Below are 57671 nucleotides of genomic sequence, written 5' to 3'. Positions count from 1 at the left end.
ACAATGCGCATACGATACTTCAACATTAGCCTGCTCCTGAATGGTAAAATATGGGTCATCACCACTTGAAAAAGACATGCGAAGCGCATCATGCTTCGCTATGAGTTTAGCTACGCGTTTTTCAAAGGACTTGGGATCAAATTCACCCTTGATCTCAAAGGCAATCGGAATGTTGTAGGCTGTAGAAGAAGGATCAATTTCACACAGATAATAGATCCCTTTCTGTGTTGATGACAAGGGGTATCGATGGGCAGGATTAGCCTTTGGAATGATATCATGTTCTGCCCCTTCCTTATTTTGAATCTGAAGCGCCAGTTGACGAACAGTCGGGTTTTCAAAGAATGAAGTCAAAGCAATACTTACACCCAAATGTTTCAAAATCAACATGCTGATCTCGGCTGCTCGCAATGAATTACCCCCGACCTCCAAAAAGTGATCGGCTACTCCAATATGATCGTTCTTGATGACCTGATGCCAGATTTTCAGAACTTGTCTTTCCGTTTCATTTTCAAGCCCGAAATGCCTCTGATCATTCTCTGTCTTGATAAGTTCATTAACTTCATGGATATGATCAGCAAATGCTCCCTCGCGATAACTTTCAATCAATTTGAATCGCTGAAGTTTACCACTTGTTGTTTTCGGTATATTTCGCACCCGAAGTACCCGGTCCAAAACAACACCCGTCTGCTGATTGAGTATTGTTTTGATGCCTTGTGATTTAGAAATGAAGTCCTTTAATTCGCCACGATGCAGGACAAAAGCAAGGATTTCACTCGAATCAGTTGCCTCATCAAAGGCGCTTCCAATGACAATTTGATTGAGTTCAATGCCTTCCACTTCCGTTGACATTTGTTCCAGGTCGTGAGGATAATAGTTCTGACCATTGATGAAAATGATGTCCTTTATTCTTCCTGTCACATAAAGCTGTCCATCTTGAACAAATCCAAGGTCACCTGTTTTCAGCCAGTGTTCCTCATTTAGAATTTCCCTGGTGCGTTCCTCATCGTTATAATATCCTCCGGTAACGCTTCTCCCTTTGATTTCTATTTGTCCAACAATTCCATCAGTCACAACTTGATCTTCCTCGTTGGTTATTCTCAATTGACAGTGATCAATAGGCCTACCGACATTAATGATTGATTGACTATATCCGATTGCTGCGTAGCCTGTGTTACCATATTCCAGATCCGTTGATGAAACACGGTCATCTATTCCTGACATAGTGACTGCCAGTGTGGCTTCGGCCATACCATATACCGGACATATGGCTTCTTCCTTCAATCCGTAGCTATTCAGTTTTTCACTGAATTCCGTGCAAATTTCTTTCGAGATCGGCTCTGCTCCATTGTAAATGATTCGCACCTGAGAAAGATCAAGGCTGAAATTTTTAGCTTCATCAAAGTGCTTTAAATAATACGAGTAGCCAAAGTTTGGGGAACAAAGGATTGTAACTGCATTTTGGCTTGCCTTAAGTAACCACATCTCCGGTCTTCGAAGAAAAAGGTTCGTCGGCATTAAGTACTGATCCATTCCGATAAAGAGCGGATTAAGATGGAAACCTATCATACCCATGTCGTGGGTAAGTGGCATCCAGCTTAGCATGGTATCATCGTTCGTATAATTTGCGGCACTGGCAATTGCGGCCACATTTGTGATTAAATTTTCATGCGTTAAAACCACTCCTTTTGGACTGCCAGTCGAACCTGAGGAAAACTGAATGAATGCGATATCCGCAGCGGTAACATCGGCAATTTGACCTTCATGGTCATGACTTTGCAGGTTGGCACTATCCAGAAAGGCCTTGCTGATATCGAGCGCAAGTCTGTCGCCTTCCTGCTGACTTACAAAAGCAATGACCTTATCCAGGTGTGCTTTCGTCCCAATGAAACCTGGATTATTGAGCTTCCCCCACACCTTTTCCAGTTTTCGAAATTGATCCTGGTTCTTAGCTACAGAGAGAGGAACAGGAATGATCCCGCCTAAGATACATGCCCAAAATACAATTAAGAACTGTTGATTGTCTTCAATCTGAAGAACAAGTTCGTCTTTTTGTTTTAACCCTTGACGCTGTAAATAAGCCAGTGCACTGACCGCATTTTCATAGAGTTCCCGGTACGTGAGGTAATCATCATTTTGATCGGCATTGATGAATGTTATTCCCTTTTTGAGATGAATGGCATCTTGTATGGCTTCTATTAAATGACTCGCCATTGTTGTTGATCTCTCTCTATTATTATTCCAGAATCCTCGAAATTATTCCGCTCTCATTAGCGATTTGTGTTATTAAACAGTCCGCCGATCACACTGTCAGGCCCGACCTGATCAAATGAGGTGTTACTACCTCTTGTTTGGTTCTGGGCCAGGAAAGCAGACGATCTATTAATCTGAGGATCTCCTGATGATAGTTATGAATAAAAAAATGTTCTCCTTCAAATTGATATAGCTCGAAACTTTTACTGGTGTGGAGTTGCCATCCAAATCGTTCCTCTTCATTGAGGTTTTCATCTAAGCCAACCAGCGCCGTTAAATGAACATCAATTTCTTCAATTTCCGTTATTGGTGGTCTGGTTTCCGAAAGCCTGAAATCATTTTTGAGTATCGGGAGATATATTTCCAAAAGTTCCGGATGTGCAAAAAATTCGGGAGGTGTACCTCCTAAATTTAGCACTTCCTTTTTGAAGTCTTCTTCCTCCAGCAAATGATACCGAATTTTATCGGTCCTCCTGATATGCGGAGCTCCTCTTCCCGAAAAAAAGAGATGCATGGGTAATCTCCCTGAACTTTTCCTGATCCTGTGAACCAGTTCAAAGGCCAACATTCCTCCCATGCTGTGTCCGAAAAAGGCATAATCACTGCTTCCTACCTGTTCGATTACATGCGGATAAATGTCCTCAAGCATCTCTGACACATCTTCGTATAGTGGCTCCGTCATTCTTCTCCCATGACCTGCCAATTCGACAGGAATCACTTCAAAAACCTCAGAAGGATACTGTTTCCATTCTCGGTAAACCTGAGCGGAGCCTCCAGCATATGGAAAGCAAAACAACTTAATCTTAGACATGAGATACCTTTTTCATTTTACTGCTTGTGTTCAGGATGAAATCAAATACCATCTACTTTTGGATAGATGTCAATTCTTGTGCGATTGCTCAAACGATCAAATCGAAGAAGTTTCGCCCAAATCGAGTTCTCTATTTGACTAATTCTCCTGATACTTCAGTCTGTCCAATATCTGCTCAGATGGATTCTCGTCAAATACCAGACTCATGTAAGTACCGTTTTCCTCATGTAGGAGTCTTATTTTAAGCAAATAGGAAAGTTCCGATTCCAATTCATTAGGATCATACTCTTTCAATTGTGATTGAATTCCCTTTAAGCTTTTTTGCTTCTCCAGGTTGATCAAGATATTTTTCTGAGTTTCAGTCAGAGGAATGATTTTCCTTTCTCCTCTCTGATCTATGACGATATCCTTACCATCCTGAACACCAAAATGAAGAACAGGTAAATTGTCCTTATCGAAGTTTCTCCAACGTTTATTCCAATCACTCACCAGTATTTCCAGCTTAGAGAGCCATTTGGCCGTAATTCGGATGTAATCAGCTTCATAGTTTTGATCACCGAAATAATAGGCCATTTCTTTTAGTGTTTCCTTATCTTTCGGATAGGTGTATGTATAGTAATCCAGTGCTTCCAGATCCAGATTGTATGCATCAGCTTCCATGTAGTAAGGACTGTAGCGATCAAACCTTACTGGGAAAACCCCAATCGGAGGTGGCAAGTGGAAATACGATGGAAGGTCGTTAACGTATTTCGCGTATACTTCTTCTTTCTCTCCCGGGAATCCAACCAACAAATTCCACTGCGGTAATACGGAGTAAAGCACAGTCCGCTGAAGGAATTTGAGATTGTTGAATGAAGTGGTCCCTTTTTTCATCAACTTCAACGTGGAAGTCGCCAATGACTCAATACCAGGCTGCATCTCTACGACTCCTGCATTTGAGAGGATGTCCATCTCCTCAGAAGTAATATCAGCACGTACTTCGTAGAAGATCTTCATGCCTTCCAATTTCTTGACGTACGGGAACACTTCACGGATATACTCTTTCGGAATGATGTTATCCACGCAAGAATAATTCTTGACCCGATCCCCGTAGCGATCAATCAAATCATTGATCATAGAGATGGCGATCTCACTTTTCATCGCTCTATAGGACATTCCTCCACCATTCAGGCCGCAAAATGTACAATGTGCTCTCGCACCCCACCAACAACCACGAGAAGTCTCGAATAGCAAACTTGGCGCAATGTCTTTTCCTTTAAAGAAATAATCAAAGGATTCCAGAAAAGAGTCATAATCAAGGGGAACACATTCATTGATGGACAGTTCCTCACCGATAGGCCCGACAGTCTCCACTTCACCATCTTCCTTTACCAGGATCTGGGCTTTGTCTTTGATCTTATTCGCGGTATTCGCTCTGGAGAAAACGCCATTTATGGTTTCTGCTTCTGACCGGTTCCCCGTCATGAGGCTTTTAACAAACCTCGGAAAAGAGATCAGTGAGGTCCCTGAAAACACGAAATCCAGCATTTCAAAATTCTTAACCAGCTCTTCCCCCATTGGGCTCTCACAATTGGCACCGCCCATCACGATGGTGACATCTTTGTTGCGTTCCTTAATCTTGCGAGCCATCGCAAAACTTCCAACATTTTGCATGAACATTGATGTAAATCCTACGATATCGCATTTATCAAGCTCATATTTATCTATTAAATTTTCAAGAAACTGATCTAGCTGTTGGCGTTTCTCTTGAATAAAAGCTCCTTTTTGTTGAAGAAAATCCATTCCCAACAAATGGCCATATCTCGACAAATACTCCTGTGTATTGTCAGGAATATGGGGAAACGCTTGTTGTCTAAAGAACCAATCCCCGAATCCACTATTATTAGATTGGCCTCCATTTGAGATAAACCTATAATTATCCAGTGTCAGATAATCCGCCAATTCGTGGTTGAAATAATGAATATCGACCTCTACCTTATCCTGCAAATCCGACTTTAGAACAGATTTGAGTTGTGTAAGCGCAATGGAGGGTATGGCCACATCCGCAAACGGCATGTTAATGAGTTTAATAATCATATTGGTTCTATTTTCGGGAATTAGCCCAGTTTCAGAGTCAATGTTTTGTGTTAGCTATCAATTAAGAAGTTTGAAAGATCGAATTTAAATAAAATCCGATTTCTTCGATGATATTTCTCATTTTTTGATAAAAATTGATAGTCTATCGTTTCCGTTACATTTTAACATTAAGGAAGAAATTCTGTCTTACTAGCCAGAAACATCTTTTTGAAATAATGTGAGATCAAACTAGTTTTGATGAAAAGAATAAAATCTTCAGATTACCAGCGGAAAAATTAACTGAAGCAACCACTGCTTGATCGTACAGAGCAAACTCAAATGCTGATAAAAATCTCGCAGGTCTTATTTTCTGTTTATTTAATTACACGCAGATGATAAATCATTATAACAAAGTAGCCTTAAGGAATCTCGTAAAGCACAAGTTTTTCTCTTTTATTAATGTATTAGGCTTCTCGATCGCCATTGCTGTGTGTCTGTTAATAGGTCTCAATGTCATGGATGAGCTGAGCTATGAAACCAGCTATCCTAAACATGACCGTATCTATCGCCTGGCAACAAGAACCTGGGCAAAAAGCTCTCCAATCCTAGCGACAGAATTCAAGAAGAAAATGCCTGAAGTTGCTGAAATCGGCAGATTGTTCACCTATGATGCAACAACCATTGAGTATGAGGAAAGACAAATTCTCATTGAACATCCGTACATGGGCGATTCTACCATTCTGGATATTTTCGACCTGGAATTCATTGAAGGATCCCCAGGAGCACTTAACTCACCCTCTTCAGTGGTGATCACTGAATCGACGGCTAGTCGACTATTCAAGGATGGTGAGCAACGCATTGGAGAGGTGATCGATTTTGACGATGGTTGGTTCATCACAGTAACTGGGGTCATCAAGGACTTTCCGGAAAACTCTCATCTCAAGATCGATTGCATCGTATCTTCTAAAAACTCTATGCTCATGCGGGATCCTGATCGACTTTGGGCCGGAGTAAGCATCTATACCTTGTTCAACTCTATAGAAGATGTTGAAAAAGTACGTGAAAAACTATTTGATTTTAAAGTTGAATTTCTTGAAGGCTTTATGACCGAGGAAGCGATTATTGCTGAAAACGAACTACTCGAGTTAGTACCTGTTCGAGATATCCACCTCCATTCCCACAGAGAAAAAGAAATCAGTGTCAATAGTGACATTAAGCTGATCTATATCTTTTCATCTTTAGGAATATTCATACTTCTGGTAGCCATCATCAATTTCATCAATCTACAAATGGTTCAAAGCCTGAATCGGCTGAATGAAATTGTCGTTCGCAAAATTCTTGGAAGCACAAGAAAGCAACTTATTATTCAATTCCTGGTTGAGGTAATATTCCTGGTAATTATCAGTGTTGCACTGGCGCTTATCTGGACATCACTCGCATTGCCTTATTACAATCAGTTGGCCAATATTGCTATTCCTCACGAAAAACTATTCTCTCCCGGTCTATTGACCCTTGTATTCCTTCTACCAATGGTCATCGGTGGGGTCGCCAGCCTATTAACTTCTTCCTATCTCTCTAAGGTCAATTTAGGTGATACCGGAGGTGGAAAGGATCTAAAAATTGGCAACAAAGTCTCACTCAGACGACTAATGGTGGGTATACAGTTTATGATTTCCATCTTTTTACTCATAGCCACATTCATTGTCAGCAAACAGATCGACTTTATTAAGGACAAGAATATGGGTTTTGCACGTGATGAGGTCATCACCATCAAGCTTCACGGACGGTTAAAAACTCAGGCCATTCTTTCCTCGAATACAATTCGGGCAGAGTTAGAAAAAATCCCTGACGTATCTCACGTCTCTTTTAGTTCTCACCTGGTAGGCAAACGGATAAGTATCGAAACCTTCTTTCTGAAAAACTCACCTCAGACCGGTCTCAGCTCCAGAGTTATCGCTGCAGACAACCAATTCTTGGAAACAATGGGTATTTCGGTAAAAGAAGGTGGTATAAGTAAAATGCAGTTCCAGGGAAATAAGTATTTCATGAATGAAGCTGCCGCCTCCCTGTTACCAAACGTTGATCCAGTAGGTTTAATTGCTGTCAATTCTTTTAGGCAGCGTGAAGGAGAGATCGTTGGAGTCATTGAAGACTTTCATTTTGCTTCCCTTCATCATGAAATTGAACCGTTGGTTGTACAGCTCTCTGATAAAGATCAAAATGCATTGAATTACCTTTTGGTACGATTTAAATCCAATTCACCCGCAAGTACGATCGAAAAAATTGAGGAAAAACTTCAAAATCTTGCTCCTGGCTCACTGATCACTTCCATACTGGTAAGTTCATACATGGACAATGCCTATAAATCTGAGAACGATATGTTTATCATTCTCAAGCTATTCTCCTCTATCGGAATCGGTTTAGCACTTGTAGGCATGCTCGCTTTGTTTGCCTTTGTGACCAAGTTAAGAACCAAAGAAATGGGCATCCGTAAAACACTGGGAGCGTCCTTAATACAGATGGTTTTGACCCTGTCAAAAAGCTACATCATTATGCTGGTTATCGTAGGTATTATCGCTTTGCCCTTTGTAAATGCATTCGCCGTTTTGTGGTTAGAGGATTTTGCCTTTAGAGTTCCTCTCCGATGGTGGTATTACATACTTCCTACCATTTCTGTATTGATCATAGCCGTAAGTACCATTTCAATTCAGGCCCTAAGAATTGCGAATATTAATCCTGTGAAATCCCTAAAAACGGAGTAAAAATTGGTCTTACATGACCTTCTAACCATTTACCAATTCCGTTCTTATCTAAATATATCTAAAGATAAATTTATATCTTCTAACGGGTCCGCATATTAGCAGTATACAGATTCCCTTATGATTCACTCTTACTGACATTTATAGAATAGAAAGTTCACAACGATCCGGGGAATTTCGGAGTAGAGTGGTATTATGAAAGAATAAGTACGCTCTATATACGACACTCGCACTTTTTTGACAAGATTCTGCTGATTTGCCACGTTTATAATTGAAAAGCAGATAGTTTAGGCCCAAGTTCACAACCATGCCCGAAAACGCAGCAAATAAGAGTCAAAAGGCCAACTTCGGCACGATGCCGGTCTTCATGACGACCCTCTCTACCATTCTTGGCGCCGTGTTGTTTTTAAGATTTGGATATGCGGTAGGCCATACCGGACTATTGGGAACCCTGGGCATCATCGCCATCGGACATTTGGTCACCTTACCTACAGCCATGGCCATCGCAGAGATTGCCACCAACCAAAAGGTTGAAGGTGGAGGAGTTTACTACATCATCTCGCGATCGTTTGGCATCAACATAGGTGCGGCAATTGGCGTCACACTCTATTTATCGCAGGCAATCAGTGTCGCTTTCTACATCATCGCTTGTGCAGAAGCATTTACGCCGGTTTTCGAATACATTAACCTGCAGTACGATCTGAACTTATCAGACAAGCGCCTGGTCAGTATCCCACTTACGCTATTCGTGAGTATCCTGATGCTAACAAAAGGCGCAGACATTGGGATCAAAGCCTTGTATGGGGTGGTTACCCTGCTCTTTGCGGCTTTGGTGCTGTTCTTTGCCGGAACTACGGATCACGCCAATTTGGGGATAGTCAATTTCACTGCCACGGTTCCGGATAAGGATAGCTTCTTTTACGTTTTTGCCATCATTTTCCCGGCCTTCACCGGAATGGCAGCAGGTGTCGGCTTATCAGGAGATTTAAAGAACCCCAAGGTTTCAATTCCTAAAGGGACTATCTGGGCCACCCTGGCTGGCATGCTCATCTATATTGCAGCAGCTTACAAATTAAGTATCTCGGCTAGTCCGGAAGAATTGGCCAATGACCAACTGATCATGGCCAAAATCGCTACATGGGGGCCCATCATTATCATTGGTCTCATCGGGGCAACACTCTCTTCAGCGCTCGGATCCATCATGGTTGCACCGCGTACTTTGCAAGCGTTGGCTGTAGATCAAGTCTTTGGTGTTCCATTGGTAAACCGATGGCTTAGTAAAGAGGCCGGAAAAAACAAAGAACCCATTAATGGGATTCTGGTGACGAGCCTACTCGCATTTGTATTTGTCGCCTTGGGCAACGTGGACTTTGTGGCAGAGATCATCTCTATGTTTTTCATGGTGACCTATGGTGCCATCTGTCTGATCTCCTTTCTGCATCATTTTGCCGCGGACCCCTCCTATCGACCTGCTTTTCGGTCCAAATGGTATTTTTCACTGGTTGGCGCACTCATGTGTTTCTACCTCATGTTTTCCATGAACGCGCCCTACGCAATTGCCTCTTTGGTCATCATGGTCATTATCTATTCCATCATTTCCCGGGTCAACGATGACAACCAGGGAATGGCCAAAATCTTTCAGGGAGCCATTTTTCAACTTTCACGTAAGATTCAGATTTTTCTCCAAAATGCGGAGAAAGACGATGAAGACTGGAGGCCTTCCATTATCTGTATTTCACAAAACACATTCAAACGGACTGCTGACTTTGACTTGATCCGGTGGATGAGTCACAGGTTTGGGTTCGGAACCTACATCCATTTCATACGTGGCTACTTATCCAGGGAAACGCACCAACAGGCGAAGGCAGATTTGAATCAATTGGTCAAGGTAGCGGGTAAGGTGAAAAGTAATGTGTACATGGATACCATGATCTCTCCGTCTTATACCACGGCCATTGCTCAATCCTTGCAGCTTCCCAGCATCTCAGGCAAAGAAGGCAACATGTTCCTATTCGAGTTTTCCAAGATCAATGGGGAAAGTACCAAAGACATCATTGAAAACATTCCTTTAGTTCGCTCCGCGGATTATGACATTTGTGTGCTGGCCAGTTCGGAACGCGGATTTGGCTTCAAACATGAAATCCATATCTGGATCACCCACAGCGACTATGAGAATGCCAACCTGATGATCCTGATCGGTTACATTCTTATGGGACACCCGGACTGGAGAAAAGCACACATCAAAATAATTGCGATCTTCCCGGAAGAAACGGCCAAGGAACAAAAAGAAAATCTATTGGAACTTACGCAAGAAGGAAGATTGCCCATTTCTAATAACAACATTGAGGTCATTGTCAAAAAAGAAGGTCAGGGCAGTCATAAAGATATCGTGAACGCAAGATCCAAAGCGGCGGACCTCACAATCATTGGCTTCCGAGTAGAAGCCATCAAACAACGAGGGGGAGAAACTTTTGAAGGTTACAAAGGCATCGGCAATGTATTGTTCGTCAATGCCGAAGATGAAAAGGAGATTAAATAGCTTTTCAGAAAAATAAAAAAATGTACTATCCACTCAACCTCAATGGCATCGAAGTTTACCCATTATTTGGTGACTACCTGAAAGGAAAGCCTTACATTTTTAATTTCTCATCCAATAATCCCAGAACATCTGAATACAACCTCACCGATTTCCATGAATTCAATCAGATGATCTTTGATGAAATGGAAAGGTCTTCCTGTCAATGGGGCATTGGCAAGTACCTGGAAGAACGAAAGAACATATTAAGAGACTACCCTAATATCATTGAAGAGCAAAGGTATTACCACCTTGGGCTGGACATTATTGTTCCGTATGATACGCCCATGTTTTGTCCATTGGACGCTGATGTTTTCAAAATTGGAAAAGAGCAACAAATAGGCAACTACGGTGGCTATGTCATGTTGAAACATGAGATCAATGAGATCGTTTTTTATTCGTTCTATGGCCACCTCAAAACGCCACACATGGTAAGTGTTGGCGATAAACTTGAGTCGGGGGAAGTATTTGCCCGTATCGGACAGGAAAGTGATAGTGGTGGTTGGTTCTGTCACACCCATTTACAAATCCTGACACAACAAGCCATTGATGATGGATATACCAATTGGGGCTATATTTCTCCAAAGATGATGACCGATCTGGATAAGTACTTTCCTTCGCCATATTTCCTCTTTCGGTATTGAATGGGATGTAAGTCTATTGTACCATCCACTATTAAGGTTCTTCTCTCGAATAATTGTTTGTGTATAAATCAAATTGACTTCAACCAGTCAATCGAATGGTCCCTAACATTTATATTAGCTTCACCTACCAACATAAAGGACTGTGAAAAATATTCTGACTCCCCTCCTCATCATTATTTTACCCATCACACTACTACTTTCAGCCTGTCGTGAGAATGAAGTAAGTCGGGAACTACAAAACCTCATTGCTGATGAAGTCAATCTTATACAGGACATCAAAGTATATGATGATGATAGTTATTTGGCCATTTCACATGGGGGAACGATGCCGCACACCTATTACATAAGTACAAATCACACCATTCAGTGGGACATAGCGGAAAACCCATCCTTTACGGATTATGATGTCAAAGATGATGCGATCTATTTGCTTACCGGTGCCAGTGGCATCACCGGACACGAGCTCATCCAGTTAAGCTTTGATGGGGAGCAGATGCAGCGTTTCGAAGTAGAGGCCAACACGGAAAGCTATCACTGGTACCGAATGAAAGTACTTTCAGACCACTTCTCATTCATTACCTATGATGGAAGTCAGACCGATGAAAATGTATTTTTCCAGGCCTCTTATACCTTAGATGGAGAAAGATTAAGTTTTAACAGCATTCCTCTTCCAGGCAGTCCGTTTGATAATTTCATGAATGAGGCATTGATCGGAGATGATGGCTCCATTACTATCGCTTTGGGATCAACTTCAGGCTCGAGTCTGTTGAAATTCGAAAACAATGAACTGGCCTGGTCCAGGGTCCTCAATGAAGGCACCACCAGAATTCAGGACATGATTCAGGAAGAACAGGGTAATTTCATTTATACAGGGTTTGAATTCATCAATGACCGTTCAAGAGGCCTGATCGGCAAAGTGGATGCAAGTGGCAATCAACTGTGGGAAAAGTACTACGCCACCTCGGGGGATGAATCAAGATTTGAAACATTAGTAGCTGACGCTCAGGATGGGTATTTCTTAGTGGGATTCAACAATGATGATTATCCAGATGAAATCAACAAAAATTTGTGGCTCGTAAAAGTCGATGAAAACGGAGAAATGGAATGGCAGCGTACCCATAGCGATACCAATGCTACATTTAACCCACAAGCCATTGCTCAACGAAGTGACGGTACCTTACTTGTAGGCGGAGCATTATTGGATCAGGTCAGCTATCGCGGATTCGTCATGGCTTTTGATCAGTCAGGTCAACCCATGAGCAGATAAGCCATCAGCAGAAGTACAATTTCACATGAACGGTGAGTCTTTCTTCGCCATTTGATGGAATTCGACTCACAATGTACAACCAATATAAGACTTCAGGTCTTTCAAATAGAGCGGGAGCTGATTCCCTTTCATGCTACTTCTGATGGCAATGCCTGCATCCGAAGTGGTAATGTCATCGGCTCCGCAGAATGCTCCATTTTTAAGATAAGTCCCTCTGAAGAAGAGTCTTCCATCATCCACAATCACGAGCATTGGTGTACTGATCACCCCAAGAGCAGCAGCGATTTCACCGTTGCGATCTTCTACCCATTGGGCCTGGAATCCAAGCCTCTTTTGATACATGTCCGTATCAACTGCCTTATTTGTTACAATGTACCAGGCGGCTTCCCGACCCTTATAACGTGTAAATATTCGTTCCAAATGTGCAATATTGTCCTTAGCGATCAGACAGGAAGGGTCATAAAAATGAATAATGGCCAAACCTTCAGATGGGTGAATATCCGTGGTAACCTCTGTATCAAATCGGATTTCTTTAGTGGATTGACTTTTGACCATGTTTTGGAAAAACACCGCCCAGTATACATAAAGTACCAACATAAATATCGGCAAGAGCACAATTAAAGGTTTATACTTCCCTTTCATATGCGCAATTGAAGATTCGCATCAAGCAACTAAGTAGGAATGAATTGGTCATAGAACGCCGCCGAAGATAACCGATGGTGAACATTTTCCAAAAAGTAATTGTCGTATCAGGAATAAGCCCGGAAATCACTCGTTGAATTGCCCCTTTATGCCTTTCACTTTTCAGCTATCTTACACGCCACAAATGGGTATGAGAAAGAACAGGTTATATCTCGCATTAGCAAGCTGTGTAATCGTATGCTTGTTCTACCTAAGGCTTGAAGCTTTTTTTCCCAATAATCAAGGATTCATCGGGCATGATTACAGCTACTTCATGCCTGAATTACTAGATGGGGTTTACTGGCATCACGTGAATGGATTGAGTGAAGTAGCATGGTTCACGCCTTCTTTTGGCGGTGGGCTGCCCAAATTCCCTAACCCACAATCACTCTATTATTCCGTGCCTCAATTCCTGAGTTTCATTACCAATCCCTTACTGGGCATCAAGCTAACAACCTTGTTGTTTGGAATCTTGGGGTTCGGTGGTTTTTTTCTATTGCTAAGCTGCATTTACAACACCTCTTCCCACACAGCGCTGTATGGTGCTTCCCTGTTCTTGTTCAATGGGTTTTTCTTATCCAGAATGATCGTGGGTCACCTCACCTATCACTCATTCATGCTTCTACCCTTTTTGGCCTTATGCGTATTAAGGCGCAGGCAAAACACACAAACCGATATTGCCAACGTCGTGTGGGGTTCATGCATCATCGCCTACATGATCTACAGCGGCAATATCCACTTGATTCCTGTGACGCTGGTCTGCATTACCTTACTGATCCTTCTCGATATGTTGATCAATAATGACCGAACTATTATTGCTTATTTCAGCATCAAATTCCTGAGCATCATCACCCTTGCTGTCCTTCTTTCAGCCGCGCGTATTTATGCGAGCTACAGCTATTTGAGTTTATTCCCCAGAGATTTCTACGCACTCCCAGGTTACAAAAGCCTGGCAGGAACAATAGCCATTTGCTTCCGAGCCCTGTTTCTGAAGGCACCTGAGGTTTTTGCAGGCAAACTCATCAGTACCCCGAACAATTTTGGGCTACATGAGTACGAGTATGGAGTAACGTTGGTGCCTTTGGTGCTTCTTATCTTAGCCCTCATAACCCTTCGAAAAAAAGTAGCAGGACTCATCTGGACAAACAAGATGATATTTAGCTTAATGGTCCTTCTACTTTGCACCCCTATCGTTTTGAATTACCACCTACCCATCTGGAACCTGATCTTAAAGCACATCCCCTTTCTTAAAAGCAGCTCTACGCTCATTCGATGGATTTCGCTTTATATCCCTATAGTGATTGTATTGAGTAGTCTCTCCATTCAGCACCTGCGCTGGAATCAACGGATCAAAAGTGGCATCGCAGTATTAGGAATATTGGGAACCTTCCTGATAAGTGATTACAATCTGGATAAGGATCGATATCATCAAGAAAGCTATGACGCTCGACCTATTCTGCTCAATTACGATAAACTAAAATCAGGGCATTTCGCACCTCAGATCACTGATATAGGAAAGGAGATTTTAAAAAATGGTCAAACCTTAAAGCAAAATAACCTGCTCATTGCAGGAATTTCCCAATTAAGACCATACGAACCAATATTCGGTTATCGTTTAGAAACGTTTCCGAATAAATCTCTCAGACCAGGCCCAGTCTTAATGCAGGATTCTGTCGGTCATTTGAATCTGAAAAACCCTGCTGCTTTTGTCTTTCCAGTCGAAAACAATACCGAGCCGGGTGCACATTTCCACGTCGATCAAACAAGTTCGGCTTTAAAGCTGGCTAATTACAAGCCCTTTCCATTTCATGTTCCAATTCAACAGAAAATAGCGAATTTCATCACCTTGACCATGCTATTGCTGTTGGCCATTTATGGTGTGCTTTCGCTCATTACTTTTTTTCATAACAGAAGCCGACTTTGATCCTTTCTTTGGATATTCCGTAAACTCTTGGGAGTAAAACAAGACATGGATCGAAAGCTAACGGATGAGGAAAAAATTGAACAAGGCAAAAAGTACGTTCACCCACAGAGTATCAGGTCTCATGACTTCCTCAGAATATCTTATCGCAGGCTCATTATCTGGTCAGTATTTATCCTATTTCTGGCCATCCCTCCAATCGTAGATACTACCATTGATAAAGTTTCTAAGGGAAATAAGAATGCTCATAAAATAGTTGTTCCGAATCCAACTCAACAAGAACCCATCATACAGGTCTATGCGGCCCGAACCTGGGGCCCAAAAGGAATATTCGCAGTACATAGTTGGATCGCGATGAAACCACAGGGAGCAAAAAATTTTGAAGTCAGTCAGGTCATTGGATGGAGAGAAGATCATCAAGGTAATGTACTCTTCCGAGAGACTCATGTACCGGTGAATAGCTGGTATGGCAATGAGGCCGCTTTGTTGCTGGATTTACGTGGAGATCATGTTGAATCACTCATCGAAAAAGTGGATGTGGCTATCAAAGCGTACCCCTGGAAAGATGAATACCACCTATTTCCCGGACCCAATAGCAATACATTCGTTTCCTGGGTCGGCTTAAAGGTCCCTGAACTAGGTCTGGACCTACCCTCGACGGCTATTGGAAAAGACTGGCGACCGCTGAAACAAGTACTGGGATCATCTGCAAGTGGAACTGGGATCCAGGCTTCACTTTTCGGCCTGTTAGGAACAAGTATTGGTTTAGAAGAAGGTCTGGAGATCAATATTCTTGGCCTCAATTTTGAATTGGACCTGATTGATCTGGCATTTGAACTCCCTTTGTTTGGGAGGTTCGAGATCTGGTATTTACTAGGCTATCTGATCATATGGCTATATGCCAGAAAGTGGATCATCAGAACCAGGTCGAAATATATTTATCTTGCGTAACAGGCATATAATAGGCGTCCTTTTTTAGTCATATGTAATCATCCACTGCTTATGTTTAAGTCTCTATTTACCTGTCTAATACTTTATCAAGTTTCATTATCCTTCTACGGCCAAAACCCCACAGAATCATTCCCAAAGGATTTTGTAGGGATATACAAGGGCTCACTATCAATTAACAATAGCGGTAAACCAACCATGACCATACCTATGGAATTTCATTTATTGGCAACAGATTCTGCAGATCGGTTTGATTATCGATTGATCTACGACGGACAGCCTAGAAATTATACGCTGTTGATAAATGACCTGGAAACAGGAGATCTTAGCGTGGACGAAAACAATGGCATTGTTTTGCCGTCAAAACTCATCGAAAATGTCCTGCATTCCCTCTTTGAAGTGCAGGAAAATCTACTCTCCTCCCGAATTGCTTTCTATGAGGATCATGTTCAATTCGAGATTCTGTGTTCTAATTTGTCTTCAAAGAACAGAACCGGAGAAAATACGGAATATGAAATTTATGGATATCCAATCACCACTATTCAAAAAGCTATTTTGAATAAACAACCTTAAATTTTCGCATGAAATCAAGTAAAACCTTCTACCCACTAATTTCCGATGACACTAATTGACAGAAGGTTTTTACGTGTTATTCCCTGAAGATCAATTACAATCTCCCAGGTCAGTAATACTTGTGGCATTCAGGACACATGGCGCACAATCGGCATCAGTCTGCCAGTTGCCAGTAATCGAGATCTCATCCCCATCGCCTACAGGATATCCAAAGATCCCTATGTCAATGGTTCTGCCATTGATGGTATTGAGCACGAAGCAACCATCATTATCCTCGACACAACCTTGCAGGGTTACGGGACCATTCGGACAAGAAACGAAAGTCATTTCGGCGATCTCTTTTTCTGCCTTGGCTTCAGGCAGCAGCGTTGCGGACATCAACACAAGCATAGCAGCTACTGCCACACTCATGGAAATAAAAATTTTCCTTTTCATGAAGTTTAATTTTATATGCTTAACAAATAACGTAAAACAACATGTTTTATAATTGTATAAAATAGCACCTGATATATCCCGTTTTTTGTAAAAATGACTTAAGAAATTATCGCAGACACCAATTAAAATGACTTATACATCAATGGCAGCCGTCAAAGCGGATACAGTTTCGGATTTTGATCAACAAATCCCTTGATCCCTTAGAATTCCATCGATGGTTGTCGGACCATTTCAACATGACCATCAGGATGATAGATCAATCCCGCACCAAAAGGAATTCCATATGCTTTGATACCCGGATTATGAGTAACAATTTGACTTAAACGTCCCCAATCATTGGCTTCGTCATGTACATCAATGATGAATGGCACCAATTGAAAGGTATCGAATTGTTTATTCGAGTCAAATCCCATAAGGCTCAGTTGAATGGTCCCTGCGGAGATCCCTACCATAGTGGTTCCTCTCTCGTATTGATTTCTTATAAGCTCAGCCACTCCATTTCTAAGCATCACGTCCCAGCCTAACTTCACATCTCCTCCAGCCAATAAAATAATATCCGCCATCTTCAAAAATTCCAGGTCCTGAATCGCAGGTCTACTGGAAATCAACAAGCAAGTCGTAACCCCTATTTGTTGCATGGCTTGTCGGAAGATCTCAAAATAATCAGGATTATCTCCATTGGAAGCACCGATGTAAGCTGCTTTAATCGCTGTTGTATGCTTCCCCTGAGGGAGAAATCGCTCAGTAAAGTATCCTGCTTCTTCCTTCCAGAACAATAATTGACTATCTGAAAATAAGTAGATCGGCCTTTTCATCAGATTGTTATGTGATCAGATCAATTGGTGATCTATCACAAAATGAATGAATTTGGAGCAGTTTTTCAAACCAATTTCAATCATAACATTCCTGCCCCGTGTTACTTTCAACAAGCAACCATTCTTCACCCAACCGCCTCCAAAAGATTGGTCGCGACGTTGATCGAAAAGGCTTTTTGGAGTTCATCGATGCGTATGAGTAACCTGGATTTTCCATTTTGCTTCAACACACGCCCTTCGAGTCCGGCCAACTGCCCTCGGGCGATGCGGACTTTACTCCCTGTTTCGAAATAGTTAGCCATTCCTACTTCCAGATCATCATCGGCATCCAGGATGCGTTTGACGGCCTCAATTTCCGTATCACGTACTTTCACCGGTTTGCTTTCGAAGGACACAAACTGCACCAGATTCGAAATTGAAAATAACAAATGTCGTTCTCGCTCCGATGTGTGAACAAATACATAATTCGGAAAGAGTGGTAATTCGACCTTCTTCTTGCGATCACTCCATTGTCGCACAGTCTTGTAAGTAGGAAGAAAAAACTCCATACCCAGGTTGCTAATTTGATTTGCAACTGTTTTCTCTCGTTGAGGAGTGGTATGTACTACATACCAGTCAAGCTGTCCCTGCATAATTCAAGCTGATAGAATTCTTAATTCAAAATAAATAGTGAGCTAGTCAGTAAGAGAACATATAATTCACAATTAATGTTCCTACAATTCCATTCCTAATTTTACATATAAACGCCTATTTAAGTGAAATGGATGCGTTTTATTTCACCAATATTGATAAATATGAAATAAAAGTCAAGAAATGGTAATTTTTCTCATGCAAATTCACTGCTATTGGGTAGAGGTCAAAAAGCGAGCATACCTACTTCCGGGTAAGAAAAATATCAATTGTTCATTTTGAACAATTGAATCTACGAATTGGAAAAAATGACTTTCTGCAAGGTAGAAACCAACCCCTTCAGTTCTTCAATGGCTTCCTCGTCCTCGTTATTGATTGCTTTGTTCATGGAAGAAATGATCTTCCCCTTGATGTTTCTAATACGATCTTCTCGCTCTAGAAATGGAGGATTATTTTCAGCCTGGTTTTGATCAGACAATTCCAGGTCGTGTACTTTGTCCTCAATATGATCGAGAATCTGCTGTTCGATGTGTTTTGCCTTATTGTACAGGTCAGCTTCGTTTCTGATCACCAGATTGTCTTGATCATCCGCATTAAGCAACATCAGGATATCCGATTTATTCAGGTCAGTATCCCCAGTCAGGATCTGATTGCGTAACATGGCATTACTTCGGCCTACAAGTTCCAATGCTTCCGCAAATTTGGCATCACGTCGAATGGTACTCTCACTAACTTTGAACTCTTTGGAGAGTGCCTCAGCCGTTGACTCCACCTGTCCTTTCTTCAATACAGCTTCATAACCTCCTTTTTTCTGCCTTAGCTTCAAATATTTTAATCCTCGATAATAACTGGTTTGTTCTTTGCTGAGATTCCTTCTGCCAAGCTGATTTGTGATCATCCATTGCTTTACTTCTTCACTGCCTTCGAAGTTCATCACCTTAAGGTCAAATGGAATATCATGCTTTGAACAAATGCCATAGCGGTGATGTCCATCGATCAACACTAGCTCACCTGAAGGATTTTCCCAGGCAATCAAAGCATCTCGACATCCCTCCTCCATGATACTGCTTTCCAGCTGCACTTTTTCTTCATCTGACAGGGGAATAATGAAGTCTCGAAGAGCAGGACTGATCAAAATATCCTTCCTGGTCATATTTTTGGGCGAATGAGTCTAGTCACAAATATCGGTCAAGCTTTAAAGAAAAGCCTAGAAGTTTCAGGTTGATAAAAATTTTAGTCTATTACAATTTTAAAAAATTATCAGGTGAACTTCACGTCCATAACGGAATTAGTTTGTAGAACGGAATATAACCTCTTGAGCGCGTAAATCGCCACCGTGAACTTACTCCTCCCAAGGATTTTCTTTTGATCATTCGTATTTTATCCACTTCAAATTCTCACATATTGCAAATTTTGTCGATTCGGGATTTTTTACCAGATTCGTAAAATCATACAAAATAATGTCTATCAGAAGACGTAAACCGCTAATAATGATTATATTGACTTAGCTAAATGTCTTGGACTTTGTTTTTTTGATATTAAGAACTAGCGATCATGGTAACAAGTCTCAGAAACGATGAGTGTCAAAGCTTTACGCTTGCACTTCAATCATCTATTTTGAATCACTTGGTAGGAGAAATTATATTTCTGGAATCAAGTAGAGTAATGCATTGCTCCGTTGAGAGTCTATTGACACCAACGACCGAAAACGAGTCTGCCCTATTATTAACCTTGAATTGGACAGATCTCTGGTATTCCGTCTTTACAGGGACAATGACTCTGGAGGAAAATCTCATTCAGCTTTCAGGAAAGCTCTATTCCAATTACTCAAGCACCGTACTCGATTTCAATTCGTCTGCGGACCGGACACCAAAAACGATGTTGTTTGATTTTGAAATAGACAGAAATCTACTTTTTCCCATGGATTGATCATGAACACACCGGACCAGAAGTGTCCGAAAACGAACAGCAAATCCATTATTTCTTACCTCAAAGTGCTTTATTTCAGCATGGTACGGTCTTTGAACCGTTACAATCATGCTAAAGAGCTTCTTATTGATTTCCATCAGACACATCCTCAAGAAAGGTTGGATTTCAGGATTAAATATCTTTTGTCTGTCTCTGGGTGGAGCCATTTGCTTGTTTGTCTACTGCTTTCTGGTCTTTGAAACTGGCTACGATTCGGCATTTGATCAGGATCAGCAAACCACTTACCGGCTTGAAAGGCATGCTGTAGCCGAAGGTGGGCAAATTACCAGAGATGCACTGGTACCCTTTTCATGGGCTCCTACTTTGCAAGAAAATTCACATTTCCAGGTAGTACCGGCCCGACTTATACCCTATTCAGAAGAGTGCAATGCTTTTTTCGAAAGTATCGGACCTCAAGATGATCGCAAGACTCATTTTCTGAAAAATGCCTACTATATCGAACCTTCGGTATTGGACTTGTTCCCTTTTCAGTGGATCAACCTCTCCGAAATAACTTTTGACGCTCCATCCATCTTTTTATCAAAAACTGCTGCAACAACCATCTTCGGAGGCGAAAATTATGAACAAACGGAAGCATTGATCCTTCAATCCATTCAAAATACAGGTTTGCCAAGCCCAGATTATAAGATCGTCGGTATTTATGAAGACTTGCCTCTAAATTCCAACTTGCTGCCGGGAATACTGATATATCAGCCCGAGATGTTCCGATTTTCCGGATCATCCACCCTGGCTTACACTTACGTCAAAACACCTGAAAAGCTCTCGTTTGAACAACAATCTCAGACTCATGAAATACTACAGGAAGGGGAAACGATGTATCTCCGTCCTGTGGATTCCATTCATTTTGCTACGGAAATATCAAATAATCCACATCCTATCGGGAACAAGGTGCTATTGATCTTTTTGGCGGTCCTGGGGTTGATCATTATGCTATTATCAGTCACCAATTATACCATTAGTGCGATTTTCGGAACCATCGACCGTATGAGAGAAGTAGGTGTGCGAAAGGTGTTGGGAATGAAGCCTGTCCATTTAATGATCAACTTTCTCATCGAATCATTTCTAGTTCACCTCATTTCAGGCGTGTTTGCACTGGCCATGTTTCAATATATGTTAGTGAACGGTATACCCTTTATGCCTGACCAAAAAACAATCGGAGTAGGTAGCCCGTTGGATTTTCACGCCATTGGTTCAGTCAGCCTGGAGCAGACTTTACTTTTCACACTGATTCTTTTTGTTACAAGCACCTTACTTTCCAGCATATATCCCGCTTTGTATTTCAATCAGATCAGGCCAGTAAACCTTTTGAAAGGCAGGCTTCAAATTTTGAATTCTAGTATGTTGAAAGGTGCCAATTCTGTCGTTAAAACGCTGATTATTTTTCAATTGACCTCTTCAGTATTCTTTCTTTCAGGGCTAATGATCGCCAATGATGAGTTGAGAGCAGTCAATCAGCGCAATGCACGTTCTTATGACTTACAAGTGCGGGGCATCTTTCCTGGATTGGCCGGTGCCAATCACACGTTTAAACAGATGGCCTCTTCGAGCATCAATGACCTCAGAAACCGGGAATTGATCAAGGACCTATCATACGGCAACTTGTATCGAGATCAGGTACAAACCCGTGGCTCCATCGATCTCCTCTCTCCTCTTGAGGAAAGCAAGACAATCTCCTTGCAGGTCGTTGATCATCGCTATTGGAGCGACACCCTGGCCTTTTTGTCGGGAGAAAATTTTCACCCGGATTTTGGCTCCGATCCTTTCCACATCGTTCTGAACCAAAAAGCTTTGGAAGAACTTTCTCTTGGGGCAGCAGAAGAGGCCATTGGCGATACGTTGCATAGCAATGTGGGAAAATTCAAAATTATAGGGATAACGAGCAGCCCCACCGAAGTTTCCATTGCGTATGTCAGTGGGTTTCGATACAAAACCTACCTGGACATCACCCTGCACTATGATCCGGTATTGAGCAATCAACCAGATGTTTATGAATTTGTAAAAATGGCAGAAGTTCACCTCAGCACTGCCTTTCCCAAGATCAACCTTCTGAAACGTGACTTTCAAAAAGAACAATTGATCGAACAGGGCATTAATGTGATGTTCTTATTATTCAGTGTTTTGGCTCTGGCCATCGCGGCCTTTGGGCTGTTCAACCTATCAAGCTTCATTGTGGAAAAACGTGGAAAAGAGATCGATATACGAAAGTTATTGGGGGCACAGAAGTTTAACCTGATCGGAATTATGTCCTCCGACTTATTTCAACTGGTCATTGTCGCATCGATCATAGCCGCACCCATTATCTATCTAACCATTTATTTTGGACTCAGCCAATATGCCAACCACATTGATCTGAGCCCTTTACTGATTTCTATTCCAGCACTAATTGTTTTAAGCATCGCGTTGATTGTTGCTATACCAAAATGCTGGCAGCAAGCGAATAGCAACTTATCGCAATCCCTCGGTAAGTGATAATTTATTCTTTCACTAACATCACCTTTTCAGTTTCTCCCGACATACTGGTCAATATCATGATATAAGCTCCGGCACGTAGGCTATAAATATCAATAGCCGTTTCCTGAGATTGAATACAAACACGTCCCGTAAGGTCCATGATGGATATGGACGAAAAGGATTGCCAATCTATATGGATCACCTCTCTAGCCGGATTTGGATAAATTCTTGGACCATCGCTGCCTTCACCGATAGACAGTGGATCATCATCCAGGTCGTTGATATTGATGGTGACCATGCTACTTACAGTTGCCGATTGATCTGCGACATTTACTTCTAATTGAAACTGACTATTTATCTCAAAGTCTAAAGGCTCCGAATTGGCTACCTGGATCTCACCAGTCGAATCATTGAGTTGAAATGCACCTAGTTCATTTCCTGTCACAATTTCATAGCTCAATTCATCACCATTCTGGTCCGAAGCCTCCACAAAGCCTACAGAAGTATTCACAGCTGCATTTTCATCTACAGATAAAACCACATCGGTTGTCTCTGGCGGAAATTCCACCTTTGTCAAATTGATCGTTATAAGCCCCACATCTTCCTTTCTGCTATCCGATACTTTGATGGCTAGGGTAAATGAAGGATTGTTAAGGAAACTGACCGGCTCACTATTTACGACCGAAATCTGTCCTGTATTCTCATCAATTCCAAAAGCTAGCAGATCATTGCCAGAAGAGATGCTGAAAGTGAGGCTATCTCCATCATCATCGGATGCAGTAACTATTCCAACCACAGTACCATTGACGACATCTTCGGCAATGGTAAAGGTGGCACTGTTGATGACTGGCGCGCTGTTCGTATCCAACTCAACCAGATCGACCATAATAATTGCCGTATCAGCCAATTGTCCGTCAGAGGCCTCCACTTCAAAAGCAAAACTCGGGTTAACTGCAAATTGAAGTGCTGTTGAATCCAGCACTGATAATTTGCCAGAGGATTCCCCAAGATCAAAGACAGTCTTCACACTGTCCGTCAAAATGGAGAATGTGAGGCGATCTCCGTTTTCATCTGAAGCTGCAACTGTTCCCACGGGCGTGCCCACTGGCGAGTACTCTTCTATGGTGAAAGTAGCCCCAGAAACAAATGGTGCAACATTGAGTGAATCAAATACCTTTTCTAATTCCACGGTAACGATGCCAGAATCTGTTAGTTCTCCGTCACTGACTTCAATGGAAAGTGAAAATTCAGAAATTACATCATAGTCAAGCGGAATGGAATCCGCCACCAGCAGTTCACCTGATAAGGAATCCAGTTTGAAGGCTTCCAATTCGTTTCCAGACAAAATAGAAAAGAACAACTCATCTTCATTCTTATCTGATGCTTTAATTTGCCCAACAGAAGTACCTACTGGTGATTGTTCTACAAGCATAAACACGGTATCCTCAAGAATCGGTGCAATATTGACCGTATCTGAAAATTCCTCCAATTCCACAAGCACCGTAGCAGTATCCGCAAGTGCACCATCACTCACTTCGATCTCCAATGTAAAATTGGGATTGGTATCAATATCCAGAGACACTGAATCGGCCACCAACAACTCACCTGAGGCAGCATCTAATTCAAACGCTGCTAAGTCATTTCCTGACAAAATAGAAAAAACCAATTCATCATTATCTTCATCAGATGCTTCTATTACGCCTACAGAGGTGCCCACCGGTGATAGTTCCGTCAATGTAAAGGTGGTATCTGAAACCATCGGTGCAAAATTGGGTTTACCTCCCATCTCGAAAAGATTGATTGAAATGGAGGCTGTATCTGCAAGTAATGAATCGCGCACTTCAACGGACAATTCAAATATGGGATTGGTTTCAAACACCAGTGGTATCGAATCAGCGACGGTAATATCTCCGGCATTCTCATCGATTTGGAATGCCTCCAATTCGTTACCAGAAATGATCGCAAATGTTAATTCATCTCCGTTTGGGTCCTCAGCAGATACCGTACCAACAAGGGTTCCTGCCGGTGACAACTCTTCGAGTGTGAAAGTCTCATCTAAAGCTGTAGGTGAATTAGTGGAGTCCGTAAGTTCTATAACTTCGATGTAGTCAATCTTTTCCAATAAGACCGTATCGCACCCTTTCGAAGCTTCAAGCGAAACGGAGTATAAACCCGGACTACTATACTCATGTACAGGGTCGGCAATAGTGGAAGAATCACCATCTCCAAACAACCATAGGTATTCAAATCCATCTCCTACCGTTTCATTGGTAAAAGTCACGGTCATCGGACTAAAGTCCAGGACATCATCGGCCGAAAATTCAACAGAGAATGACTCAACATCCACCGAAACCGGCAACCTGTAATTGACGGTACATCCCAGGCTATCACCGTCACTTTCTGTTACCACCACACTTCCACTGAAATCCCATCTAACCTCTATCTCAGAGGTGTTCTGACCACTAATAATCTCACCCCCAATCACCTGCCACTCATAGGACAGGTCTGCAATTTCATCAATGCTGTAGCTATACTCACACCTATCCGTAATGGTTGTATCCCCTTGTATGGATTTATCTCGCTGCAGACCTATGGTCTTCGCTACTCGTTTCCCGTACTTGTAGGTAAACTCGATGGATTGCGCGTTGGTCTCCCCCACCATTGCCATTAAGGCAATCAAAAAAACACTTTGGATAATAACTACCTTTCTCATTGTCTGTAATATTTATCACCTAATGTTGTCGCATTTTGTTCAACAGAAAAATGACTGTGATTATGCGATGAAACTGTTGAGATAGCTGCTGAAGTGATACTTGGCAACCCAAATACTGGTAAATAAAATAAGCCATACCTCCTGCTTTGTATGGTGTGTCCAAACTCATGGCTATTCAGACTTTCGTTCTCAACGACTATGAAATTCCCAAGGGATATTCCACCAAAGAAAGAAGAAGAAGTCAAGAATGTGATCCCCTGCCTAAAAGAGAAAGAAGCATTACCATCGATGGCTTCAACTAAACTGGACAAACTGTAACCCAGTACTGTTTGAGGTAATTCCCAGGTAAACCTACTTACAAGTTGCCAGGTTCGTTCGACTGCCGAGAATGCTTTATCGGTCTGAAACAGGCCTTTTGTCGTATTGGAATTCTTAAGGAAATCTTTCACATCAGCCATGATTGCCTTGAAAGCTGCACTTTTCGCACCATTGAGGAACTTACCTCCACCGATTACTGCCTCAGTACCTCCGGCAATTGCCTTTATCGCGACGCTTTCTATGAAACTTACCTGATTTTCACTGGCATATTTTGTAAGCACAGCAGAGGCTCCTGATAGGAACCCATGTTCAAACTTACCGCCCTGGGAAACTTCTGAAATTCCTTGAGTCACTCCGCTCGAAATGATTTTCTGACCTAATTCACCAATATTCAAGGCTTTCGTTATCTCGCCAACACCAAAGGTTGCCGCCGCCATGACTCCTGATATGACTCCTTGTTTTATTCCCACTTTTAAGGCGTCACCGAGGCTTGCTCCACTAAGCAATGCCGCAGATGTGGATGAACCAAAACCAAAGCCTACGCTCGAACCCACGACTCCAGCGAAAGCTCCCCCTATAGCCTTTCCTACAACCGCTCCTATTCCACCAGTAACCAGCCCTATTCCTACCGACACAATGGTCACCTTATGCTTCTTGATAAAACTACCGACGGATTTAGCGGCACTTTTTACGGCACGTCCGACGCTTCGAACAACGTTGCTTACCTTCCTGACTACTTTCTTGAATGCTCTCTTAATTCCACTCCAGAAGTAACCACTAGGATCAATCAATGTAAGCGGATTATTTCTAACATAACTGTACCTATTGTATCCCTGTAGATCCGTGGCTCCATTAATGAATGGATCAGCGGAAATAAACCGACCAATTACCGGATCATACAATCTGCCATTCATATTGACCAGCGTGAAGAAACTCATGAACTCGTGCATGGTAAATCCTCTGGCAAATATGGTTTTGGGGTTCGTATCAAGAGGTTCCCAGGTTTCTGGATCTCTTGGTTTTCCCCATGGATCAAAAGAAAGCACTTCAAGTACCCTCCCATTAAGGTCGGTTACTGTTTGTAGTGAACCCAAATGATCTTTGTGCAGGTATTGAATATCCTTATCCTGACCATTTGTAAGGGATTGAATGGCTACAACCCCCTCAGGAGTCTGTATATAGTTTTGTTCTTTGACATCTCCGCCTTCCTCTATGCGCTCATATAGGCGACCGATATAGACCTTGATCTGACTTGTTGTATCATTAATTGTAATGGTAGATCGATAACGCAGACGATCGGGGCCATATTCATAAAGTAATTGAATTGAGTCCTTTCGTAATTCTCTTACTTTTTGGAATGAATAATAATCAATTTCTTCTACCAAAAAAGAAGGACAATCCGGAGTAGAGACTGAAGAAACGGCATGTGGCCCAGCTCCATTTTCTCCGTAGGTATAATCTCCAACATCACTTTTGCTGACAATATTACCAATGGCATCATAAGCAATTGTTACCTGGTTCTCACCTACTTCAGACGAAATCAGTCGATTGATATCATCGTACTCAAAGTCCTCGGTCAAACCAACAATTTCATCAGACCTTGAGGTGATGTTACCTAAAAGGTCATAAGTCATTTTCAGGTGTTGTCGACTTCCCTGAATATTGGAACTTTCGATCTCCTCTATGAAACCAGTCTCTTCATTGAACCGCCTGGTAATGGTCAACCCATTACCATAAATCTGCTCCGTGTTCTGTCCACGTTCATTATAAGTAGATGCTCGCCAAAAGACTTCTTCATTACTTCTGACCTCCTGTAAGTATCCAAATTCATTGTACAGGTTAAATACTTTCAAACCGGAAGGGTAACCCACTTCCTGTACTCGACCTTGCGCATCATAAATATTAGAGGTTACAAAATCTTCTCCATCCAGCGTGAGTGTTTCCTGGGAAGCTCTTCCATAATTGTCGAACTCAAACGTCTTGATGTAACCATCGGCTTCCACTTTGGATAACCTTCCAATGAAACCTACATCATAACTCCAGGTTGTCGTACCCTCCAGCTCCTGGCGGCTCGTGAGCCGGCTCATTTGATCATAGGTCAAATTAACCGTATTGCCTTCGGGATAAGTCTGTTCGGTTAGTTCGCTAAAAGCGTTATACTTATATTGAAATACACCAACATCAAGGTCGGTTAATTTAGTCCTGTTACCGCGCAAATCATATTCGGCCTTGACCTGGTTTCCAAGCGGATCAATTGTTGCAATGATATTTCCAAATGCATCATATTGATAGGTTAATTCCGACCCATCATGATCGGTCACCTTGGAAAGTCTTCCTACAACATCTTCCTCCTCTACAACTGACTGGCCCTCGGGGTTGACATTTTCTACCGTCAGGCCCATATATCTAATGGAAGACTCTCGCCCTCCGGGAGCATTCACTTTTATCGGTCGATTGATTACATCATATTCAAAAGTTGTCCATTTTGGCTCTCTACTGTAAGGGTCGCTCTCCATCTCCAGGTCTCCTTCATGGTTGTATACCTTGTCCATGAATACTTTCTCTCCATTGAAGCGTGTATTTTCCGTGCGGATCTCTCGGTCCAACAAGTCAAAATAAGTAATGGTAGGAGGACTTCCGGACACTTCCGTCCATAACAAGTGGACGGCATTAGATACGCCAGCTCCATCGGCTTTCCTATAAATGTGCCTTACAATGTTACCATCAGGTAATATTTCCCTAACTTTCCTTCCGAATCCATCATATTCAAAGAAAGTCGTCAGATCATTAGGATCTTTTAATGTACTTATCTGACCAAAAAACGGCTCTCTAACGATGGTTTCAGAGTGTCCAAGTGCATTGGAGCTTTCCGTGACGAAACGACCTTCTTCGTCGTAAGTAGTCGTTCGCTTTCTTTCCTCCTCAGATCCCCTGGAAATGCTCTGTATAATATTTCCAAAATCATCACGGGTATATTCTTTTTCGATCGACAAATCATCATCAGGTAGGAGGATTTCCTTTATCAGTACTCCTGTCTTCGTATCATATTCAAACTTAGATGTTCGGGAACCGGTACTTCCTGGGATGGTCCTGGTGATTGTTGCTTCGGTCAACCTACCGAGATGCCAAAGTGCTTCATTATCGCTGTATTCATTTTCAGTAACATCTTTATAACCTTCGCCATAATTAACCTCCAAATAGGTTGGGTTACCAAAGCGATCATACTGGTAATAAGTAGATACACTATTTACGAATGAGCCATCCAATTCATATGCCTTTTGAGTAGACCTTTCTACAAAGGACCTGTGAACATCTGTGAAACTATTGCTAGCCAGCACCAGCTCATTGTCCGTTTCTGAAATCAATACTCCAGCAGCATATTCTTCTACGCGCTCGACTTTTGTACCTACAAACCTGAAATCCCGATTGAATTTCACTACTGTTCTTCGGTCTGTCACAGCGTCAATATTTTCAGTTTTCCCAAACCCTCTAAATCCCCTGCCCTCAAGCTCAATCTGTGCATCAAAATACTTGTAGCTTATGGGGTATTTACCTCCAATCCCATCATCTGTGGTTTGTGAGGAAACGACATAAATTGGCGCCTGAAAGTCAGCATTAGGATATTCGGCCTCATTTCCACGTTCGTAAACAGTACTATCTGTCAACGGCTTATATTCATACGACAGTTCCAAACCATGCCCGTTGACCACTGATGTTAACAATGGATTCGGGGCTGAAAGAAATGAAACGTACATCTCACTTCGGCCAGATGGAAGCCAAAACTTATCGAGTACTCCATCTCCATTGATATCGCCAAATCGGTCATGAAGAAAGTTGGATGATGTGGTATTAATCCCATTCACATTACTGGCCTGCAATACCTGAGGCTGAGCAAATGATGAGCCGGTGGAATAAGCCACATAAATTTCATTATTCCCGCTTGGGACATACATGAGGTCAGACAGACCATCCCTGTTCAAGTCAATGAATGACTGGTATGTCCCATTGTTAGAAAAGACATTCAGTCCGATATCGGCTTTGTCTAACCATGGTGTAGGCGCTTCTGAGCGAAGACCGTTCCCTAGCGCAACAAATAGTTTATCCTTATTCGAGGGCTTCCATATCCTATCCTGAAGACCATCCCCATTGACATCTGCGTAGCTCTCGTACCGACCTTCAGAAGAGAACACATCGGATCCTTCTGCATCTCCCTGACTCAACCATTTAACGGCATCCCGAAAAGGATCCTGATCATCAGCAGATGCTTGAATCAACCATATATCATTGGAGCCATTTGGTCGGTAGACAAAGTCAAGGTAACCGTCATTGTCGATATCTATGAAAGTCTCGTGCTGCCCCTTATTGGATATCAAGCTATTTCCTGAAGCATCACTGTTATCAATCAGAATTTCGGAATCTCCATTTTCAAACCCATCACCTTCGCTCAACGCTAAATACCAATCCGTACCTCCATTAGGATAGAACAGGTAGTCACTTCGGCCGTCTCCATTGTAATCCAACACAAATTCATGTTGACCATCTTGTGAAAAGGGATTGTTATTTCCTGCACTTCCTGCTGGCAGCCATTCTTCTGGCGTATTAAATTGATCACCTTTATTTCCCAGCGCCACCCAGAAACTGCTCCCACCTGCAGGAACCCAGGCATAATCTGTGTAATTGTCTCCGTTGAAGTCTGCAAAATGTTCGTGTTCTGCATCTGTGGAATAGGCCTTTCCATAACTTCCAGTGCCCAGCCACTCTATGGGATTCTCTAGCCCTGAACCATTGGATATTGCAACATACCACGACTCTCGACCTTCTGGAATGAATAAATAGTCACTAAAACCATCATTATTCATATCCAAAAAGCGTTCCCTTAAACCATTAGTAGAATAAGGCTTCAGTCCATTATCAAATGACGCCAAGAATTGCTCCGGCTCAGAAAACTCATTTTCCGTTTCTCGATCTTCTTCTTGCCAACGAAATACTGTTGAAGCAAAGTTGGTTCCATCAGACCCATATTCCGTTATCGATCCGAGATTGGAAATTTTATTGAATCCGATTTCAGTATAACTCAACTCATATTTTCTGACTTGTTGACTTTTATGAGTTGCAGTGATTGTTTTGAGTCGCTGCGTCCGTTTACTGGAATCGCCAAGTATAAATTTTGTAAATGCATCAGGGCGATCCTCATACTCAAATTTCACCTGACTGGAGGGCGTCAAATTCGCATCATCATTTCCCGTATAATCAATGGTGACAGGATAGAAATAGCCATTTTCCGTATCTTCATCATAAGAAATGGTAAAGTAGTTTCCGAACACATCCTCTACTCGATTCAAGAGCCAAAACATGACTTTATCCTCATCTCCTCCCAATTCAATTTTCGAATCCTCCGTATAACCGTAGTATTTTGTCAATCCATCCTTGGTTCGTATGGTAAAGGTTGACGGTCCTGTTACTCTGCTACCTTCAGAAACCACATCCTGAAAAGTTTCCTGTTCGGTCCTATACCGGGCCCCTGACTCACCATAGTTTCCCTGCACAGCAATTAATCGCTCGCCATCAAGGGAAAACCGATCGCTCTGATCAAATAAGATACCCCGCTGAATACCATCCTGGGCATAAGTTGGAGCCGTTCGGCTGATCACAGATAAGCCGCCGATAAATGGCTCTCCACTGTTGTGACTTATGGAAATAGACAATTGAGGTTGCATACCAGAAGTCCCTGTGGCAATTGTAATAGGGATACTGGCATTTACTCCTCCGGACTCATTCACCTGAGCATTGACTGGTGTATATCCCGAAGTTGTTCCTGCCACTTCTGTGAAGGTATGGCCCGCGGTACTTTCCAAAACCGTGGGAGAATCCGGCGATTCTCCATTTCCGTTGATGGCTCTTACCCGATAAGCGTAAACTCCATTGGAATCCAGTTCTTCATGCAAAAAACACGTAAATGCCGTATCATTCAAAAAGGATCTCAATGGCACAAAATCCACTGAATCGGCTACCCTGTACTCCAATACTACAGAATCGGTATTCTTTGAAGGGGGATCCCAACAAATCTCCATTGACGTGGGACTAATTGGGGTCACCTTTATGCCTATTTCGTCAGGTAAGGTTGTATCGTAGAAGAAATTAGGGTTGAAACCAGCATGTGGCCGGGTAAACAAGGAATCGACCAGGGAGTCAGGAAGACTTGTCAGACCCCTGGCTAATCTGAAGGCAGGCAGCCAAACACCAGCCGTATCTACGGCAGTATTCGCTGGTACTTGTGCTTCAATGGCCACGTTCACTCTGAAATTACCCCGGACTTGCAACGCAGGCTGATAGGTCAACTCTTCTACACTATCTACAAGTGCAACAGAATCTCCAGCGATCGTTCTGAAAGTCAACCTTGCTCTAGTGGGAATATTTTCATTGAAAATAATACCAAAAGTATCTACGTATTGCAGTGGACTCTCGCCATAGTACACCAACTTCCCACTGGAAAGGTCAGAACTATCCAACGCGAGTTCCATGTATTCATCGGATGAAGGAATGCGGTCAATCGAATCCAACATTCCATCCAGAATGGTGTATATCGAATCGATGAGGTAATAGTGCAATCGACCTTCCCGGTCCAGACTGTCATAATGAATCCAGACTCCACCTGAATCTGTTGCCGCTAAAAACAACACTGAATCACTATCAACAGTCGAGTCTTGTTCAACAAAATATGAAAGGCTGGCTCCTCCAAAGGGCAAAGCACTTTTAGTCAATTCTATTCCCAGAGCACTCTCACTAAAGATGAGCAGTGTCCCGAAGAATAAGGAGGTTACGAATACCAGTAGCTTCCTTAGTAACTTGGGATTTTTGTCAGTGTGTTTCAAAACCAGCGATAGTAATTGTTTTACATTATTTCGCCCCCATTGTTAAGTGAGTTGGCGTGTCTTGAATTCAATTTAAGGTATAGAAGTAGAATTCAAAAGTTATCGCCACGCATATACCTAGAATCAGGTATGAAAAACATTAAAAGTAAGGACTTATGCTAACAAAACAGGTAATCACCCTGGGGCAATTACCTATTCATTAATGGCTATTTACTCTAATTTATTTTCAGCAATAACTAAGCATATTGCTTCCGGATTTCTTTCTTCAGGATCTTTCCTGTAGCCGACATGGGTAAGCCGTCAACAAAGTCGATTTTACGAGGATACTTATATGCAGCAATCCGTTCTTTGGTCCATTCACGCAATTCGTCTTCTGTACAGGTAGCCCCATCATTAAGCACAACGCATGCCTGGATCTCTTCACCGTATTCATTGTCCTGAACTCCGATCACCGCAACCAGGCTTACTGCTTCGTGCTTGATGATGACCTCCTCTACTTCGCGAGGATAAACATTGAGACCTCCTCTGATGATCATGTCTTTGGTTCGATCTACAATAAAGAAGTACCCTTCTTCATCTTTGATCGCTACATCCCCAGAGTGCAGCCAACCATTATTAATGGTCTTCGCTGTAGCTTCTGGCTTGTTGTAATAGCCTTTCATCACATTGTGCCCTTTGTAGCAAAGCTCACCCTTTTCTCCGGCAGGCACTTCATTGCCTTCATCATCCACAAGTTTGACCTGCACTCCCCAAACAGGTGTACCAATGGAGCCAACTTTACGATCTTCTTTACCGTGATTGAATGAAACCACCGGGGAACCTTCCGACATGCCATATCCTTCAAGGATCGTGACTCCATATTTTGCTTCGAAATCAACCAAAACCTGCTCTGGTAAGGACGCTCCACCTGACACGGCAATTCTTAGGTTAGCACTGACATCCCCAATGTGCGCTTCATTCGTATATTGGTTAAGTCCCCAGAACATGGTAGGTACGCCAGCGAATACGGTGATCTGGTGCTTGCGCATCAACCCGATCGCTGCGTCCGCTTCAAAACGAGGCAGCAAAATACTATGAGCTCCCCGATAGATGCCTGCATTCATCAATACCGTCATTGCGAAAATATGAAACAATGGCAACACGATCAATTGTCTATCTGTTGCAGAAGTACCTACCAGATCAGCAGACAGGATGGCATTCATCATCAGGTTGCTATGTGTAAGCATCGCTCCTTTGGGCTGACCGGTCGTCCCTGAAGTATAAATGATCACTGCCAGGTCTTCTGCGCTGGTTTCTGCAGGATCAAAAGCCGGAGATTGGCCATTCATCAATGAGCCCAACGTCTCTTTTCCCAATGGGCTGGCTGCCGCAGGATCCGGCATGATGGTGTAGAATTGTTCACAGCTAGCTACTTCGTTGAATGCCTCATACCCCATTTTTCCCATAGGTAATTCTTCGGTACCTATGAAGCAGAAAAAGGCTTTTGCTTCACTGTTTTCAAGGTGATAGGTGGTCTCATCTTTCTTAAGCAATACACTCAAAGGCACACATACTGCTCCGGCTTTCAGAATCCCGAAATAGACGATTGGGAAATAGGGCAAATTCAGGCAGTTCAAGGCAATTTTATCTCCTTTTTGGATGCCCTTAGCTACCAGACCATTGGCCACCTGATTGGCAGCACCATTCACCTGAGCATAGGTTAGTGTCGTTTCTCCAAATGTAAAAGCAGGGTGATTGGGGTATTTTCTGGCTGAGGTTTCCAGAATAACAGATAAGTTCAACATGTGCTGATTCTTGGGTTAAGGTTTGAGTTCAGTTTTTAAGCAAACAATGGTTGCTTGTCCCTAAAACTAATAAGAGAAAGGATTAGTTATTCTATCCTCCGGTAGATATTATGATCACACCGTTGTTTCCTTGCTCCCCATAAAGCGCGGTTTGTGTCAGGCTGTTGAGTACTCGTACAGATTTAATAAGATTGACATCCACACTGGCAGCAACAGATGAATAACCCCTACCCATGTTGGTATTATCCACGATGAAAATGGGTTCATTGCTTGTCAAGATAGAACCGCTACCCGTTTGTCGCACATAAACCTTCACAAAATCCCCTGCACCAGTCACGGTCAAGGTCCCTATTCGTTTCAGGTAATCAGCCAATGATCCATAACTCCAGGTCTGGTCTGCCTCATAATCTGTAACAGAGGATTTTTGTTCTTGTTGCTTTTTCTTTTTCCCGGACCATTTGAACATGGAAAGCACACCTGCCTTCGTCAGGCTTTCTTCCACTGGCGAAGAACCGTCCGATATGCCAATTTTGGCCGAGAGTTCTTCACTTGGGTACCATTTACCAAAAGAACTGGTTCTGTAATAGGTGGTGTTACCAATCTTACCAAAGATTTTGAATTTTGTGAAGTGCAGATCTATTTTATCGCTATTTACAATCAACTCTCCTCTGTCATCAAAAAACACTTCTTTCGGGTGTTCTTTCAATGCCCAGGACATGACTTTATAGATATTCTGCCGATCTTCTTTCAGGATCAAAGGTTCAAACTGAACAAAAAACTCTTTTTCAGTCAGGAACAGAAAGTCGTCTTCCAGGTCGAATTTGGTGAATCCATCGTAAGGCAATAAGTCCACGATGATCTCTTTAGGGATGATCTCCTCACCTGGCTTTCCTTCCTCATCAACACCAAGGAACTTGATCCGCATCTTCACGTCCTTTAACCTACTGGAATACCCCAGGCTGACCCAATGGATAAAAGTGGTATCGAACTCCGTCTTGACTTTTTGCGCAATGGCCGAACCTGCGTAATCCACATCGGTCATGAATCGGGAAGCGGTGGAATAGACCCCTCCTACTTTTTCGATTTTGGGCTTGTCACGTTTTTCAGTGATCACAATCTCTTGTAATTGGGAAACATTCTCCTTTAAAATCACCTCTAACTCCTGGTCCTTGATTTCCTGGATATTGAAACGCTGCCGATGATAACCGACACAGGAGACCAACAAGTTTTGACCGACGTATTCCGCCGGCACCAGCAGTTCGAATTCGCCATTGAGTTCGGAAATGGTCCCGATATGGGTGTCCACAATGCCAATATTCACAAATGGAATCGGTTCACCATCGGTTTCGACGATCTTACCCTTGAGTAACACCTGGCCCGCACTGCTCAGGCAGCTAAAAACAAGGAAACTAAATAAAACGCTTCTCATTACTTGTTGTCAAGTAAGACGTAAACCATCTGTCTTTGGTTTACCCTTAAAACCCTACAACTGTAATTTAAGCAGCATCTTCAAAATGTCCTAGTCTATCCCATTACGACCGGAATCATTTACCATATGATGCAATCTCGAGTTGAACGCCTCTTCCTCCATCAACTGTTCGGTACTCAGATGAAGACGATATCTCCAGTAATGCTGTGCAATGGCCGGTACATTGATGCGCTCTTCTTCCGGAATTTCACGTCTTAGCCTGCCATCCATTGCCAACAAGTCTTGAATGGGGAATATGGCCAGCATCCCCGGAGAATGCATGTGTTGATTGACCACCTGTTCGGCTAACCAAGGCTCGCAAAAGAAAGGTGAGCCTCCCTGATGTCCGAGAATACTGTTATAAAATCGCTGAGCTTTATCCGAATCTTCCTGCCACCACTCGCGCAAAGTCGACATGTCGTGACTTCCGGTACTACACACACTCATGTACGGATTATCAGCCGGATGCAGGAACTCACGATCATCGTTGGGCATACGCTGTATGGCCAATGACAGGATACTGAGGTCGTCCATCACCCCCGGAACAGAAGCCGGAACCATACCCAGGTCTTCGCCACAGATAAGCATATTGGTAGCTTCCTTGATGGCCGGAAGCTTTTGCATAGCACTCTCTCTCCAAAACTCATTGTGTCGATGGTAGAAAAAATGATTGTACAACCGATTGAGTTTCTGTTGGGTATCGTGATCCAGGTCCTGATATGAGTATGTGTTATGAAAAGCAATGCGAGGATTCCAGGCGACACCATCACTCAATGGTGCTTCAATGAAGAGCACTTCAGCTAATAATCGATACAGGTTTTGACGCTTCCACTGCAGGAAGTCCGTCGAATCCGGGTTCTCGCGGATCAGGCAATCAAAATGCTCTTTGACTTTTCGCTGCGAATTAAATTGTGACTTGAGTCGATAGCAGCCTTGTCGGTATTCGTCCAGGTAATGATTGAAAATATCGTGGGCATGGCTTCCGAAGATCTCATACACCATGTGCACCCGGATGTATGGTTCGCAGAATCGCTGATGATCAAAGTCGAGTCCCCAATCCTGAAATTCATTGACATGAACAGGAATAGCCGGATTGAACCGTCCCAGAATACCTTCAGCATGCTCCCAACCCATTTCCCAAATACGGAAAAAGCCCAGAATATGATCGATACGGAATACGTCAAAGTATTCTGACATTTTCACCAGTCGCTCGCGCCACCACTTGAAGCCATCTTCGGCCATTTTCTCCCAATTGTAAGTGGGAAATCCCCAGTTTTGTCCTGAAACTGAAAAATCATCTGGTGGAGCACCTGCCTGGCAAGCCATGTTGAACAACTCTGGTTCGACCCAGGCGTCCACAGAATCACGGTAAATCCCAATTGGAATATCGCCTTTCAATACAACCCCCTTACTTCGGGCATATTCGGAAGCTTCTTTGAGCTGTTTATCCAGGTGAAACTGCAAATAATAGTGCAAGGCAATTTCATCGTAATTTTCGCTTTTCGGATCACAGAAAGCCTTGATCATTCCTGCATCTACCCGGGCATATTCTTCCCACTTTTTAAAGTCGGAAGTGCCATATTGGTCTCTTAAGCAACAAAAGGCGGCATATGACTCCAACCAGGATTGATTGTCTTTGAAGAATTCCTTGAAGTCCTTGCTCTTGAGAAAAGAAGCCTTCTGCTCATCAAAACTCAATTGAAAGAATTTGCTTTTCAAGGCCAACACACCATCGTAATTGATCTCCGGCAGGTCATTCAGTTTCTTCGCTCTGGCGTCAAATTCTGCCTGGACCTTTTTATCCTTCAGCGGTCCTATGGCTGCCATGTTGGCAAAAATCGGATGCAAAGCATTAACGGAGATCGCCGCATAAGGATAAGAATCCGTCCAGGTCTTAGTGGCAGTTGTATCGTTAACCGGTAAGATCTGAACCACTTTCATGCCAGTCTTTACAGCCCAATCAGTCAGCAGGTTGATGTCTGTAAATTCGCCGATTCCTCCACCTTTTTCAGACCTAAGTGAGAATACCGGAATCGCAATCCCGGCACCGCGCCATGGTCCTGTAGGATATTGAAAGGATTCGTCCGTTATATACGTAGCTGTCCCGGGTTTCAATGCACTTGATAAAAAGCGGCGATTCTCATTCGCATCCCACCACTGGATTTTCTTCTTTTCCTTATGGTATACAACATACTTGTACTCGAAATCCAATTTCCCTTTCGTTACCGGAACATCTACTTTCCAAACTGGAAAATCAACGTCTGACATCAAGTGAACAGATTGCTCTTTCCAGGCACCCATTTCCCTGGTAGACCCCACTACCCCAAATACAAAATCTTTATGGATGCGCGGAGCACGCAATTGGAAGCGTATGAATGCACCTTCTACCGCCTTCGGTTGTTTTTTACCTGGCGTTCTGTGACAAAAAGCATTCTGAAATGGTGAACTGTACAACACATTTTCCTCATTTTTTTGAGGACGCCAGAAATCTCTGATCAACACACGTGTCAGGTCTTTTCCTGCGGCGAAATTCCTTGGATTACCGAACTCCGTATGAGCGTACCCACCTTGCTCAGATCTCACCCAGTAGCGATACTGGAAAGCTTCCGCTTTGATCTCCAACTCCAATTCCCAATTTTCCCCATTCACTGACTGAAGAGGAACAGCTTTGGTTTCGTCCAAATCTCCCAGCTCTTTACATGACCCGGACACATAAACCACCTCACCCCACTGAGTTCTATAGTCGATACTAAATACTGCTTTCACGCTGCTTAAATGCTAAAAAATTAGAAATTATGATTGAACAACTTCGCCTTTGTCGTCTACAAATCGAACACAAAAGGCTGCTATCAAAAAAGACACACCAGCCAATACGTAGGCATAGATGGCATGAGAATCAAAAAGTCTTTTGACGATAGGACCTCCAATCACACCATTCACAATCTGCGGAATGACGATAAAGAAATTGAAGATACCCATGTATATACCCATTTTGGCTGCTGGTATTGCACCGGCAATGATAGAGTAAGGCATGGAAAGGATACTCGCCCAGGCAATTCCGATCAGCGCCATACCAACGAGGGTAAACGACTGTACAGGAATGAAATAAATAGAAAGCATGCCTATACCCCCGCATACAAGAGAAAGGGCATGGATCTTTTTCCTACCGAATCTATCAGCTAGTCTTGGCAACACCATTGCATAAAATGCAGACACAGCATTGTAAACACCAAACATGACCCCTATCCAGTTTCCCGCATCATTATATAATGGCGAATTTGTATCGTTTACTTCCGCTCCAAATACATGTTGAGCGATTGCAGGCGTACTGAAAACCCACATAGAAAACAGGGCAAACCATGAAAAGAACTGCACCAAACCTAGCTGCTTCATGGTTGCAGGCATATTAGCAATGTCTTTAAAAATGGAAAAGAATCCTCCGGACTCGTCATGAGATTCGGCATCATCAAATTTGGCCATTTCCTCCGGAGAATACTCTTTCGTTTTGGTTACCGTCCAAACGATGGTAGAAATGAATACTACCGCTCCGAAGTAAAAACTAAACTTGACATTATCCGGGACTTGTCCGGCTGCAGCTTCCTTCGAAATACCTACCCACTCCGCCAGGATGTACGGCAAAAACGATCCTATAACCGCTCCAAAGCCGATTAAAACAGCTTGTGTTGAAAATCCTTTGTTGCGTTGCTCTTCGGGCAAAACATCAGCCACCAACGCCCTAAAAGGCTCCATTGAAATATTGATAGAAGCATCCATAATCATCAGGATACCCGCCCCTACGAACATCGGAGGAATAAAAGAAGCCAGCGCCCCTGAATTGGGCATGATGCAAAGCGCCAGGGAAGCCAGGATCGCTCCAGTCAGGAAATATGGTCTTCTTCTACCCAGACCATTCCAGGTACGATCGCTGAAATAACCTACAATTGGCTGTACAATCAGTCCGGTCAAAGGAGCTGCCAGCCAAAACCAGGAAAGGTGCTCTACATCTGCTCCGAAGTTTTGCAAAATTCGGCTTGCATTTGCGTTTTGTAAGGCCAACCCAAATTGGATCCCCAGAAAACCCATGCTCATGTTCCAAATCTCAGCAATAGACAATAAAGGCTTCTTCATACTATTTTTTTAGGTTCGGTTGGTGATTTTTCTGATCTCTTCAATACCAAAATCGGCATTCAATATTTTTTTACTTTTTTTTCAAAATCGGACCCATTTTTTTCAAAATCAAACAAGATTTTGACGAATACCATCCTCAACACAGGTCGACCCCTCTTCTGAGGCTCGTCCGTCGCAAACGTTTGAAACAACACGCCAGTCCCGATTCGTAAAAAAATCCAACTTTATACAATTTTATCAACTCCGAAAAATAGCTAAAATCTGCGATTTAAGCCGTTTTTTAGCCATTAAGTGAGGAATGAGATTTATACGAAAAGCTCACAATCCAAGTGGAATCCGGATCGATAATCATGAATTTATCATTTAAATTCATATGTAAATCCACTCCAATTCCTTAAGGCACATCAAACACTAGCGAATTTTCGCTAGCCGTATTCATGTTCTGTAATGAATCCGTTTATATTTGCCCAAATTTTTAAAAGATCTAACGCTGAAGTAATTATGAAATTCAGACCTGGAGTTCTGGCCGGACAGGAAGTAACTGACTTGCTGAACTACGCAAATGAGAATCAATTTGCACTTCCAGCTGTAAACGTCGTGGGTACCAACTCGATGAATGCGGTAATGGAAACTGCCAAGGAAGTGAACTCACCAGTGATCATCCAGTTTTCAAATGGTGGAGCAGCATTCGTAGCGGGAAAAGGACTTTCTAACGACGGACAAAAAGCTGCAATCGCTGGCGCTGTTGCCGGAGCAAAACATGTTCACGAGCTTGCTGAAATGTATGGTGTGACGGTGATTTTGCACACAGACCACTGTGCGAAAAAATTGCTTCCATGGATGGATGGCATGATGACAGCCAATGAGAAACACTTTGAGCAAACAGGGAAAGCTTTGTTCAGCTCTCATATGCTTGATCTTTCTGAGGAGCCTATCGAAGAAAACATCGAGACTTCCAGACAGTACTTTGAGCGTATGCACAAGATCGGGATCACACTTGAGATCGAATTGGGAATCACCGGAGGTGAGGAAGATGGTGTAGACAATACGGACGTTGACAATTCAAAATTGTACACCCAACCAGAAGAGGTTTCTTACTCTTATGAGCAATTGAAAACCGTAGGTGATAACTTCACGGTTGCTGCAGCTTTCGGAAACGTACATGGCGTATATAAACCAGGAAACGTTCAACTTTCTCCAATCATCCTGAAAAATTCTCAGGACTACATCCAAGAGAAATTCAATACAGGTCACAACCCTGTGAACTTCGTTTTCCACGGTGGATCAGGATCTTCTCAGGAAGAAATCAGAGAGGCCATCTCTTATGGTGCAATCAAAATGAACATCGATACCGATATGCAGTGGGCTACCTGGGATGGTATCAGAAGCTATTATGAAGGAAACGAAGGCTACTTGCAGTCTCAAATTGGTAACCCTGATGGAGACGATGTTCCTAACAAGAAGTACTACGATCCTAGAAAGTGGCTGAGAGAAGGTGAAAAGACCTTCGTTGCTCGATTGAAGCAAGCCTTCGAAGATTTGAATAACATCAACAGAAACGCATAAACGTTTCTTTTAGATTTGTGGCACCAACATTTTGTGAATGCCCACAACGCTAAGAAATTAGCCCTTTCAATTGTTGGAGGGGCTTTTTTATTTCAGACGTAGCAATAAATACAAAGAATAATTAAAAGAAAGGGTCATATACTGCCCCTTAGCACCATGAAAAACAAACGCATGGTTTTGTACCACGTAATGACCCGTCTGTTTGGCAATACCAATTCAACCAACAAACCCTGGGGCACGCTGGAAGAAAATGGCGTCGGCAAATTTGATGATTTCACTTCTGATGCGCTAAAGCAACTTTCGAAAAGTGGATACACCCATATTTGGTACACTGGAGTAATCGAACACGGTGTGCTCACGGACTATGAAGAAGCGGGTATACCATTAGATGATGCTGATGTGATCAAAGGCCGGGCAGGTTCACCCTATGCGATCAAAGATTATTATGATGTCAACCCTGATCTTTCCAATGACATCAACAATCGGGTGACCGAATTTGAATCGTTGCTTGAAAGAAGTCATCATGCTGGTCTGAAGGTTCTGATCGATTTTGTACCAAACCATGTTGCAAGGAGCTACCATTCGGATAAAAACCCGGGCAACTTCCCAGATTTTGGAGCGGACGATGACCTGACGAAAAGTTTTGACCCCAATAACAACTTCTACTACTTCCCGGGACAGACGTTTCAAGTACCCGCTGGATATCAAACGCTAGGCGATTGCGAATTCCCGACAAAAACCGGACATTTCGACGAAAATCCCGCAAAGGCTACCGGAAATGATGTCTTCTCTCCTACTCCTTCTGTCAATGACTGGTTCGAGACGGTAAAACTCAACTACGCCGTGGACTATCAGGATCACCGCAAGACATACTTCGATCCAATTCCTAACACCTGGCTAAAAATGAGGCATATCTTACTCTATTGGGCAGCCAAAGGGGTGGATGGATTTAGATGCGACATGGCCGAAATGGTTCCCGTCGAATTTTGGGCCTGGGTCATCAAAGAAGTAAAAGCTGTTTATCCGAAAATCACTTTCACTGCGGAGATCTACATTCCCGATAATTATCGGAATTACATTTTCACAGGAGGATTCGACAACTTGTATGATAAGGTAGAATTGTACGACACGCTGAAGCGCATCATACAGGGACATGCCTCCACAGATGACATTACCCGTGTATGGCAAAGCCAGGAAGGCATAAGTGATCACATGCTACGATTCCTGGAAAACCACGACGAGCAACGCATCGCTTCGCCTGACTTTGCCGGGGACATGCAAAAAGGAATTCCCATGATGGCAGTCACGGCGTTCATGCATAAAGGCCCAGTCATGATGTATTTCGGACAGGAAGTTGGCGAACCTGGAAATGGCTTTTCCGGTTTTAGTAGTGACGATGGTCGAACCACAATCTTTGATTATTGGGGCGTTCCTGAACATCAGAAATGGATGAACCATGGGAAATTCGATGGAGCGATGCTTTCCGCTGCTCAAAAGGACCTTAAGCAGCGATATGAAAAGCTATTGCAGACAACTAATCTCCGCGAATCAGTTCGGGAAGGTGCATTTTTTGACCTTCACTATTACAACCGCAATGCACAATATCAAGGATACAGCAATCGCATTTATGCTTTCATTCGTCACTCCGAGAACGATCAAGTACTGATCATCGTTAACTTTGCCGAAGAATCGGAAGAAGTCGCCATCAAAATACCAGATATGGCCTGGGAGAAAATGAACATCAATACAGATACCGTAGTAATTGGAGCAGACGCAATCAATCGACAATCAACGGTAAGTTTCGATACACCCTCTGAATTGAAGCTGACCATTCCGGCATTGGACTATCATCTGATCGAAATCGAAAAGAATCTTTAACTATAACCCATCAATGAACATTAAAAACGTAGCTGTAATCGGATCCGGGACCATGGGAAATGGAATCGCTCATGTGTTTGCGCAAACCGGATACAACGTAAGCCTGGTAGACATTTCCGCTGAAGCACTGGAAAAGGCTTTAGGAACCATCGGTAAAAACCTGGATAGACAGATCAAGAAGGAATTGATCAGCGAGGCAGATAAAGAAGCCACCCTGGGACGGATCACTACCTTTACAGAAACCAGTGAAGGCATCAAATCAGCGGACCTGGTGGTTGAAGCTGCCACAGAGAATGAATCCATCAAACTCAAGATCTTTCAGGACATGGATCAGCACGCACCCGAGCATGCCATCCTGTCCACTAATACCTCCTCCATTTCAATCACAAAAATCGCGGCGGTAACCAAACGACCAGGACAGGTGATCGGTATGCATTTCATGAACCCTGTTCCGGTGATGAAATTGATCGAGGTGATCCGTGGATATGCCACAACGGATGAAACTACAGCGACCATAATGGAGCTGAGTAAAAACCTGGGTAAGGTGCCGGTTGAGGTCAACGATTATCCTGGATTTGTGGCTAATCGCATACTCATGCCGATGATCAATGAAGCCATCTATACTTTGTACGAAGGCGTGGCTGGTGTAGAAGAAATTGATACAGTAATGAAGTTAGGAATGGCACACCCGATGGGGCCGTTGCAACTGGCCGATTTTATTGGGCTTGATGTTTGCATATCTATTCTCAATGTATTGTATGAAGGTTTTGGTAATCCGAAGTATGCCCCATGTCCCTTACTGGTCAATATGGTGACTGCTGGCTATAAAGGAGCAAAAACGGGTGAAGGTTTTTGGAAATACACGGCTGGATCAAAAGAGGTCCAGGTAAGCCCTATGTTCCAATAAGGACGGATATTTGGTGGGTAATTGATATTTTATTTCGTTAATTACCCACTTCCTTTTAATTTCAGGGCTGATTTGCTGTAAACTAAGCCTCGCCTGCTGAAAAATGAAGTTCGTTAATCGGGTTTTCCTGAATGAGCAAATGATCATCTATGCGATCATTCTCAACTCGATCGTCTTATTTGCACTCGGATTCCCGGGCCTTCGAGATTCGCTTCTGTTAGAACGAGTTGATCTCTTATTCACTGTTTTTTTTGCCTTAGAAGCGATCTTTAAGATCAGAATGTACGGTTGGTACCTGTACATCAGAAATGCCTGGAACCGGTTTGACTTTATACTGGTCATCATTTCACTTCCATCTCTTTTCGAATTGACCCATCTGTTCCCGGACATAAGCTTCCTGCTGGTATTCAGATTGTTGCGGATACTTAGAATCCTACGATTCCTGCGATTCATCCCCAACATTCAGCAAATGTTCGCGGGGATCACCAGGGCGTTTAAAGCTTCGGTTTTTATTCTCATTGTCTTATTCATTTACAACGTCTTACTAGCTGTTTTAGGAACATTCCTTTTCAGCGAGGTATCTCCACATCATTTTGGCAACCCCCTACTGTCACTTTATTCCATCTTCCAGATCTTCACGGTAGAGGGATGGAATGAAATTCCTGAAGCGCTGTTGATGAATATTCCTGATGAGGCACATCTGATGCAGGGATTTGTAAGGGCTTTCTTCGTACTGGTCGTACTTTCAGGAGGTATATTCGGTTTTTCAATTGTAAATGCCATCTTCGTCGATGAGATGATACAGGATAACAACAATGATCTGGAACATAAGATCGATGAGCTCAACCGCAAAATTGACATGTTAGTACGCGATCGGAATGACAACAGCTTAGAATAAAGTACATGTAGAAATTAATACAATTTTCAACCAATATCTCATTATGAACCGCCACGCCATTTTAAAAAGAACACTTCTTTTATTCGCTTTCATTATGCTCCTTTCAAATGTCTACGGACAAGTTGATTGGAAAAGAAAAGCAGAAAAAAAAGCAGATCAAGTCGTTGACAAACTGCTGTTTGGCAAAAAGAAAAAGAAGAATGCCGAACAGAATCAAGAAGTCAATCAACCCAACCCAGATTACTCCACCTCTTCTCAAGAAGAAACATCCAATGAAGATACTTTCCAACCGGAATCCGTTGATTTTGAAAGCATTGATATGGGCAACTCCATTCCCTTTCGGACGCTCATCAATATTTTACCTGAATCAACCCAGGGATATCAACGTGAGGGTAAGCCGGAAGGCTCGACCATGAAAATGCAAGGAGTTGCCTACAGCATGGCTCAAAAATCCTATTCGAATGGCAGTAAAGACCTTGAAATTACACTGTACGACTATTTAGGGGCTGAAAGCTATGCGATGGCCATGACCTCTGGTCAGTATGAATACGAATCGACAGAAGGGTACAGTAAATCCATCGTCATCGATAGCATGAATGGTTGGATCACTTATGACAACAGTTCCAAAGAAAGCAATCTCATGCTCTTCAAAGATGGTCGATTCTGGGTAATGGTCAGCGGTGAAAACCTCGATGAAAACGCTTTAACCAATATTGCTAAAGACGTTGATTTAGGCCGATTGAAAGCCCCTGAATAATAACAAATGCAGAAGCCTTGAGCGTACTCAATTTACCATCGAGGCTTATTCTTGTTTTCACTGATCTTTTTCTTTTTTTCAAGTTTGCAACATGCAAAATATTGGAATAACAACTATCTCTTTTCTTATTGCTGTAGTGCTTATTTCACAGCATTCTTTTGCTCAAGAGAAGCAGTCAATAATTGACGTAGTTCAAAATGACAAAGTAGTCAATTCGTTCAATCCGGTTTGTGATGATATTCCTTTAATTCCGGACTATTTAGGACGTTTTAGTGAATTGAGGGCTTTGTATTTAACTTCTTGTGACCTCACCGAACTTCCCAGTGGGGTCGAACAAATAACCAGCATGTCACTACTTAATCTGGAAGGAAATCAATTGACCTCCTTACCTTCCTCTATGCTTTCTTTGAGTAATTTGAAAGTCGTCAACCTTCGAAATAATCAATTCAAAAGCGTCCCTGCTGCATTATTGTCTCTACCCATGTTACGGGAACTAGACCTGGCATTTAATGATCAACTGGACCTTACAAAAGCCATTGAAGACTTATCCAATGTAAGTAACCTGGATTTTTTATACCTCTCAGGGTTAAAGATCAACACGTTACCTACCTCGATAACTAAATTACGATCGTTAGAAGAATTGCATCTTTCTCATAATCCAAAGATGGACCTCCCTCAGGTATTTCGCGCACTATCAAGAGTGCCGAGTCTGAATATCCTGGTTTTGAGCAACAATCAATTAGTTGATCTACCTGAAGAATTGGCTTTATTGAAGCAGTCAAAGGGATTGGTATTGGACAATAATCCTGAAATGGATCTGAACGTATTGAATCATCAATTATCGAAACTACCAGCATTAAAGGTGTTGCTATTGAGAAACAATGGCCTTCAATCGTTGCCCTCCTCTTTGAATTCATTTCAAAACCTGGCCGTATTGGACCTCAGCGGTAATGAATTTTCAGAATCAACAAAAACTGCAATCAAAGATCAATTACCTGAGACCAATGTGATCTTTTGATAAAGTCGAAGAAGTCATTATCAATCTTTCCTTTTTACTAAGCCACAAAATAAGCTTCCAGGGCTTCCAGTGTATCACTATCCGTGCGTACATCCATTTTTACCTGACCTGCTTCGATCAAAACAATGCGTGAACAAACATCTACTACACTCTGCAGGTTATGGCTGGACAAGATCATGGTCACCCCTTCTTCTGCTTTGGAACGAACCATCTTCATCAAACGAGACTGAGAGGTAGGGTCCAAATGCGCGAAAGGCTCATCGAGGATAATCAATTTGGGGTTTCCCAGCAATGTGGATAGTACACCAACCCGAACTTTTGAACCTGTCGAAAGCTCACGGATCATCTTTCGATTTTCACGAATGTCATCATTGACAAACTCCGAGTATTCTTCCAGCAATTGTGCCACTGACTGCTTCCCTGCTCCAATTGTTTTACCAATGAACTCCAGGTATTCGATGGGCTTGAGGAAATCAATCAAAAAGCCTTCGTCGACGAAAGCATGAACACCAGTCTTCCAATGATCCGAGTTTTTGACGGATTGTCCGAATATCTCGACAGAACCTGTTGATGGTGGTAGTAAGTCCAGAACAGTACGAAATAAGGTCGTTTTACCTGCTCCATTATTGCCTACTATCCCGATGCACTCACCTTGTTGGAAAGTAAGTTCCTGAATGTCCAGGGCACATTTTCCACTGAACTCCTTGGTCAATTGTTGTATTTGAATCATGATTTAATCGTGAAAAGCCATTGATAATTCGTACTTCTTTTGGTCCATTCTTCTCGCCAGTGATTGGAGGATCTTGTCTTTAAAGAATAGTCCCAATACCGACACGCCGATTACTCCGAAATAAGCCCCATCATCCGGTAAAAACACATTAAGAATACCTAATAACATCATGGGAAGAATGATGGTCGCAAAACTCACCGTGAGTACATTAGCGGTCATTGATTCGGCCTTGAAGATGATGCTCTGTCCAAGAGAAAGTTTCTTCTTATTACCCAATACGCCGAACATGACCACAAACAAATTCCAGCTGATATTATAAAAGAAAGCAGCCAGTAAGGGAAGCCACTGAGAGGTCTCAATGAACAGCACTACAGAACTGAAAACCAGTCCGATACCTGTTGCCCACAAATAAAACTTGAATTTAAAATGCATGAACTGCAACGCGGTAAAGCGCGTGACAAGCATGTCAAAATAATTACCTTCCCAGGACATGGTGTAAATGCCGTGCTGTAATAAGACCAATCCTGTGGTAATGACGGCCATGAAATAGACGCCTGCCGGCAACCCTGCATTGCTGAAATAATACACAAGTAGAGGAATGGATAAAAAACCGGCGATGAGATTGGTCCGGGTTCCTTTATTACGCCAGATTAGCTTCACTTCCAGGTCAAAGAGCGGATCAGCCAATTCCCTTCCTCCCAGGCTGAATAGCCTTTTACTCAATCGAGATCGCTGAATAAAAGCTTCTGGTTGTCTGGAAACCATCCGAATGGCACCGATCAAACCTACCAATGCAATAGCACCAACTATGGGTGCCAGTTGTAAAATAGGTTCTACCCACGCCATACCCAACCAGCCTTTGAATAAGACTGCTGTCAATATCAGTAACACCCCACAAATTACCCACTTGGCCCAGGTATAGGGACGTAGGGCAATGTTCAGGTAGTGTTGCATGAGCCAAAAAGCCAGGAACGTGGGAAGGATATTCAACCCAAATTCGGCCGATTTGATCAACATAACAACCTCAGAAAATAACCAAAAGAAATTGGCTGGTTTCAAGTGAGACAGTAAAACATACTGAATGGCCAAAGATCGCTTGTTGACAGGCCACAATTGATAGGATTCATAGTGTATGGGTGCTGCTGAAATGTTCAATTTAATGGCGGTCATTCCTATGAAGGAAAGGGCCAGAATGAATTTGAACGCCTCCAACTCACCGATCTCAAATTGTTCGCTAAGCTGCGTTACCCATAGGCTCAGCTCGCTTAGAAATGCATTTCCTAAGCGGAAAACAAACATGGATAAGATAAATCCTGCTACTAGTATTTTCAGATGGTCGCCCTTCCTGATGAAGTTTAGCCAACGATGATGAATGTAAAACAATCCCATATCGTTCCCTTAGTGTTGCACTTAGCTAGCTTTATTACAGACCCTTTTCAGAAAACTTGATTTTTTTGCTCTAAACAAACAGGAGTAACATTTGGAATTATCCGATAAGTCTTTGAAATTGAGCACAGTAACAGCTAATACTATGAATAAAATCGACATCAAACAAGAAGCATATTTTCCTTTTACATTTAAGTTGTTCGGTATGATCCTGTTTGCCTTTGGTTTATTGATCTGGACACAACGGGAGTGGCATTTCATAGTAAAAGCACTTGGTATGGTTGTTTCCTATGCGCTGGGAGGTTCGATCGTTACAGCCCGATATGGTTTATTGATTGATCCATTGAAAAAGACCATCAAAGAATACGTTCAAGTCTTGTTTTGGAAAAGTGGTGAGGAAAAGACTTACGGAGCGATCGAGAAGATATTCATCAATGAAGTAACAGAAGCGGCTACTTTCCAAACTCGTACAGGATCCGTACACGACGTGAAAAACAAAGCTTACAAAGCATTCCTTAAGCTGGATGATGACGAGAAAATACAGTTAGATCGGGACATAAAAAGAGATCGACTAGAAGAACGAGTTCAAAATTATCGTGACATGCTCGAGGTTCCAGAGTAGTTAGATTGCCTTACTTTTCATACTTACCCAACCATGAAGTACCTCAAAAAGCTCCTGATCGTTCTCATAATCACTATTATCGCTACAGGGATAGTCATTGCTATATTTTTCGGCAAACGAGATATTCCTCTGGATGACCTTAAAGCCAAATATGCGGGAGCTCCTTCGCAATTTATCTTAATACAAGGCATGGATGTTCATTTTCGTGATGAAGGTAATCCGAATGATTCGTTGCCTTTGGTGCTCTTACACGGAACCAGTTCCAGCTTGCATACTTATGATGAATGGACAAAGGCCCTGACCCCTTCCCGCCGTGTCATACGGATGGACTTACCCGCTTTCGGACTTACTGGCCCTCACCCAACACGTGACTACTCCATGGAGCGTTACGCAGATTTTGTTCACGATTTCCTAAATGCGCTGGAGGTAGAAAAGTGCATTTTGGGTGGGAATTCACTTGGAGGAAATATTACCTGGAATTTTGCGCTGAAATATCCGGAAAGAGCCAAAAAACTGATCTTAATTGACGCTTCTGGCTATCCGATCAAGGCAGAAAGTGTACCTATTGCCTTTACGCTTGCCAATACCCCTGTAGCCAATAAACTACTCACATTTATTACACCAAGGTTTATGGCAGAAGCCAGCGTATTGAATGTTTATTCCGATAAAGCCAAAGTAACTGACGAATTGGTAGATCGCTATTTTGAACTCACTTTACGCAGAGGAAACCGACAAGGCCTGGTGGACCGCATGACCATGGCTGTGGACTCAGAGGCCCATCTTCGCATCCCGACAATCGAGCAACCGACATTGCTACTCTGGGGAGGCGAAGATTATCTGGTTCCAATAGCCAGTGCCTACAAGTTCCAGGAAGAATTGCCAAATGACACGTTAGTCATCCTCCCGAATTTAGGGCATGTCCCTATGGAAGAAGATCCTGTAACGAGCCTGGAACCTGTATTGGCGTTCATTAAATAGGCTAGTCAATCCTTCAGAAATCGTCTAACAGCTTCCTGAAAATCAGTCCGATAGGCCGATGAAATAGGTATTTCTACCCCTTCAAAATAGACAAATTGCTGATCTATTTTCTCTACCAAAGACAGGTTGACAATGTACGATTTATGTACCCTGAAAAATTGATTCCCAGGTAAAGATTCAATGATCCTTGTCATGGTCATTCGTGTTAGCACTCGTTCTTTCAGCGTATAAATGTTCAATAAGTTGGCATCAGATTTAATGTACTGTATGTCTTTCAGGCCGATCTTTTTCAATTGATACCCATCTTTCACAAAGATGAAATCAGGCGCATTATTAGTCGGCATATCAGCCTGTTCTTTTACTTTCAGACAGGCCTTTAAAAACCGATTGAAAGAGACAGGTTTCAATAGATAGTCTACCGCTTGCACTTCAAAACCTTCTAAGGCATAAGTTGCAAAAGCGGTAACGAAGATCACACTGACCTGATGGCGATCAAGCATTTTAGCGACCTCTACTCCATTAATGTCAGGCATTTCGATATCCAGAAACAGCACATGCACCTCATTTTCCTGCAAATAGCTCATGGCCCTGGAAGGAGACACAAAAACGGCTTTTAATTCTAAGAAATCTACCTTGGCGGCGTATTGCTCAATGATTTCCAGTCCATTGGGCTCATCATCCAGAGCGATGGCGGTAAGTTTATTCATGAGCTTTCAAGTTTAATGTGAGCGTTACCTGATAGATGTCATTTTTGATATCAACGAGATACTTATGACTCGGATAATGTACCTGTAACAACTTCTCTGCTTGTTCCAGGCCGATGCCCGAGTTGTCCTTACCTTGTTTGGGATGATTGGAATTTCGAATGATCAGTCTCAAAAAAGGTGATTCCTGTGTCATCGAAATGTACACACTGGATGCTTTTTCACGACTGACCCCATGTTTGAAGGCATTCTCAATAAAGGTGATCAATATCATTGGATGGATGGGGTATTTGGGATCTGTAATGGTCGTGTTTATTTCTATTTGCACCATTTCATCCGATTGCAGTCGATGTTTTTGAAAATCTACATACTGTTGAATAAAATGTACTTCTTCTTCTAATGAGATCACTTTTTGGGAAGCATACTGTAACTGATACCTTAATATATCCGTCAGCATTTCCAGGTTAGAAGTCATTTGCTCCGCACCTATTTTCAAGGCATCATTGTAGAGTGTATTCAAGGCATTGAATAAGAAGTGTGGATTCACTTGCGACTTCAACAGGGTCAATTCCGCTTCACGACGATCCTTTTCGTAGGTCAATTGCAATTGTTTTTGTTTGCTCGCTTCGAAGAGTTTCTTAGAAATAATCACTACCACCAATCCTACTCCTGCCAGCAACATGTTTTCAGGGACAAATTGATCCTCGGCAGAAAAGGCAGCACGTACGATCCACCAGAAGACCAGAAACAACGTGAGGTATATGGTCAAAGACATCAATCGAGGAGACTGTTCATTCAACCGAATTGATAACCGATTCCGAAAGAAAAACACCGACCAACCTAACGATACAAGTACAAAAAGAACGAGACAGTAACTACCGACAAAGAACAAGAATCCGACAAACTCATGATCCTGAGCATCGATTCCATTGAAGAACAGTACCCATTCATAAGAGAGGTAGCCTACAATCAGTAGGCAAATAAGTATCAACAGGGCTCTAATCATGCTCCTTAGAAGATCTGCCAGTGGAAATAACAATCTTTTCCAATCTAGCTTCAACCTTAGCGTATTCTTGTGAATTGGAAACCTCCAAACTGAGTCGAGTCGCCGGAAAAACGTATTCCAGGTCTGCTTTCAAATAGTAGGTATTGCCAGCCTCAACATTGATAAGATAATGATTGTTTCTTAGAAACGGGCTTTTAACCCGCACCTTCGTAAGAAGAGAAATCTCTCCCGCCGGGACCTGAAAGGTCACACTGCTATTTCTTCGCAAGGGCTTTGCCAATGGAATATTATCTAACCAAAGGTCAAATCGGGTGCTGGAATAGCCTCGCTGATGATAAACGATCACAGTGGCCATTTCCTTCTTTTGCGCTTCCTTTTGATAAGGAGCTCCAATGGATAGCAATAGTGTTAACCACAAAATCATTTTAAGGACGTTTTTTCAGGTCAACACCAAAACCAATAACGAAGCTGAAGTAAAGTTGACCTGATCGGTCAGATAAGCCAGATGTTAACGTTGCATGATCAGACCTCCATGGACGATCTTGCCAACCTCTCTGATAACCTATCCTACTGCGTTGCAATACAAAATTACGATTCTTGTTCTGGAGACCGTAGAATAAATCTAAGGCAAATTGATAAAAGCCACTCCTATGAAACAATTCCGGGGACCCTTCGATACTGAAGCTATTTGGATCTGAAAAATCAAATGATGTGGAGGTATCAAAAGTATACTGGACAGCATACCGTACTATACCTAATCCTGCACGCGGCACGATAGAAATTCGTCTATTGGAAAAGACCACATATCCAAGCGATGTACTCCATGAGCGGTAGGATTGTTCTACAGTAACATCTCTACCCCCGATTGTAAATTCTTCTTCACTAAATAGCCTGACATCTCTTGCCGTTACAGCATCCCACAAAAATCGGTTTCGCCGTATTTGCAATCCAAATTGCATCAGTTCAAGGTCTCTATCAATGTCCAACCCCTGCGCATCCAAAAAATCGTACATTTCATTGTAGTTCAGGTTGAACGACGGGTCTGAGATCACAGAAGCGGTCACCATTAACCCCCATGGGTTTTCTTTGAACCAGTCAGTATTATCAACAGAATCAGCCGGTTCCAGACGTATCTGCCCAGACAAGTCTAAAAACAACAGCATTGTTAAGAAAGAAATCAATATTTGTCTCATCAGAAATGGATTAAATTTTACCTGATGCTAAGCAACAACAAGTAATCATCTCCTGAAAAAGGATGATTCAATCAGGATGAACGATGTGATGAAATCCAGCTATTATGGGATATGAAGAAAATAGGGGAATTAAGACGTAATCGAAATGTCGTACTTATCCAACAACGTACCGACTTCTGGCCAGGAGAATTTCGCTTTTTTGATCTGATTGTCATCGGGATCAATTCGATAGTTCGTTGCCGATCTAAAATCGGCTTTTTGCAGGTTGGTCCGTTCAAACAAGGCACCCTTGAGATCACATTGCAGAAACTTCGCCTCTGTCAGGTTAGCTTCAACAAAATCCACCTCTTGCAACTGACATCCTTTGAAGATCGTCTTTTTGAGATTCAATGCATAGAAAGTACTTAAGTTGAGGATACAGTCCTGAAACTGGAATTCAAGCAAAAAAGTATTGCAATGATCGAATCGAAGGCCTAGCAACTTACAGGTGTGAAAACTGACATCCCTTAAGCCGGTTTCTTTCAATTTCACATTGCTTAAGTCACAATTTTTAAACTCACATTCAAGAAAAATAACCTCAGAAAAGTCAGCTCCTTTAAAATCACAATCGACAAAACGGCAAGATTCAAATTCACCTTTCCCAAATATATGATCAGCATAATTGGATTTGGTAAACGTTTCGTCCGTTGTTAAAAAATCACTCACTGTCTGAAGTATTTCGGTTGATGATCAATGTAATTAAAGAAATGATTTCGGCTCGAACAAACAGAAAATGCGATGGCCTTAAGAAAAAAGAGCGAGCCGATAAAAATCGGATCGCTCCCAAAACAACTAAAGGTGCGGTCGGGCGACCGCAGTACTTTCTTAACGTGAGAAGCAGGTGCTTAGTTTGATCTTTTCAGAAAAAAAATTAATTCTTTTTTACCATGGTTCAAGTCATTAACTACACTCCCATACTCATGCTCTTATCTATGGAATCTACATTCAAGCAATGGAAGTATTTTAGTGATATATAAGCTAAAGACTGTAAAACTTACTAAGCAATATTGCTTTTAATGCAACTACTTCCGAATCTTGAAAACATTAGACCGCATCTCAAAAGTTATTTTGCCTGACACACAGGAGATCAATGAAACTATCATCCAGCATTATGAACAGCATCCTGATGAATTGGATTTGATCATCGATCGTGAACATTTCTATACATTCTATCTTACGCTGGTTTTTCTGTTAGGAATTGTCACTACAGTGGGTGCCAGAAGGATACAATTCTTCTATTGACAAACGCTGGGGATTTCTTCAATACCATTGTTTTAGACGTTCTTTCAGAGTTAGGAATTGCCTTTTTTGGAGGTGCGGTGGTTAGATACTTGATAGAATTTTTGAATAAGCGCCAATTTCAACAGAACATCAAGTTCCGTAGAGAAATCAAAGCGATCCTGGCTGAAAGGCAAAAACACAAATCGGTACCTGATTAAAAATAGCTATCTTTAATTCATGAGTACATTCAAGACTATCCTAATTGCATTCAATCGCCGAGTTGATCAACTCCTGTATTTTTTTCGTACCAGAGAAATTGGTAGCATTTGATCTCTATTAAAAGTTAATTTTTCTGATGCTACTGTCTTCTCTTTTCGTAGGTTTTTGAGTAAGTAGGATAAGTGGAATATTACCTTTTGACTTTATAGGCTCCTTTCAGGTACATATCTCCTATCTCTTCATTGTTGTAAGAAACCACGCGAAAAGCATAGGTTTCATCATCGAGGTATTCCCATATATCAGCAATGACCGTCTCCCCATAGTTGTAAACAAACCAAAGGTCCCTGCCATTAGCGATAACCTCTCCTTCTGTTACCCCTCCGAATGCGTCGAACTCCCAGAACAGGATTTTGCCGCTCTCTTTGTCGAATTTTCTTATGCCAAAATTGCGGTCGCCAAATTGGGTACGCTCAGCATTGATAAAGCCTTTTGTATAGCAATACACCACCTGGTTCTGAAGTCCATATTCTAAAGACAACTCCTGTTTGAAGACTGATCCATCGCCCCATTGGGCATCTATGGCCCAGGTTTTGCCCATGAGCGGCTCCAAAGCAGTCAATGGATTCTCTTCTTGTGCAATAGCCGAACCAAACAGCAAACAAGATAAAATCAAGATCAAAAAATACTTCATGGGTTTAAAGATAGAAAAATCATCAAGTTTATGATTGTATAGCAAAGTTGGAAGAAGAGGTAAAATTGGTTTATTTTCATGTCCTTGAAGAAGATCAACTTGCAAACCCTAACCAGGCGCTGTATTCCTTTTCTGATGCTTGCGCTCATTTCATTGACCACTCTGGCCCAGGAAAATAGTCGAAAGAAATCCTTCTGGTCCAACCTGGATTCCATTCGTGCGGCTAAAATTGAATTTGGTCAGTCACTATTTACGCCATTTGTCGCCCCAGCTTTTTCTCCGGAACTAGGGTTCCTGATCTCTGCTGGGGGTTTATATACCTTCAAAGTACAAAAGGACAACCCAATTCTTGAACGGTCTTCCATCCCATTTGCGGCCGGGATCAGCTCCAACGGGTCAGTACAATTCAATGCACGTCTCACACTCTACGGAAAGGATGATAAGCATCGAACTTCAGGTGAATTATGGTTCAAGGACATGCCAGACAACTACTTCGGTGTAGGGTATGACAATGGAAAGAATACCCCACTCTCGGACAGCACTACAACCTATCAAAGAACGTGGTTTCGACTCTATTATAAGTTACTTACCCGATTTGGTCCACATGTGTTCTGGGGAGCGGCCTTAGATATTAACCGCACTACCGGTAAGGACCTCAATGATTACATCCTTGCCGATCCTAATATCATTGAAACAGGTAATTTCAGTAAGAATGCTGGCCTGGGGCTCTCCGTACAATACGATAGCCGCGACCTGATCGTCAATGCCTATGAGGGAATCTTTCTTGATTTGAATGTCATGTTCTATGGTCGATTTCTGGGAGGGCAAAGTAAATACGAGGTGATCGATTTGGACTACCGGCAATACCAGCTTGTCGGTCATCGAAAAGTGCTGGCCTGGCAAATCCGCAATCGGAATGCATTTGATGAAGTACCCTGGCCGGAAATGTCCCAATTAGGGACTCCATTCGATTTGAGAGGCTATCGTTGGGGACGATTTCGAGACAAGTCCATGCTCTTTGGTATCCTGGAGTATCGCCATATGTTCGGAAAAGGAGACAGCAGTAAGAAGTTCAGCTTAAAAGATCGATCTGGGTTTGTGGCATGGATAGGTGGCGGCTCCATTGCCCCAGATCCTGTCTCATATGACAAATGGCTACCCAATTTTGGAGCGGGTTATCGCCTGGAAACAGAACCCAGAATGAACATTCGGGTGGATTTTGGATTCGGCGCGGACAGCAGCTTCTTTTATATTTCGTTTAATGAGGCATTTTAGGTTTCGAGAGCCTCAACCTTACACTTGAGCAGACTCAAACATGCAATCATTCCTCAACCTAACACACAAATCATAATTCAAAGTCGGATTGAGTCTGCTTTGTTCGGTAGAAAGGTCTGTTGAAATCAATATTGAGTTACAGCTACTTCCCCTTCACGAAGGAACGATCATACTTCACCCCACCGAAGGCATGGAGCATGATCAATCTGGAAAGACGAACATTGAACGGATAAGCAATCGCTGCTAATACCACGACAGTAATGATGTAGGTCCAAATACTGGCATCCTCAATCAAAAGGGTGATGCCAATCCAGGTTGCCAGGAAAATACCTACTGAAAACCCGTAGCTGACATACATTGAACCATAGAAGAAACCAGGCTCCACTTCAAAACGGAGACCGCATACTTCGCAAGTCTCGTGCATCACATTGAATGATCTGATTTTAGAAGCAGGATATTTGAAGACCTTCCCTTCCCTGCACCTAGGGCACTTGCC

Annotated in this window: 43 protein-coding genes (2 of these 43 running past the window's edge); 19 read left to right on the top strand and 24 right to left on the bottom strand. The window is 42.5% G+C overall.

Going from position 1 to position 57671, the window contains the following annotated elements; genetic code table 11:
• From R8G66_07705 to R8G66_07695, 3 genes are all read right to left on the bottom strand, one after another.
• Positions 1-2211: the beginning of an amino acid adenylation domain-containing protein gene (locus tag R8G66_07705; protein MDW3192233.1), read on the bottom strand. The gene continues 7392 nt to the left of window position 1, outside the view; 2211 of the gene's 9603 nt are visible here — the first part of the coding sequence; its start codon is at positions 2209-2211; its stop codon lies off the left edge, out of view.
• Between the two features lie 88 nt (positions 2212-2299).
• Positions 2300-3061 carry an alpha/beta fold hydrolase gene (locus tag R8G66_07700; protein MDW3192232.1) on the bottom strand — a complete coding sequence of 254 codons (762 nt, stop codon included), beginning with the start codon at positions 3059-3061 and terminating at the stop codon, positions 2300-2302.
• Between the two features lie 138 nt (positions 3062-3199).
• Positions 3200-5137, bottom strand: a complete 1938-nt coding sequence (locus R8G66_07695; GenBank protein ID MDW3192231.1) for a RiPP maturation radical SAM C-methyltransferase — start codon at positions 5135-5137, stop codon at positions 3200-3202.
• 371 nt (positions 5138-5508) lie between these two features.
• Between R8G66_07695 and R8G66_07690 the strand changes: the two genes are divergently transcribed.
• From R8G66_07690 to R8G66_07675, 4 genes are all read left to right on the top strand, one after another.
• A complete protein-coding gene (locus tag R8G66_07690) occupies positions 5509-7878 on the top strand; it encodes an FtsX-like permease family protein (GenBank protein MDW3192230.1) in 2370 nt (789 codons plus the stop codon).
• A 304-nt stretch (positions 7879-8182) separates the two neighbouring features.
• A complete protein-coding gene (locus R8G66_07685; GenBank protein ID MDW3192229.1) occupies positions 8183-10414 on the top strand; it encodes an amino acid permease in 2232 nt (743 codons plus the stop codon).
• A 20-nt stretch (positions 10415-10434) separates the two neighbouring features.
• A complete protein-coding gene (locus R8G66_07680) occupies positions 10435-11094 on the top strand; it encodes a peptidoglycan DD-metalloendopeptidase family protein (GenBank protein MDW3192228.1) in 660 nt (219 codons plus the stop codon).
• Positions 11095-11236: 142 nt separating this feature from the next.
• Positions 11237-12361, top strand: a complete 1125-nt coding sequence (locus R8G66_07675; protein MDW3192227.1) for a hypothetical protein — start codon at positions 11237-11239, stop codon at positions 12359-12361.
• Between the two features lie 66 nt (positions 12362-12427).
• Here R8G66_07675 and R8G66_07670 read toward each other — a convergent pair whose 3' ends face one another.
• Positions 12428-13003, bottom strand: coding sequence for a hypothetical protein (locus R8G66_07670; protein MDW3192226.1), 576 nt, complete (start codon positions 13001-13003; stop codon positions 12428-12430).
• A gap of 148 nt (positions 13004-13151) precedes the next feature.
• On the opposite strand from R8G66_07670, the gene R8G66_07665 reads away from it, so the two are divergent.
• The 3 genes from R8G66_07665 (at position 13152) to R8G66_07655 (ending at position 16484) form a co-directional block, all read left to right on the top strand.
• A complete protein-coding gene (locus R8G66_07665) occupies positions 13152-14966 on the top strand; it encodes a hypothetical protein (protein MDW3192225.1) in 1815 nt (604 codons plus the stop codon).
• A 45-nt stretch (positions 14967-15011) separates the two neighbouring features.
• On the top strand, positions 15012-15914 hold the full coding sequence (locus R8G66_07660; protein MDW3192224.1) for a DUF3750 domain-containing protein: 903 nt from the start codon (positions 15012-15014) through the stop codon (positions 15912-15914).
• Positions 15915-16121: 207 nt separating this feature from the next.
• Positions 16122-16484: a hypothetical protein gene (locus R8G66_07655; GenBank protein ID MDW3192223.1), complete on the top strand. Its 363-nt coding sequence runs from the start codon at positions 16122-16124 to the stop codon at positions 16482-16484.
• A 90-nt stretch (positions 16485-16574) separates the two neighbouring features.
• On the opposite strand, the gene R8G66_07650 is transcribed toward R8G66_07655, so the two are convergent.
• The 4 genes from R8G66_07650 to R8G66_07635 form a co-directional block, all read right to left on the bottom strand.
• A complete protein-coding gene (locus R8G66_07650) occupies positions 16575-16919 on the bottom strand; it encodes a hypothetical protein (GenBank protein MDW3192222.1) in 345 nt (114 codons plus the stop codon).
• A 200-nt stretch (positions 16920-17119) separates the two neighbouring features.
• Entirely contained in the window at positions 17120-17734 is a 615-nt protein-coding gene (locus R8G66_07645) for a Type 1 glutamine amidotransferase-like domain-containing protein (GenBank protein ID MDW3192221.1), read from the bottom strand.
• Between the two features lie 125 nt (positions 17735-17859).
• The gene (locus tag R8G66_07640; GenBank protein ID MDW3192220.1) at positions 17860-18366 is read right to left on the bottom strand and encodes a UpxY family transcription antiterminator; all 507 of its coding nucleotides are present in this window, start codon (positions 18364-18366) and stop codon (positions 17860-17862) included.
• Positions 18367-18656: 290 nt separating this feature from the next.
• The gene (locus R8G66_07635; protein MDW3192219.1) at positions 18657-19517 is read right to left on the bottom strand and encodes a hypothetical protein; all 861 of its coding nucleotides are present in this window, start codon (positions 19515-19517) and stop codon (positions 18657-18659) included.
• A 512-nt stretch (positions 19518-20029) separates the two neighbouring features.
• Between R8G66_07635 and R8G66_07630 the strand changes: the two genes are divergently transcribed.
• Both R8G66_07630 and R8G66_07625 read left to right on the top strand, forming a co-directional pair.
• Positions 20030-20293: a hypothetical protein gene (locus tag R8G66_07630; protein MDW3192218.1), complete on the top strand. Its 264-nt coding sequence runs from the start codon at positions 20030-20032 to the stop codon at positions 20291-20293.
• Positions 20294-20401: 108 nt separating this feature from the next.
• Positions 20402-22822 carry an ABC transporter permease gene (locus tag R8G66_07625; protein MDW3192217.1) on the top strand — a complete coding sequence of 807 codons (2421 nt, stop codon included), beginning with the start codon at positions 20402-20404 and terminating at the stop codon, positions 22820-22822.
• A 4-nt stretch (positions 22823-22826) separates the two neighbouring features.
• Here R8G66_07625 and R8G66_07620 read toward each other — a convergent pair whose 3' ends face one another.
• From R8G66_07620 to R8G66_07595, 6 genes are all read right to left on the bottom strand, one after another.
• The gene (locus R8G66_07620; GenBank protein MDW3192216.1) at positions 22827-25517 is read right to left on the bottom strand and encodes a cadherin domain-containing protein; all 2691 of its coding nucleotides are present in this window, start codon (positions 25515-25517) and stop codon (positions 22827-22829) included.
• The gene (locus tag R8G66_07615) at positions 25514-32707 is read right to left on the bottom strand and encodes a toxin TcdB middle/N-terminal domain-containing protein (GenBank protein ID MDW3192215.1); all 7194 of its coding nucleotides are present in this window, start codon (positions 32705-32707) and stop codon (positions 25514-25516) included. Before R8G66_07615 ends, R8G66_07620 begins: the two co-directional genes overlap by 4 nt.
• 236 nt (positions 32708-32943) lie before the next feature.
• A complete protein-coding gene (locus tag R8G66_07610) occupies positions 32944-34491 on the bottom strand; it encodes a long-chain fatty acid--CoA ligase (protein MDW3192214.1) in 1548 nt (515 codons plus the stop codon).
• A 91-nt stretch (positions 34492-34582) separates the two neighbouring features.
• Entirely contained in the window at positions 34583-35920 is a 1338-nt protein-coding gene (locus R8G66_07605) for a carboxypeptidase-like regulatory domain-containing protein (GenBank protein ID MDW3192213.1), read from the bottom strand.
• A 90-nt stretch (positions 35921-36010) separates the two neighbouring features.
• Complete coding sequence (locus R8G66_07600) at positions 36011-38725, bottom strand: 4-alpha-glucanotransferase (protein ID MDW3192212.1); 2715 nt, start codon at positions 38723-38725, stop codon at positions 36011-36013.
• A gap of 27 nt (positions 38726-38752) precedes the next feature.
• Positions 38753-40087 carry an MFS transporter gene (locus R8G66_07595; GenBank protein MDW3192211.1) on the bottom strand — a complete coding sequence of 445 codons (1335 nt, stop codon included), beginning with the start codon at positions 40085-40087 and terminating at the stop codon, positions 38753-38755.
• Between the two features lie 501 nt (positions 40088-40588).
• On the opposite strand from R8G66_07595, the gene fbaA reads away from it, so the two are divergent.
• The 6 genes from fbaA (at position 40589) to R8G66_07565 (ending at position 47111) form a co-directional block, all read left to right on the top strand.
• The gene (fbaA, locus tag R8G66_07590) at positions 40589-41653 is read left to right on the top strand and encodes a class II fructose-bisphosphate aldolase (GenBank protein ID MDW3192210.1); all 1065 of its coding nucleotides are present in this window, start codon (positions 40589-40591) and stop codon (positions 41651-41653) included.
• Between the two features lie 156 nt (positions 41654-41809).
• The gene (locus R8G66_07585) at positions 41810-43531 is read left to right on the top strand and encodes an alpha-amylase family protein (GenBank protein MDW3192209.1); all 1722 of its coding nucleotides are present in this window, start codon (positions 41810-41812) and stop codon (positions 43529-43531) included.
• Between the two features lie 19 nt (positions 43532-43550).
• A complete protein-coding gene (locus tag R8G66_07580) occupies positions 43551-44438 on the top strand; it encodes a 3-hydroxybutyryl-CoA dehydrogenase (protein ID MDW3192208.1) in 888 nt (295 codons plus the stop codon).
• A gap of 103 nt (positions 44439-44541) precedes the next feature.
• Positions 44542-45336, top strand: coding sequence for an ion transporter (locus R8G66_07575; GenBank protein MDW3192207.1), 795 nt, complete (start codon positions 44542-44544; stop codon positions 45334-45336).
• Between the two features lie 94 nt (positions 45337-45430).
• The gene (locus R8G66_07570; GenBank protein ID MDW3192206.1) at positions 45431-46093 is read left to right on the top strand and encodes a hypothetical protein; all 663 of its coding nucleotides are present in this window, start codon (positions 45431-45433) and stop codon (positions 46091-46093) included.
• A 91-nt stretch (positions 46094-46184) separates the two neighbouring features.
• On the top strand, positions 46185-47111 hold the full coding sequence (locus R8G66_07565) for a leucine-rich repeat domain-containing protein (GenBank protein ID MDW3192205.1): 927 nt from the start codon (positions 46185-46187) through the stop codon (positions 47109-47111).
• Positions 47112-47148: 37 nt separating this feature from the next.
• Here R8G66_07565 and R8G66_07560 read toward each other — a convergent pair whose 3' ends face one another.
• Both R8G66_07560 and R8G66_07555 read right to left on the bottom strand, forming a co-directional pair.
• Entirely contained in the window at positions 47149-47841 is a 693-nt protein-coding gene (locus tag R8G66_07560) for an ABC transporter ATP-binding protein (protein ID MDW3192204.1), read from the bottom strand.
• Positions 47842-47844: 3 nt separating this feature from the next.
• Complete coding sequence (locus R8G66_07555; GenBank protein MDW3192203.1) at positions 47845-49230, bottom strand: DUF5687 family protein; 1386 nt, start codon at positions 49228-49230, stop codon at positions 47845-47847.
• Between the two features lie 142 nt (positions 49231-49372).
• Here R8G66_07555 and R8G66_07550 point away from each other — a divergent pair, with 142 nt between their 5' ends.
• Entirely contained in the window at positions 49373-49849 is a 477-nt protein-coding gene (locus R8G66_07550) for a hypothetical protein (protein MDW3192202.1), read from the top strand.
• A gap of 33 nt (positions 49850-49882) precedes the next feature.
• On the top strand, positions 49883-50827 hold the full coding sequence (locus R8G66_07545; protein ID MDW3192201.1) for an alpha/beta hydrolase: 945 nt from the start codon (positions 49883-49885) through the stop codon (positions 50825-50827).
• A gap of 5 nt (positions 50828-50832) precedes the next feature.
• Here the strand turns inward: R8G66_07545 and R8G66_07540 are convergent, their stop codons facing one another.
• The 5 genes from R8G66_07540 to R8G66_07520 form a co-directional block, all read right to left on the bottom strand.
• Positions 50833-51534: a LytTR family DNA-binding domain-containing protein gene (locus tag R8G66_07540; protein MDW3192200.1), complete on the bottom strand. Its 702-nt coding sequence runs from the start codon at positions 51532-51534 to the stop codon at positions 50833-50835.
• Positions 51527-52537 (bottom strand): histidine kinase, encoded by a 1011-nt coding sequence (locus R8G66_07535; protein MDW3192199.1) that lies wholly within the window; start codon positions 52535-52537, stop codon positions 51527-51529. The genes R8G66_07540 and R8G66_07535 overlap by 8 nt, the downstream gene beginning before the upstream one ends.
• The gene (locus R8G66_07530) at positions 52530-52961 is read right to left on the bottom strand and encodes a hypothetical protein (protein MDW3192198.1); all 432 of its coding nucleotides are present in this window, start codon (positions 52959-52961) and stop codon (positions 52530-52532) included. Before R8G66_07530 ends, R8G66_07535 begins: the two co-directional genes overlap by 8 nt.
• Position 52962: 1 nt before the next feature.
• Positions 52963-53730 carry a hypothetical protein gene (locus R8G66_07525; GenBank protein MDW3192197.1) on the bottom strand — a complete coding sequence of 256 codons (768 nt, stop codon included), beginning with the start codon at positions 53728-53730 and terminating at the stop codon, positions 52963-52965.
• 129 nt (positions 53731-53859) lie between these two features.
• On the bottom strand, positions 53860-54435 hold the full coding sequence (locus tag R8G66_07520; GenBank protein ID MDW3192196.1) for a pentapeptide repeat-containing protein: 576 nt from the start codon (positions 54433-54435) through the stop codon (positions 53860-53862).
• 369 nt (positions 54436-54804) lie between these two features.
• Here R8G66_07520 and R8G66_07515 point away from each other — a divergent pair, with 369 nt between their 5' ends.
• Positions 54805-55011: a hypothetical protein gene (locus R8G66_07515; GenBank protein MDW3192195.1), complete on the top strand. Its 207-nt coding sequence runs from the start codon at positions 54805-54807 to the stop codon at positions 55009-55011.
• A 388-nt stretch (positions 55012-55399) separates the two neighbouring features.
• Here R8G66_07515 and R8G66_07510 read toward each other — a convergent pair whose 3' ends face one another.
• On the bottom strand, positions 55400-55900 hold the full coding sequence (locus R8G66_07510) for a hypothetical protein (GenBank protein ID MDW3192194.1): 501 nt from the start codon (positions 55898-55900) through the stop codon (positions 55400-55402).
• 78 nt (positions 55901-55978) lie between these two features.
• On the opposite strand from R8G66_07510, the gene R8G66_07505 reads away from it, so the two are divergent.
• Positions 55979-57175: a BamA/TamA family outer membrane protein gene (locus R8G66_07505; GenBank protein MDW3192193.1), complete on the top strand. Its 1197-nt coding sequence runs from the start codon at positions 55979-55981 to the stop codon at positions 57173-57175.
• Positions 57176-57317: 142 nt separating this feature from the next.
• Here the strand turns inward: R8G66_07505 and R8G66_07500 are convergent, their stop codons facing one another.
• Both R8G66_07500 and R8G66_07495 read right to left on the bottom strand, forming a co-directional pair.
• Positions 57318-57599, bottom strand: coding sequence for a DUF983 domain-containing protein (locus tag R8G66_07500; GenBank protein MDW3192192.1), 282 nt, complete (start codon positions 57597-57599; stop codon positions 57318-57320).
• Between the two features lie 58 nt (positions 57600-57657).
• Positions 57658-57671, bottom strand: partial view of a hypothetical protein gene (locus R8G66_07495; GenBank protein MDW3192191.1) — the final stretch only. It continues 184 nt past the right edge of the window; 14 of the gene's 198 nt are visible here — the last part of the coding sequence; the start codon falls outside the window, past its right edge — the gene reads right to left on this strand; its stop codon occupies positions 57658-57660.

Source organism: Cytophagales bacterium, from assembly GCA_033344775.1.
Classification (GTDB): domain Bacteria; phylum Bacteroidota; class Bacteroidia; order Cytophagales; family Cyclobacteriaceae; genus JAWPMT01.
Note: the sequence above shows the minus strand (reverse complement) of the source record. Positions and strands in the feature narration are given on the sequence as shown.

Bases quoted from the DNA above. Each gene is read 5' to 3' on its own strand.
- R8G66_07700 (MDW3192232.1), bottom strand. From the start codon at position 3,061: ATGTCTAAGATTAAGTTGTTTTGCTTTCCATATGCTGGAGGCTCCGCT.
- R8G66_07695 (MDW3192231.1), bottom strand. From the start codon at position 5,137: ATGATTATTAAACTCATTAACATGCCGTTTGCGGATGTGGCCATACCC.
- R8G66_07690 (MDW3192230.1), top strand. From the start codon at position 5,509: ATGATAAATCATTATAACAAAGTAGCCTTAAGGAATCTCGTAAAGCAC.
- R8G66_07685 (MDW3192229.1), top strand. From the start codon at position 8,183: ATGCCCGAAAACGCAGCAAATAAGAGTCAAAAGGCCAACTTCGGCACG.
- R8G66_07680 (MDW3192228.1), top strand. From the start codon at position 10,435: ATGTACTATCCACTCAACCTCAATGGCATCGAAGTTTACCCATTATTT.
- R8G66_07670 (MDW3192226.1), bottom strand. From the start codon at position 13,003: ATGAAAGGGAAGTATAAACCTTTAATTGTGCTCTTGCCGATATTTATG.
- R8G66_07665 (MDW3192225.1), top strand. From the start codon at position 13,152: ATGCCTTTCACTTTTCAGCTATCTTACACGCCACAAATGGGTATGAGA.
- R8G66_07660 (MDW3192224.1), top strand. From the start codon at position 15,012: ATGGATCGAAAGCTAACGGATGAGGAAAAAATTGAACAAGGCAAAAAG.
- R8G66_07655 (MDW3192223.1), top strand. From the start codon at position 16,122: ATGGAATTTCATTTATTGGCAACAGATTCTGCAGATCGGTTTGATTAT.
- R8G66_07650 (MDW3192222.1), bottom strand. From the start codon at position 16,919: ATGAAAAGGAAAATTTTTATTTCCATGAGTGTGGCAGTAGCTGCTATG.
- R8G66_07645 (MDW3192221.1), bottom strand. From the start codon at position 17,734: ATGAAAAGGCCGATCTACTTATTTTCAGATAGTCAATTATTGTTCTGG.
- R8G66_07640 (MDW3192220.1), bottom strand. From the start codon at position 18,366: ATGCAGGGACAGCTTGACTGGTATGTAGTACATACCACTCCTCAACGA.
- R8G66_07635 (MDW3192219.1), bottom strand. From the start codon at position 19,517: ATGACCAGGAAGGATATTTTGATCAGTCCTGCTCTTCGAGACTTCATT.
- R8G66_07630 (MDW3192218.1), top strand. From the start codon at position 20,030: ATGCATTGCTCCGTTGAGAGTCTATTGACACCAACGACCGAAAACGAG.
- R8G66_07625 (MDW3192217.1), top strand. From the start codon at position 20,402: ATGCTAAAGAGCTTCTTATTGATTTCCATCAGACACATCCTCAAGAAA.
- R8G66_07620 (MDW3192216.1), bottom strand. From the start codon at position 25,517: ATGAGAAAGGTAGTTATTATCCAAAGTGTTTTTTTGATTGCCTTAATG.
- R8G66_07610 (MDW3192214.1), bottom strand. From the start codon at position 34,491: ATGTTGAACTTATCTGTTATTCTGGAAACCTCAGCCAGAAAATACCCC.
- R8G66_07605 (MDW3192213.1), bottom strand. From the start codon at position 35,920: ATGAGAAGCGTTTTATTTAGTTTCCTTGTTTTTAGCTGCCTGAGCAGT.
- R8G66_07595 (MDW3192211.1), bottom strand. From the start codon at position 40,087: ATGAAGAAGCCTTTATTGTCTATTGCTGAGATTTGGAACATGAGCATG.
- fbaA (MDW3192210.1), top strand. From the start codon at position 40,589: ATGAAATTCAGACCTGGAGTTCTGGCCGGACAGGAAGTAACTGACTTG.
- R8G66_07585 (MDW3192209.1), top strand. From the start codon at position 41,810: ATGAAAAACAAACGCATGGTTTTGTACCACGTAATGACCCGTCTGTTT.
- R8G66_07575 (MDW3192207.1), top strand. From the start codon at position 44,542: ATGAAGTTCGTTAATCGGGTTTTCCTGAATGAGCAAATGATCATCTAT.
- R8G66_07570 (MDW3192206.1), top strand. From the start codon at position 45,431: ATGCTCCTTTCAAATGTCTACGGACAAGTTGATTGGAAAAGAAAAGCA.
- R8G66_07565 (MDW3192205.1), top strand. From the start codon at position 46,185: ATGCAAAATATTGGAATAACAACTATCTCTTTTCTTATTGCTGTAGTG.
- R8G66_07560 (MDW3192204.1), bottom strand. From the start codon at position 47,841: ATGATTCAAATACAACAATTGACCAAGGAGTTCAGTGGAAAATGTGCC.
- R8G66_07555 (MDW3192203.1), bottom strand. From the start codon at position 49,230: ATGGGATTGTTTTACATTCATCATCGTTGGCTAAACTTCATCAGGAAG.
- R8G66_07550 (MDW3192202.1), top strand. From the start codon at position 49,373: ATGAATAAAATCGACATCAAACAAGAAGCATATTTTCCTTTTACATTT.
- R8G66_07545 (MDW3192201.1), top strand. From the start codon at position 49,883: ATGAAGTACCTCAAAAAGCTCCTGATCGTTCTCATAATCACTATTATC.
- R8G66_07540 (MDW3192200.1), bottom strand. From the start codon at position 51,534: ATGAATAAACTTACCGCCATCGCTCTGGATGATGAGCCCAATGGACTG.
- R8G66_07535 (MDW3192199.1), bottom strand. From the start codon at position 52,537: ATGATTAGAGCCCTGTTGATACTTATTTGCCTACTGATTGTAGGCTAC.
- R8G66_07530 (MDW3192198.1), bottom strand. From the start codon at position 52,961: ATGATTTTGTGGTTAACACTATTGCTATCCATTGGAGCTCCTTATCAA.
- R8G66_07525 (MDW3192197.1), bottom strand. From the start codon at position 53,730: ATGAGACAAATATTGATTTCTTTCTTAACAATGCTGTTGTTTTTAGAC.
- R8G66_07510 (MDW3192194.1), bottom strand. From the start codon at position 55,900: ATGAAGTATTTTTTGATCTTGATTTTATCTTGTTTGCTGTTTGGTTCG.
- R8G66_07505 (MDW3192193.1), top strand. From the start codon at position 55,979: ATGTCCTTGAAGAAGATCAACTTGCAAACCCTAACCAGGCGCTGTATT.
- R8G66_07500 (MDW3192192.1), bottom strand. From the start codon at position 57,599: ATGCACGAGACTTGCGAAGTATGCGGTCTCCGTTTTGAAGTGGAGCCT.